The following is a 56,440-nucleotide window of genomic DNA, read 5'->3' as shown; positions in this document are numbered from 1 at the left end:
GCCTGCTTCAAGGTGCGGTGGGGCTGCCCGAGCGCAGCGGTCGCCGTGTCAGCACCGTCGCCGACCACCAGCGGGCCCAGCCGCATGCAGGCGCGCGCCATGACTGCGAGCAACAGCTCCTGTGACAGCTCGCGCGGCGGGGTCACGACGCAGCCGAAGCCGGCGCCGGCGCGCTTCCATTCGCCGCGCAAGTCCTTCAGATCGGCAGGAACGGCTGGCGCCGGTGGTGAGGGCGCCGGACGTGCCGGCGGCGGCGACGCCGGTCGCGGCGCCGATTGTGCATGCGCCGATGGCGAGAGCCACCCCGTCAGCATCGCCGCGGCGATCCCCACAAGCACCGCTTGAATGCGGCCCCCAGTCTTCACCATGTCGACGCCTACTTCCCACGCTTGCCCAGACCGCCAAAGGCGTCGGGATCGAACTTCCTCGGATCCACCGGCTCGTAGCGTGACCACTCCATGTCGGCAATCCCGTCGTATTGCTTAGTCCACCCGGAATCCACCGTCGCGTTGCCTTGCGCAACGGGCCGCAACTCGAAATGCATGATCTTGCCGGGGCCGGCCTCGGCGATCTTCTCGCCGCGCTTGAAGCGCGCGCCGACGGCCGGCATCTCGCCTTTGCCATCGACCAGACGACCGAGATGGGCATAACGGGTGAAGAGGACGGCGCCGTTCGGATAGCTGTGCTTGAGCACGACGTAGCGCCCGCAGCCGCCGACAAGCGGAAGGTCAGCGGGCGCCTGATCGGCCGCCTCCACCTTGACCACGACGCCATCCTCCATCACCCCGATCGGTGCCCCCTCCGTCCCGGCGTCGACATCGATACCGGGATGATCGCGCAGCGACCAGCAGCCGCACGAGGCCATTCCGGCTTCGGACGGCTGCTGCTGAGCCGGCGCGGCTGGCTGCACCGTCTGGAATTCGTTGACCAGCAGTCCGGGTCCCTCGGCGGAGGTGTAGATGTGGACGGCATAGAGCGTCAGCTTGCCGCCGACCTTCAGCTCGCGCGGCAGGAAGCCATAAACGATGTCCTGCACGAAAACCTTGAGCTCCCGCCCCTTGGACGAACGCACCGTGATGCAATTCGAGACGCCGAGCTTCTCGACCTGGTCGAAGCCCGACATCGCCATCGACTTCTTCAAGAACCCCGTCTGACATGGACCCCCGGCACTCGCGAGGATGACCTCGAGCTTGAACGGCGCACCCGTCTTGATGTCGACACCCTTGGCCGGGCGCGGCAGCGCCAGAAGGTCGTCGAGACCGGCCTCCTTGTAGCGGGCGTAGTCGAACGCGGCTTCGGCGCGGTGGCCGCTGAGGACCACCAATGCCAGCAGGGTGAACACACCCCGGCGCGCGGCACGCGTGACGCTCATCTCACCACCCCCACTCCCCGGTCGATCCCCCCGCGAGCCTACACGACAGGGCCGCACCCCGGCTACAACTGCTGCGTGATGAAGAATCCGCCGCGCAGGCCGGCCACAAAAAGTTCGTCCAAGGCAGATCATGATGTCGGATCGCGGCCGGCGGCTGCGTCCTTGGATCAAGCCGGATCGCGACGAGCCGGCGCGATCACAACCCCGAGCGCCGCGTCGTGAACCAGCGCGCGGCCTGCACTGAAATGGAAGGAAGCCCTGCCATGGCAAAGCCCAAGAACACGATCTGTCTGTGGTTCGACAAGGACGCAGAGGCCGCCGCGCGCTTCTATGCCGAGCTGTTTCCGGACAGCAAAGTGACGGCAGTCCATCGCGCGCCTGGTGACTACCCTTCCGGCAAGGCTGGCGACGTGCTCACGGTGGAATTCACCGTCTGCGGCATCCCCTGTCTCGGCCTCAATGGCGGACCTGCGTTCACCCACAACGAATCCTTCTCGTTCCAGATCGCCACCGATGATCAAGCGGAGACGGACCGCTATTGGACTGCCATCGTCGGCAATGGTGGCCAGGAAAGCCAGTGCGGCTGGTGCAAGGACAAATGGGGCATCTCCTGGCAGATCACGCCGCGCGCGCTCACCGATGCGATGACAGAAGGCGGCGCCGCCGCCAAGCGCGTCTTCGGCGCGATGATGACGATGAAGAAGATCGACGTTGCAGCAATCGAGGCGGCCCGGCGCGGGTGACGCCCGCGCGAAGCCGGAGCGCGTCGCGGCGTTCCGGCCCTACGGGCGCAGGCAGCGCAGATGGAGGAACAGCGGCAGGCGCAGCCAGCGCCGGCTGCTGTCGCGGGAGATCGCCGCTTCGGGGATCGACGGCTCGCGCAGCGCCTCGATCAGGAAGCCCGCCTCCTCCAACGCCGCAAAATAGCGCTGCAGAGGACGATGCGCGCTGTGAAAGATGATGCTGAAGCCGTCGCGCTCCATCGGATCGCTGTAGTTGAAGGAGTCCAGGTAGCTCCCCTGGATCACGAACGGCGCGTCCGGCGCCAGGCTGGCGAAGCGGCCGGCCGAATTGAGCGGATGGACGATCGCCATGCACAGCCGGCCGCCGGGCCTCAGCACTCGCGCCGCCTCGCGCACTGCGGCCGGCATCGCATCGACGTCCTGCAGCGACATGAAGGCGATCGCGAGATCTGCGCAGGCATCGGCCAGCGGCAGCGATGCCGCATCGGCGCGCACGACGGAGATGGCGGGATCGGCGGCGCGCGCCGCCGCGATCAGCGAGGGCGAAGCGTCGATGCCGATCACCCTGTGCCCCGAGGCGTTGAGATGACGCGACAACCGGCCCTCGCCGCAGCCGATGTCGAGCGTCAGCGCACCCGGCCCCGGCAGCAGGCTGGTGAACTGCTCGCGATGATGACGCCAGAAGCTGTCATGGCCTGGCGCCCTCGCCCAGGCGAGCCACTGGGCGGCCTGATCTTCCCATTGCTGGCGCAGATTCATGGCGGCTCTCGTAAGAGGTCAACTCAAGAGCCGCGCGTCTTAGACCTCTTTCCGGGGCCTGTCATGTGACGTTTTGGCAGCAGCCCGCTCAACCGCGCGCGGACGAGCTGCAGATCTCCTCGAGAAAATCGAGGAAGGCGCGGGCGCGCGAGGAGATCAGCTTGCGGCTCGGAAAGATCGCGGTGAGCTGCGCGGCGCGGGTGTCGAACACGACCCCCCTGCCGATCTCGACCAGCCGGCCCTCGCCGAGCAGCTCGACGCAATAGTGCTCCGGCAGAAAGGAAATGCCGGCGCCGTGGGCGACGGCGCGGCGCACCGCCAGCGGATTGTTGATGCGGGCGACATGCGCCCCGACGTCGAAGCGGACGAGATGACCATGCTGCTTGATCACCAGGGTGCGGTCGCCGTAGCGGCGCTCGCAGATCATGAGATGGCGCTCAAGCGCGCGGACGTCCTCGCCGATGTCGTGCGCGGCGAGATAAGCGGGGCTGGTCACCCAGATCAGGCGGCCGCCGATCAGCACCTTTTGCGCCAGCTCGGAATTCTCCTGCACGCCGACCACGACCGCGATGTCGAAGCGGTCGGCCAGCATGTCGATCGCGCGCGTCGTCGCCTCGACGTCGAGCTCGATCCGGGGATAGCGGCGGTGGAATTCGGCGAGTTGCGGCGCCAGGATCTCCTCGCAGAACGCCGGCGGCAGCGCCACCGAGAGCCGGCCGCTGGGGACGCCGGAGAGCCCGGTCATGACCGCGTCGGCCTCCGAGACCTGGTCCAGGATCTTCTGACATTGCTGGAAGAACAGCTCGCCCTCGCGGGTCACCCGGACGCGCCGCGAGTTGCGGTCGAACAGCCGGATGCCGAGATCCTGCTCGAGTCGGGCGACCGATTTGCTGACCGAGGATTTCGGCATGCCCAGCGACCGCGCGGCACCGGTCATGCCGCCGGTCGCCACCACCGCATGGAACACCGGAATGTCCTCGATCCGCCATTTCATCCTAGGGCTCTCGTTCATCGAGAGAAACGATCCGTGCATGTTAGCATGATTGTCTAGCATGGGAAACTTCGTAAGGTCGGCCTCGGCGCGGCCGCGGGTGACAGTCAGCCGCGGCCCATTTCGCGGAGGGACACATGGCCCGGATCATCGGCGGCATCGGCGCATCGCACTCGCCCACCATCGGCTTCGCACTCGACACCAACAAGCAGAGCGACCCGGCCTGGAAGCCGATCTTCGACGGCTTCGCGGCGGTGCGCGACTGGGTGAAGCGCAAGGACATCGACGTCCTGTTCATGATCTACAATGATCACATCACCTCGTTCTTCTTCGATCACTACTCGGCGTTCGCGCTCGGCATCGACGACCGCTATGTCGCGGCCGACGAGGGCGGCGGACCGCGCGACGTGCCGCCGGCGAAGGGGCATCTCGGCCTGTCACAGCACATTGCGATGGCGATGGTCGCCGACGAGTTCGACATGTCGTTCTTCCAGGGCAAGCCGGTCGATCACGGCCTGCTGTCGCCGCTGTCGATGATGGGCGATGCCAGCGGCCCGTGGCCGGGCCGCGTGGTGCCGCTTCAGGTCGGCGTGCTGCAGCTGCCGATCCCCAATGCGAAGCGGATGTGGAAGCTGGGCAAGACGCTGCGCAAGGCGATCGAGAGCTATCCGGAGGATCTGAAAGTCGCCATCTTCGCCACCGGCGGGCTGTCGCACCAGGTGCATGGCGAGCGTGCCGGCTTTCTCAACGAGGACTGGGACAACGAATTCCTCGATCTGCTGGAAAAGGACCCGGAGCGGCTCACTGCGATGCGGATCGCCGATTATGCGGTCAAGGGGGGCATGGAAGGCGCCGAGGTGATCATGTGGCTGATCATGCGTGGTGCGCTGTCGGACAAGGTGAGGCTCGTGCACAGGCAGACCTACGCGCCGTCGGTGACCAACATCGCGACCCTGGTGTTCGAGGATCTCGGCGGCACGCCGGATCCGCAGGAGGTCGCGGCCTATCGCGCGCATATCGGACACGAGCTCGCGGGCGCCGAGACGCTGGCTGGCACCTATCCGTTCACGCATCGCCGCAGCCAGGCCAATTTCCGCATCAACGACTTCCTGCACCGGCTCGTGATCCCCGCGCATCGCAAGAGATTTGTTGAGGAATTCGACGCGCTCGCGGACGAGTACGAGCTCACGGGCGAGGAGCGCGAGCTCATCAAGAACCGCCGCTGGATCGAGATGATCAGGCGGGGCGTCAGCTTCTTCGTGCTGGAGAAGATGGCCGCGGTGATCGGCGTCTCCAACCCGGAGGTCTACGCAGCCTTCCGCGGCGAGACCCTGGAGGCGTTCCTCAAGACCCGCAAGGTGCCGATGCGCTATTCCGTCGCCGGCGGCGCCAAGGCGGATGCGATCGACGCGCATTGACTGGCGCGCACGACCTGCGCCGCCCGGAACGGGCGACGCAGATCATGTCTCCGGCAGGTCGATGCCGCGCGCCTTGGCCCAGCGCTCCAGCACCTTGCGCTCACCGGCGTGAGCCACGCGGTTGGCGAAGCCACGCACCTGCACCGCGCGACGCTGCTGATCGAGCTCGATCGTCAGCAGCCGCTGCGCCGCGCCGCCATGGCGATGCCGCAGCGACCAGATCGAGGAATGGCCGGCGATGCACCTCGTCGCGTAGCTCGACACGCAGTGACGCATGGCCCTGGACTCAGCGACGAGGTCCTCCGCGGTCCGCAGCTGCGTGATCACATATTCGTCACGCTTGGCGAAGGCCTTGGCCGACGGACTCCACGACCAGTCCGCGAGTTGCGCGCCCGGCCAATGCGCCGCAAGCTCCGCCGCCTGCGCTGCCGAACGGTGACGCGCCATCTCGGCACGCCGGCGCGCCGCCTCGATGCGGGCGATCACCGCGAGATCGCGATGCCATTCCCGCGCCAGCCGGCGCAGCGCCGCGAGCGAGCGGCCCTTGAGGCTGAACGCCCGCTCGCGCCGGCGACGATCGGCGATGTAGTCGCAGAGATCGTCGATCTCCTCGACGGTGGTCGGCTGCGCGCAGAAGAACTGCGCCGCCTCGCGCCAGAACGCGTGCTCGCCGCGCGGCGTCCGCGCGATCCGGGACCGGGTGATCCGCGACACGATCGCCGGATCGCCCGTGTAGGACCGCGCGATCGCCTGCCAGATCGCCTCGTCGAAGTCGACCTGCCCGAAAGGATGGAGGAAGCCGTGAACCTCCTTTCGCGACAGGAACGCCGACGCGCCAGCCTTGTACAGCGAGCCGCCACCGGCTGCCGCGATGTACCAGCGCTTGCGACGGACGATCTCGTCGTGGCCGAGCCCCGACGCCTCGATCCAGATCTGCTCCAGATGCGAAGGCACGGGATAGCGCGCGAACAGATGCCGCGCCGCCGCCAGCCGCAGGCGCGCGGCATCGCGCGTCTTGAGCTGCGGCTTCCAGCTCTCGGGATCCCGGATGATGTCGGCTTCGAAGCCACGCCCCGCCTCGCGGATCGCGTTGTGCAGATCCGGCGGCGGCCGCGTCGGCCGTGCCGCGCGGCGCAGCGTCAGCTCATAGGCTTCAACCCGCGCGCGCTCGGCCTCCTGCCGTCGTGCAATCGATGACTTTGCCATTGTCGTTCAACATGATCGAGAAACTATCAGCCGGACGCACTGCGGGCGTCGGCACGGATCGTGTCGCGCACAGTGGATTCGACATGGCTGATGGCCTCTCGCGTTGAACACCGTCGGGGTTGAAACGGGCGACGCTGATACATCCAATCTGCAGCGAGCACAAGCGGAAAAGCCGCCGCGCTCCGCGGCGAACGCGGTTTGGCCTCGCCCTTGCATCGGTTTCTCATGAGCCGGCTCGCAAGATGGAGTTGTCAGATGTCCGACAGCCTGCACACGGTCGTCGTGGCCAAGAAGGCCATCGAGGCGCACAACATGGCCTCGTTCGAGCTCGTTCCGGCGGACGATCAGCCGCTGCCGGGCTTCACCCCCGGCAGCCATATCGACGTCACATTGCCGAATGGACTGACGCGGCAATATTCACTGCTGAACAGCGCCTCAGAGCGCAACCGCTACTGCATCGGCGTGTGGAAGGACGGCAACAGCCGCGGCGGCTCCAAGGCGCTGCATCTCGACATCAACGAGGGCGACCGGCTGCAGGTCAGCCGCCCGCGCAACCGCTTCAAGATCCCCAAGGACACCAAGCGCGCCTTGCTCGTGGCGCGCGGCATCGGCGTGACGCCGATCCTGTCGATCGCCGACACGCTGAAGGCCAAGACCATCCCGTTCGAGCTGCACTACGTGTTCGCGCTGATGTCGCCGGACTCGTTCCGCGGCACCATCGAGGCGTCGCGTTTCGCCGAAGACACCAGATACTACAAGGAATCCAGCGAGGACAATCAGTTGCTGAAGGCCGCCGAGCTGCTGGCCGACCGACCCGACGACACGCAACTGTTCATCTGCGGCGTCGACTGGTGGATGGATCCGATCATCGCGCTCGCCAGGCAGAAGGGCTTTGCCGAGGAGCGCATCCATGTCGAGCGCTTCACCGCCAAGGCGGCGGCCGCGCTGCTCGACAAGGTGTTCGACGTCACCATCAAGAGCACCGGCGCGACCTTCAAGATCCCCGGCGACAAGACCGTCACCGCCTTTCTCGAGGAGAACGGCGTCAAGATCGCGACCTCCTGCGAGCAAGGGATGTGCGGCACCTGCAAGACCCGGGTGATCGACGGCGAGATCGATCATCGCGACAAGCGCCTCTCCGCGGCCCAGCGCGCCGAGGGCTATTTCCTGCCGTGCGTGTCGCGCGCCAAGGGCGACCGGCTGGTGCTCGATCTCTAGCAGGCATCCGCCGTGACCAGCGAGACCGATCTGTGGCAGACCGCGTGGATCATCGCCCAACAGCACGGGACCGAGGGGCCGGCGTTCGCGGCCCGCATGGCCGACAGCTTCAAGCTCGGCCACAAGCTCGCCGCGCATCGGGCGTGGCTGTCGATCGCGGCCAAGGTCACCGTGCTGATCGACGCCAGCGCATCGGCCGGCGCGCACCGGCATTGAAATGTCGAGAAGCCCACAGTTCCGGTCGCGCTGTTCGGAATCGGACACGCTCTCCCGTCGCGTCACTCCGAGACGATGCGCAGCGAGGCGCTCGGATTCCAGATCCACCGGCCGTGGCGATGAGCTCCGAGCCCGCGCCCGACCGGCGCATTCCAAAATGACGATGCGGAGGCAGTTGCGGCCGTTCGGAACGGTTCTTGCTCCGCCCGACGCCGTTACCGAGCGACCGTCCAACATGCGCGACCGCGCAGGTCGCGCCTTGTGAGGAAGCATGTCCGTGTCATCGTCCGGCACGGCGGACGTCCCAGCCGCCGCCGACATCGCGTTGGCCTATCACGCCCGCACCAAGCACAGTCTCAAGCGCTATGCGGCGGGACCCGAGACGCTGGACTGGGACGCGCAGCCGAACCCGTTCCGCGAGTTCGCCGGCAGCCCTCGGCTGCATCTGCCGCTGACCTCGGACCGTCTCGCCGTGAGCTTCGCCGAGGCCTGCGACGCCACGGCGCCGGTCCAGCCGTTGACGATCGACCGCGTCGCGCTGCTGCTCGAGCTGTCGTTCGGATTGGCCGCATGGAAGGAGCTTGGCCCGGACCGCTGGGCGCTGCGCTGCAATCCCTCCAGCGGCAATCTGCATCCGACCGAGGCCTATGTCATCGCGGAGAACGTGCCGGGGCTCAGCGACGGTCTTCACCACTATGTCAGCCGCGATCACGCGCTTGAGCAACGTTGCCGTCGCGGCAGGACATCGCCCGGCGAGCCGCGACTGTGGCTCGCGCTGTCCTCGATCCATTGGCGCGAGGCGTGGAAATATGGCGAGCGCGCGTTCCGCTACTGCCAGCTCGACCTCGGACATGCGATCGGCGCCGTCAGCTACGCCGCCGCTGCGCTGGGCTGGAGCGCGCACGTGATCGACGGCATCGACAGCGCGCAACTCGCAGCACTGATGGGACTCGATCGCGCGGATGATTTCGCCGGCGTCGAGACCGAGGACGCCGATGTGCTGCTCGCGATCGTGCCGCGCGATGCGCGCTCTCGGCCGCCGACAGCCCTGCCATCGCCGGCCAAGATCGACGACAGTTGGAAGGGCCAGGCGAACCGGCTCGATCGCCATCCGCTCTATCGCTGGCCCGTCATTCCCGAGGTGAGCACGGCCACGGCCGGTGCGGCGCAGGATGCGGTCTCCGTTCCGTCGCAGTGCCCGCCGCTGCCGCGGCGGTCAGGCGCGCGCGCGGCCGAGCTCATTCTCAGCCGGCGCAGCGCGCAGCGCTTCGACGCCAGATTCACGACGGACCTCGCAGCGTTCCTTCACCTTCTCGACGCGCTGCTGCCGCGCGCCGCGCCGCCATGGACCGCCTGGCCATTCGCGCCACGGCTGCATCCGCTGCTGTTCGTCCACCGCGTCGACGGCCTCACGCCCGGGCTCTATGCGCTACCGCGCAACGGCGAGGCGGAGAGCAGCCTGCGGCGCGCGCTGCGTCCCGACTTCGACTGGCAGCACGTCGAGCACGCAGCCGACCATCTGCCGTTGTTCCGGCTGCTGCCGACCGACAGCCGCGGCGTGATCCGCACCGCGAGCTGTCACCAGGCGATCGCGGGCGATAGCTGCTTTGCGATGGCGATGCTCGCCGAGTTCACGCCTGCCGTGAGCGACCATCCGTGGCGCTATCGGCAACTGCATTGGGAGGCCGGCCTGATCGGCCACGTACTCTACCTTGAAGCCGAAGCGGCGGGCCTGCGCGGCACCGGCATCGGCTGCTTCTTCGACGACTCCGTGCACGAGATGCTCGGCGTCGTCGCAGCCGATTTCCAGACGCTCTACCACTTCACCGTCGGCCGTGCCCTGACCGATGACCGCATCACGACACTGGCCGCCTATCCGGGCCGCACACGCAACGAAGCGGGAGACCTGCGATGAGACCGCGCATTCCGTTCCAGCGCATCGACGTCGACCACGCGGCCGAGCTGCTGCAGCGCGACGACGTGCTGCGCTTCGACGTCCGCGACCCCGCCTCGTTCGACACTGCGCATTTGCCCGGCGCGCGGCATCTCACCCAGCGCAATCTCTCCGAAATCATCGCCGGCACGACCAAGCGCACGCCGATCCTGATCTACTGCTATCACGGCAATGCCAGCCAGGAGTATGCGCAGACCTTCTCCGATTTCGGCTTCGCGGAGGTCTATAGCCTCGACGGCGGCTATGAGGCGTGGCGCCAGCGTTATCCCGCGCGGAGCGGCGCGGCGAACGTCGGTCCGGCCCTGGCGGCGTGGCTCGCCGCCGAGGGCTTTCCCGCCGACGACGTCAACGCCATCATCGCCAATCGCACCACGCCGCTGATGAAGGCGGCACATCTCGGCAACGTCGCCGTCATCCGCGAGCTGCTCGCTGCCGGCGCCGACGTCACCGCCAGGAACGCCGACGGCAACAACGCAGTGTGGCTCGCCTGCGTCGGCCGGCATCTCGCCGCCATCGACGCGCTGGTCGAGGCCGGCATCGATCTCGACAACAGCAACGACAATGGTGCCACCGCGCTGATGTATGCGTCGTCCTCCGGCAAGGCCGAAATGGTCGCGCATCTGCTGGCCAAGGGCGCGGACATCAGCACCGAGACGCTGGACGGCTTTTCCGCGCTCGACATGGCCGCCTCGCTCGAATGCCTTACCTTGCTGCGCCGCGCCGCCAAAGCGGCGGCGTCGAAGGCGGCCGCGCCCGAGGCCCGGCCATGAGCGTCATCGAGCACGATTTCGGCATGCAGCAGCGCCAGGTCGAACGCCGGTTTCGCACGCTGCTCAGCCTCGATGCGCTGCACGAGGCCAATGTCCGCGCCAATCCCATTCCCTATCTGGAGCGCGCCAGCGAGCGCATCTATCAGCTCGAGAAAGCCCTGTTCGATGCGCTGCAGGCGGCGACGACCGCAGCCGACTCCGGCGATGAGACGATAAGCATCGGCAAGGCCGAGCATCAGCGCCTGTTGCAATGCCGGGCGATCGTGGAGCGCGCCTATGCGAAACTGGTCGCCGATCAACCCGAAACCTGAATCAACGACGAGATGGAGTTCGAGATGTCGAGTGACGGCTTCTTCGTGGACTGGGACGGCAATCTGCGCAGCGCCGCCGATCCCGGCGGCGGCTATCTGTGCGACATCGACACGGTCGCGCGCTATGTCGCGGTGACGACGAAGAACGGCACGCTGGTGCACGAGGCGACGTTCTTCAAGACCAAGGCCGATGTCGAGAAAGCCGGCATCAAGGCGCCGCTGGTGCCCGGAAGTCATCCGTGGGGCGCGAAGGCGGATGGGTTCTGAGCCCCCATCACCGTAACGACGTCGTTGCGAGCGCAGCGAAGCAATCCACGACCACGCGCGCGGCCCTGGATTGCTTCGTCACCCCCGCTCCACGCAATGACGGGCGGATGGAAGAATGCCTCACTCGGGATGGATCATGATCTCCATGGTCTCGTCGAGATCATCGAACGGATCGGGAAAGCTCGTATCCTCCACCAGCGCGACGCCGCACAGGCAGACCTCGCCGTCGATGACCGCGAGCGCGATCGGCTCCAGGCTCTGGCCCTCGCAATCACCGCTGGTACACAATCCGGTGTCGATCTCGAAGATCGCGCCATGGCGGCCACAGCGCAGCATCGTGCGCTCCGCGTTGAAGAATTGGCCGCTGCCGATGTTCAGCCATTTGCCTTCGTGCGGGCAGCTGTTGACATAGCCGACGAAGCCGCCGGACACGGTATGGATGATCACGATCGGAAACGGCCGCGCCTCGCCATTGTCGCCGATCCGCGACAGGCTGAACGCCCTGGCTTCACCCGGCGCGATGCTCGTCGTCGGACAGATGACGAAGACTTCCGGCTCACGTTCCGTCATGCGCGACGCTCCCTCAACGAGGCGACGGAGCTGCGGGACCGTGAAGAGTCTCCTGTCGCAAACCTGACGGCAGCGGCCCGAACTGGCGGGCCTCGGCGCGTCACTCTCGATCTGTCCCGATCCTTGCATGAAGCATGCCGCCTGCGCGCGCGATGTCGGCTTGGAGACAATGATGGCCACGATGAAGTTGTATATGACGCCGGGATCGTGCTCGACCGGCATCCACATCATCCTCGAAGAGCTCGAGGAGGTGTTCGAGGCCCATATCGTCAATCTCCCGGCCGGAGACAATTTCAAACCCGATTATGTGGCCATCAACCCGAAATCGACGATTCCGGCGCTGGTGCGCAGCGACGGCAGTGTGCTGACGGAAGTGCCGGCGATCGCCTATTGGCTCGGCCGCTCGCGGCCACGCGCCGGATTATGGCCTTCGGATATCGAGACCGAAACGCGGCTGCTCGAAGCCATGAGCTACATTGCCGGTACCGTGCATGGCCACGGCTTCGCGCGCATTTTTGCGACGCCGACCTTCAGCCGCAACGAGGCCGACCAGGAGTCCGTGCGCGCGCTCGGCCGCAACATCGTCGTGAAAGGCTTCGCAGTGCTCGACAAGATGCTCGGCACGCGGCCCTATCTCGGCGGCGAATTCTCCGTGGCGGATCCGATCCTGTTCTACGTCGCGTTCTGGGCCGACAAGACCGGCATTGCGCTGCCGGCCAACCTGCTCGCGCACTACCGGCGGATGCTGGCGCGGCCGGTCGTGCAGCGGGTGCTGCGCGAGGAAGGCTACAATCCGGCGACGCTGGGGAAGACGACGACGCCGTGACTACTCCGCGGCTTCCGGCAGCAGCGCGTGGTCTCCGAGATCGATGCCGCGGAAGATGGCGCAGCGGCGGAAGACCTCGATGGTCGGACGGACGCCCTTGTGGTGGCAGTATTTGGCGACCAGCTTGGCCAGCCCCTTGATGTCGCGGCCCGAGGCACCCGGGAACGTCTCCACCAGCGGCTCCACCAGGCCGGCATCGATCTTCAAGCCGAACTGCTCGCACATCACCCGCCAGATCCGGCCGCGCGCTGCGGCGTCCGGCGCCTGGAACTTGATCAACGCAATGCAGCGCGACACGATGGCTTCGTCGATGTCGTCGATGCGGTTCGTCGTGAGGAACAACAGCCCATTGAAATATTCCAGCACGCGCAGGAACACGCCGACGACGGCATTCATCGTCATGTCGTCCTCGCGCCGCTTGATGTAGACGTCGGCCTCGTCGATCAGCATGACCGCGCCCCAGCGCTGCGCCCGGGTCAGCGCATCCTTCAGCGCGCCCTCCATTGCCGCGACGTTCAGCCCGAGCTGGCCGGAATGCACGCGATAGAGCGGCCGGCCGATGATCTCGGCGTAGACCTCCGCCGTCAGCGTCTTGCCGACCCCGGGCGGGCCTGCGCACAGCACCGTAGTGCCGCCCGACTTGCCGGCGACGATGTCGTCCATCAGCAGGTCCATCTCGGCCGTGAGAATGTCGATCAGGTCGGTCTGCTCCTCCGGCAGCACCAGCTTCTGCTTGAGCTCGGGCTGATAGGCGTAAGGCACCATGTCGTCGGCGTGCACCCAGAGATAATGGTGCAGGTCGAGATGGAACATCAGCATGTAGGGATGGACGGGGATCTTGCAGAAGAGGCCCTTCGGGATCGCCGCCCTGGAGTCCGCGACCTCCTGCTCGGCATCATAGAGATTGCTCTTGGCGGCCTTGCGCAGGTACTGCCCGAGAATGTCGCCGGTGACCTCGAGCGTCAGCGCCCGCTCGGTGAGAACGCCCTCGTCGTTGACGAGGCGCGCGCTGCCGCCGCCCGACGACAGCACGATCACGTCCTTGCGCGACCAGTCCATGTCGCGATGCGAGGAGTTCGGATCATCGGCGAAGAAGCCGATGCCGCGGCCGGAGAACTGCGCGCCGTAGCGGCCACGCCAGGCGAAGTACCGCTCGGCCGTCTCATCGTAGGCGGATATCAGCTCGGGCGTCTCCTTGAGGAAGCCCTTGGCGGCGAAGATCTCGGCGACCGTCCTGCCGACGATGTCGCCGGCGGAGATGCGCAAGGTGGACGTGGTGATCGCGCCCTTGGCATTGGCCTTGAGCTCGATGAAGACACGGCCGGCCTCGTCGTTCGACGGCGCCGTGTAGTCGAGCCGCGTCACGACATAGGGCAACGGACGGCTGGCGACGTTGGCGGTGAACATCCAGCCGCGGATGGCGCCCGAGATCAGGTAGCGCGCAATCGCCGGCAGCACCGATTCCAGCTCGTGCTCGGCGAAGCGGGCGCCGGAATCGGCAAAGGCGCGCTGCAGGGTCGCGATCTGCGCCGCACGGGCGTGCCATTCGGGACCGGCCTTCTGGTAGCTGTCGCGCAGGAAGTCGAGCTCGGCGGTCGCGAGCTGCGCCACGTCGACCTCGACCCTGTCGCCGAAGCGCAACTGCTCCTTCAGCGAGGCGAGGTGCGGAAAGGCCGCAGCCATCGCCTCGATGGTCGGACGTTCGATCTGCAGCTTCATGGTTCGCATCTCGATGCCGCCCCACTCACGACGGCACTCTCGTCGGCGGGCGCAGCGCCGCGTCCGCCTTCGCCAGCAGCAGGCGGTTCGCGGCGAGCGAGAATTCCTGCCAGGCGGCGGCGATGTCGCGCAGGATCGTCTGCACATAATCCTTCGACGGCTTGTGCTCGAACGGAAAGTTCGACAGCGCGCAGGAGGTGCGGTTGAAGGCTATGGCATCGTCGAGCAGCGACTGCATGACATCGCGAAACGGCTTCTGGATCTCCGGCATCAGGACGGAGCGTCCGCGCTCGACGGCAACGTCGCGCATGTCGAAGGTCAGTGCGTCCAGCACCTGCAGCGCCGCAGCGAACACCTGCTCGGTGGCTCCGAGAAGAGCGAGCTGGGTCAGTTGCTCGCGCTGCTGCGCGGCGAGGCCGCGATTGAGCCGCTGCCGATAGTCGTCGAACGCGGCGTCACGCTGCGCGGCGACCCAGGCGCCGAACCAGGCGAGGCTCGCGGCGTTGCCCGACAGCCCGTCGCCGGTCGCGGCGACCGCGCGCGGCGCGGCGGTCTCGCCGATGCCCCGGGCGATCGCGCGCTCGATGCGCCTGGCGGCGTTCAGCGCGCCTTCGAGATAGCCGGCCGCGTGGCTTGCGGTTTCAGCGCCGCCAAGATACAGCCGCCCGTCCCACAGCGCCCGCCGCAGCATCGGATTGGCGATCTCGCTGTGCTCGCCGCGTGGCGTGGTGCGATCCAGTGCGCTGCAGGTGAAGCGCTCGGCCGCCCAGTCCTGGTAGTGCTGCTCGCCGCCTTCCAGCGCGGAGCCGAACAACTGCACCATCTGGCTGTCCATCAGCAACGGCAGCCCGACGCTGAAGGCCGCGCGCAGATCGGGCGAGAATGCGAGGAAGCCGCCGAGCGCAGCGCGGTCGCCGCCCGCATCGCAGGCATCGAAGATCTCGCCGATCACGGCCTGCTCGTGGCTGACGAACGCATTGCCGGACCGGCCCTGGTCGCGCCAATGCGCCTGGTCGTAGGCGATCACGACCTTGGCCTGCGCCGCCATCCAGGTCTCGGCGCCACGCATCGCCTCGAAGGTCGCGTCGTCCAGCTCGGGAAAGAAGCCGACGTGGTCGATCAGCAGCCGCGGCGGCAGCGCGAGCACGGCGCGCCTGGCCTCGATCGCGACCGATTCCGTTGCTGTGGCGAAGATCAGCCGCACATGCGTGCCGCAGTCGACGATGCGCATCAGCTCATGGCCGAGATGGATGAAGGGCTGCGGCAGATCGCGTGCCAGCGCCTCGATCAATTTCGTCATGCCGCCGGAGAGCCGGCGCGCGCCCTGGTGGACCGGCGGCCCGCCGATCTGCTCGGCCGGCTTGTCCGCCTCTCTCAGATGAAGATGCGTGCCATCATCGTGCTGGGCAAAGTCAGACAGGCCGAGCTCCGCGACCAGGCCGGCGAGCAGCGGCTGGGTGTCCGGCCAGAACCAGGTCGGGCCGAGGTCCAGCGCAAGCCCGCCCTTGCTCCTAGCCGACAGCACCCGCCCACCCAGGCGATGTCGGGCTTCGAACAAAGCGAACGTGCTGCCGCGCTGCTGCAGGCAGCGCGCGAGTGCCATTCCGCACAATCCACCTCCGACAATGGCCGTTTCGAGCATGGCAGGACCTCGGCTGATGCGTTGCGATCGCGTCTCGACCGGGTCCTGCAAAAAGCTTGCAAGTTTTTGCAGGCGCGCGCGTGTGCGTTTCCAAACATTGCTTGATTTTCGCAACGGCTTGGCTCACCTCATCACAATGAGCGACGAGCGCGAGATCCTGGCCGCCAATGCGGCCTTCTATGCTGCCTTCACGGACGGTGATTTCGCGGCGCTCGTCGCCCTCTGGGCCGATCGCGACGGTATCTCCTGCATTCATCCCGGCTGGCCGGCGATCGTCGGCCGCGCCGCCGTGATCGGCAGCTGGCGCGATATCCTCGCCAACCCGGGCCGGCCGAACATCGTCTGTGCGGATCCGCACGCGATCGTCAGCGGCGATCATGGTCACGTGCTCTGCATCGAGCTGGTGGATGGCGCGGCGCTCGCCGCGGCCAATCACTTTGCGCGCATCGACGGCGCCTGGCGGATGGTCCACCACCAATCCAGCCCGATCGCGCAGCTCGCGACACCGGAAGACGACGCCGACGGCCATCGCCTCCACTGATCGTCGCATCTGGCACGAAACTTGATGTGTCCTCCCTGACCGGCAGCAATGTCGGAGATTGTTGATTTTCGTCGCGTCGGATTCGGACCGGATGTCCGTCTCCACGCAAGGCGATCTGCGAAGGCTGCGACCAGCAGTGTGCAGATGCCGACGGGAGACACGGGATGGCACGCGTTCTGACCGCCTATCTGAAGCGCAGCGATGTGCCGACGCGCACAGCGTTGCAGCACGCCATCGACCTCACGTTCGGCCAGGCGCGGGGAGCACTGGGATGAACATCACGGCTCCGCTACAGCCGACCGCGATCCACGCCGTTCCCGCCGAGCTCTGCGACTGCGGCTTCCGCTTGCTGATGATCAGGCAGTTCAACGTCGGTGCCGTGCCGCCGGCGTTCGCCATCATCGATCAGCGCGTCATGCGGATGCCGCAACGGCTCGGACGCCACGGCGTGTCGTTTGCCGCGACGTTCCTGCCCGAGGTGATGGCGTGGCTGATCGATCACCTCGGCCGTCCCTCGCTGCATGATGAGACCGGCCGCTCCTATCGCAATCCGCGCTGGCCGGTGGTGTGCTGGCATGACCAGGAACGCTACTGGCCGAGCGGCGCAGTCACGGTCGAGTGGTTCGCCGAGGTCGCGTTCCAGGATCACGCCTCTTGGATGGCGTTCCGTACCCATTGGCATGACGACCTGATGGGACGGAATGGCGACGTTCACGCCTCCGGTGGAGAAGCAGAGCTGTGCGACGAACGCGCAGCGGGAAAGGAATTTGCCGGCGAGGCGTTACAGCGAGCATGATTTGTCAAAGTCGGGGCGACGGCATCAACGGCCCTTGTCCAGGCAGTCCTGCCGCGTGATAGTCGAGTGGCCACAGCAGTTGCGGAGGATCTCGTGCGCTACGTCTCGTGGTTTGAAGGCTGGCTCGGCACCTTCCGTTCCGAGCGCATGTCGGAGCAGAGAACGACCGGACGAAACGCCGCCGTTCTTCAGCGGCGGTCCGCCGGGCTCTCGAGCGAGGACCTGTTCTACATCGCCATGCTGGGACCGCACGTCTGACCGGCGCTGCTGCCGAGCGCAATCAGGCGCGGCGGGCTGGACAAACGGCCGCCATGCCGCCACACAGGTGCGACATCCCATGCGCCCCGGCCCGGGCTGCGCACCGTGATTGCCGCTCCATGCCGCAGGTTTGCTCCACGGACGCATGAACGGTTCCGGAAGCCGCGGCGGAGCTCACCTGCGGACTCCCGAATGACATCGCCGACGCCTTCTCGCCTGTTCCCGAATGCATCTGATCAGCCGCGCCTGATGGCTCCGACCGAGTTGCGGCGGCGCTGGCGCGCCGGCGAGGAGGTGGCGCTGCTCGACGTCCGCGAGGAAGGCCCCTATTCGCTGTCGCACCCGTTCTTCGCGGTGTCGCTGCCGCTGTCGCAGATCGAGCTGCGCATCCTCGATCTCGTGCCGCGGCTGAACGTGCCTGTCGTCGTCTATGACGACGGCGAAGGCTATGCCGCGCGCGCGGTGCCGCGCATCCGGGCGCTGGGCTACACTGACGTGTCGGTCCTCGATGGCGGACTGTCCGGCTATGCGCGCCATGGCGAGGTGTTCCGCGACGTCAACGGGCCGAGCAAGGCGTTCGGCGAACTGGTCGAGGCGATCAGGCACACGCCGTCGCTGTCGGCCGACGAAGCCAAGGCCCTGATCGAGCGCGAGTCGAACCTGGTCGTGCTCGATGCCCGCCGCTTCGAGGAATACCGCACCATGAGCATTCCGCGCGGGGTCAGCGTCCCCGGCGGCGAGCTGGCGTTCCGGGCGCGCGAGATCGCGCCCTCACCCGACACCACGATCATCGTCAACTGCGCCGGACGCACGCGCTCGATCATCGGCACGCAGTCGCTGATCAATGCCGGGCTGCCGAACAGGATCTATGCGCTGCGCAACGGCACGATCGGCTGGACGCTGGCCGGCCATCAGGTCGAACGCGGCAGGACCGCGCGCATGCTGGAGCGGCCAGCGGCGAGCTACGCGACCGCGCTGGCTGATGCCAAGGCCTGGGCCGAGCGCGTCGGCGTCGGCGTGCTGGATGCCGCGACCTTCGCGCGCCATCAGGCCGAGGCCGGGACGCGCACGCTGTATTGCCTCGACGTTCGCACGCCCGAGGAATATGCCACCTCGCATCCGGCTGGCTTCGCGTCGGCGCCGGGCGGCCAGCTGGTGCAAGCGACCGACGAATGGGTCGGCGTGCGTGGCGCCCGCCTGGTGCTGTTCGACGACGACGGCGTGCGCGCGCGCATGACGGCGTCGTGGCTCAAGCAGATGGGCTGGGACGTGTCGGTCGTGGGACCGGATGTCGTTGCAGCGACCGAAACCGAAATCCGCGCCGCGCGCCGGCCGCCGCTGCCGCAACTTGGCGAAGCGACCATCAGCGCCGAGCAACTCGCGGCCGATGCCGCGGCGTGGACCGTCGTCGATCTCACACGCAGTCCGAGCTACAAGGCCGGGCACATTCCCGGCGCACATTTCGTGCTGGCGTCGCGCTTTGCCAACGATCTGGCCAAGCTGCCCGGCAGTAGCGCAATCGTGCTGACCAGCGATGACGGCGCCGAGGCGGCTTTCGCGCTGGCCGACGCACGGGCTGCGACGCCGCGCGAGGTCCGCGTGCTTTCAGGTGGCACGCGCGCATGGACGGCCGCGGGTCACGCATTGGAGACGGAGCGGCAGTCCCGGATCTCGCCTGCCGACGACGTCTACAAGCGGCCCTATGAGGGCACCGACAACGCGGCCGAAGCGATGCAGGCCTATATCGACTGGGAGCTGCAGCTCGTCGCCCAGCTCGCCAACGACAGCGTGTCGAATTTCCACGTGGTGTAGGTCGATCGAACCGTATGGTGGGCAAAGGCGCATTCGCAAAGCGAATGCGCCTTTGCCCACCATTTTGCTACGAGGGTGCCGAAACATGGTGGGCACGCGCCGCCTTGCGGCGGCGCTTTGCCCACCCTACCTCGCAGCGTCGCCGGACGCTGCGCGCCGAACTCAGCGGCGCTGGTTGTAGACGTCGATGCAGACGGCGCCGAGCAGCACCAGGCCCTTGATGACCTGCTGATAGTCGATGCCGATGCCGAGGATGGACATGCCGTTGTTCATCACGCCCATGATCATGGCGCCGATGACAGCGCCGCCGACCCGCCCCACGCCGCCATAGGCCGAGGCGCCACCGATGAAGCACGCCGCGATGACGTCGAGCTCAAACCCGAGACCGGCCTTCGGCGTCGCCGTGTTGAGACGCGCGGCAAAGATCAGGCCGGCCAGTGCCGCCAGCACACCCATGTTGACGAAGGTCATGAACACCAGCCGCTCGGTCTTGATGCCCGACAGCTTGGCGGCCTTGGCGTTGCCGCCGACCGCATAGATCTGCCGGCCGACCACGGTGCGGCGGGTCATGAAGCCGTAGAGCGCGATCAGCGCGGTCATGATGACCAGCACGTTGGGCAGGCCGCGATGCGAGGCGATCAGATAGGTGAAATACATCAGGGCGCCGGCCAGCACGACGTTCTTGGCAGCGAAGAATCCGAACGGCTCGACCTCGATGCCGTGCTCCACCTCGCGCGCGCGGCCCTTGACGCTGGCATAGACCAGGATGAGCGTCAGCACCGCGCCGATCGCGAGCGACGTCGGATAGAGGTGCGCCGCGCTCGGCATGAACTCAGGGATGAAGCCGGACGACAGCTTCTGGAACGTGCCCGGGAACGGCCCGACCGACTGCCCCTGCAGCAGCGCCAGCGCCAGCCCCTTGAACACCAGCATGCCCGCCAGGGTCACGATGAAGGAGGGAATGCCGAAATAGGCCACCCAATAGCCCTGCGCGGCGCCGATCGCGGCGCCGACGATCAGGCAGGCAATGATCGCGAGCGGGAAGTCGACGTGATAGCGCACCATCAGCACGGCGGCGACCGCGCCGACGAAGCCCGCGACCGAGCCGACCGACAGGTCGATGTGCCCGGTGACGATCACCAGCAGCATGCCCAGCGCCATGATGACGATGTAGCTGTTCTGCAGCACCAGGTTGGTGAGGTTGAGCGGCTGCAGCAGGGTGCCGTCCGTCATGAACTGGAAGAACAGCATGATCACGAACAGCGACAGCAGCATGCCGTAGCTGCGCAGATTGTTCTTCAGGAAGCCGCTGTGCGACTTCTCCTCCGGGAGCGAAACCGTCTTGTCGGTCATTGCTGGCGTCCTCCCGGCCGCTTACGCGGCCGTCTCCTGGTTCTTGATGGTTTCGTTGCGCATGATGGCGCGCATGATCTTTTCCTGCGTCGCCTCCGGCCCGGCGAACTCGCCGACGAAGGCGCCGTCATTCATCACGCAGATGCGGTCGCAGATCCCGAGCAGCTCCGGCATCTCCGAGGAGATCACCACCACACCCCGGCCGGCATCAGCGAGCTCCTGGATGATACAGTAAATCTCGTACTTTGCGCCAACGTCGATGCCGCGCGTCGGCTCGTCCAGGATCAAGACCTTGGGATCTGTCATCAGCCATTTCGACAGCACGACCTTCTGCTGGTTGCCGCCGGAGAGCTGGCCGGCCTCCTGGTAGACGTCCGAGCAGCGAATCCGCATCCGGCCGCGGTAACCGGACGCCGCCTTGAGCTCGGCGATGTCGTCGATCACGCCCTTCGGCGCGACCTGGGAGAGAGACGCCAGGGTGATGTTCTTGCGGACGTCGTCGGCCAGGATCAGGCCGAGCTGCTTGCGGTCTTCGGTGACATAGGCGAGGCCGGCATCGATCGCCGCCGGGACGCTGGTGAGATGGACGTCGTGGCCTTCGAGCCGGGCGCGGCCGGTGATGTTGATGCCCCAGGAGCGGCCGAACAGGCTCATGGCGAATTCGGTGCGCCCCGCCCCCATCAGGCCGGCGATGCCGACGATCTCGCCGCGGCGGACCTGGAAGTCGACGTTCTTGATCACCTGCCGATCGGTATGCTGCGGGTGGTAGACCGACCAGTTCTCGACCGTGAACACGGGCTCGCCGATCTTGGGTTGCCGCTCCGGGAAGCGGTGCGCCATGTCGCGATTGACCATGCTCTTGATGATGCGGTCCTCCAGCACCGGCTCGGCGCGGCAGTCGATGCTGTCGACGCTGCGCCCGTCGCGCAGCACCGTGATGCGGTCGGCGACGCGGGCGACCTCGTTGAGCTTGTGCGTGATCAGGATCGAGGAGATGCCCTGCTCGCGGAAGGCGACGAGGCGGTCGAGCAGCGCCTGGCTGTCGGCCTCGTTCAGGCTCGCCGTCGGCTCGTCCAGGATCAGCAGCTTGACGCGCTTGGACAGCGCCTTGGCGATCTCCACGAGCTGCTGCTTGCCGACACCGAGATCAGTGATCAGTGTATCCGGCGATTCCTTCAGGCCGACCTGGGCCAGCAATTGCTGGGTGCGCCGGTAGACCTCGTCGCGGTCGATGACGCCGAAGCGCTGCGGCGCATGCGACAGGAAGATGTTCTCGGCGATCGACATCAGCGGGATCAGCGCGAGCTCCTGGTGGATGATGATGATGCCGAGCGCCTCGGAATCGTTGATGTCGCGGAAGCGCCGCTCCTCGCCCTCGAAGATGATCTGGCCCTCATAGCGACCGTACGGATAGACGCCGCTCAGCACCTTCATCAGGGTCGACTTGCCGGCGCCGTTCTCGCCGACCAAGGCGTGGATCTCGCCCGCCTCGACCGTGAAGCTGACGTCGCGGAGCGCCTGCACGCCCACGAAGCTCTTGCTGACGCCGCGCATTTCGAGGATTGCCGTCATCGCTCTGTATCCCGCAACTTGAGCCGTCTTGGAGGTGGCCGGCGAGCGCATGACCGCGCTCGCCGGCCACCGGTGATCACTCGACCTGCGACTTCTTGTAGTAGCCGCCCTCGATCAGGACCTTCTCCCAATTGCTCTTGTCGACCACGACCGGCTTGAGCAGATAGGCGGGAACGACCTTGACGCCGTTGTTGTAGGTCTTGGTGTCGTTGACCTGCGCCTGCTTGCCGTTGAGCACGGCATCGACCATATCGGCGGTCACCTTGGCGAGGTCGCGGGTGTCCTTGAAGATCGTCGAGTACTGGTCGCCGCGCAGGATCGCCTTGACCGACGGCACCTCGGCGTCCTGGCCTGAGATGATCGGCATCGGCTGGTTGCCGCTGCCATAGCCGACGCCCTTCAGCGACGAGATGATGCCGATCGAGAGGCCGTCATAGGGCGACAGCACCGCGTCGACACGCTTGTTGCCGTAATAGGCACTGAGCAGGTTGTCCATGCGGGCCTGGGCGGTGGCGCCGTCCCAGCGCAGGGTCGCGACCTTGTCCATGCCCATCTGGCCGGACGCAACCTTGAGCTTGCCCGAGTCGATGTACGGCTGCAGCACCGACATCGAGCCGTTGTAGAAGAAGTAGGCGTTGTTGTCGTCCGGCGAGCCGCCGAACAGCTCGATGTTGAACGGGCCCTTGCCGTCCTTCAGGCCGAGCTTGTCGACGATCGACTGCGCCTGCAGCACGCCGACCTGGAAATTGTCGAAGGTCGCGTAGTAGTCGACATTCGGCGTGTCGCGGATCAGGCGGTCATAAGCGATGACGGTGACGCCCTTCTCCTTGGCCTGCTTCAGCGCATCGGACAGCGTCGTGCCGTCGATCGCGGCGATGACCAGCACCTTGGCGCCCTTGGTGACCATGTTCTCGACCTGCGAGAGCTGGTTCGGGATGTCGTCCTCGGCATATTGCAGGTCGGTGTTGTAGCCGCGCTCCTTCAGCACCTTCACGATGTTGTTGCCGTCGTCGATCCAGCGCGCCGAGGACTTGGTCGGCATCGCGATGCCGACGGTTGCCTTGCCCTGCGCCATTGCGGCGCTGGACAGCGCCACGGCGCCGAGGCCGGCCAGCGCGGCGGCCATGATGGTCTTGAAATTCAGCATGCTTCACTCCCTCTAAGATTTTCAGATTTGAGCTAGGAATACGCGATTGCGTATCTTGATACCAGATAGCTGTTAGGCTGAACGACGCTCGACTCGATTGTTCCTCCTCTCAGATCGAAAGCTTCACGTCAGGCTCGGCGCGACCGCGGGCGCCGACCTCAAGCAGGAAAGTCTGGCCGTGGCCGGGGTCGGCCGCCTTGGCCGCCGCGTCCATGTCCTGCCAGGCCGACGTGACCAGCAGGCGCGACAGACCGGGACCGACGAAGGCCGGGCAGCTCGCCTGGCTGGCCGGAACCGCGATGCAGCGCAGATGCTCGCCCTGCGGGCTGTAGACATCGACACAACCGCCGCCCCAGCGCGCGTTCCAGATCCGCCCCTCGGCGTCGACGACGGCACCGTCGAGCCCGCCGACGCCGGCATGGCGCAGCAGCACCTCCGGCTCGCCGCGCGGCAGGCCGGTCGTCGGGTCGAGCGCGACGCGGTAGAGCACGTTCTCGTCCGTATCGGCGAAATAGCCGATCGCGCCATCCGGCGAGAAGCAGATTGCGTTGGGAATGGTGACGTTGGGGAACAGGCGGATGATCTCACCGCGATGCAGCGCATAGATCGAGCCCAGGCCGCACTCGGCGTTGCGCCCCATGGTGCCGATCCAGAACGTCCCGGAGGGATGGACCCGCGAGTCGTTCGACCGCGTCGCAGGATTGTCGGCCTCGAGCGGCAGGAACAGCGACAGCGCGCCGTCGGCGACGGAGCGGACATAGAGTCCGTCCTCGGCGACGATCAACTGCCTCACGGCATCGATGCGGCCGAGCGCGCTCGCCATCCTGCCGAGCCCGTGGCGTCGGACGTCGCCGCTACCGATGTTGGCCTCGAACAGCAGGCCTTCGCGGATGTCGAACCACCAGGCGGTGTCGGTGTGAGGATCGTAGGTCGGCCCCTCGCCGAGATGGCAGCGCTCGTCGCAAAGGATCGTGGTCGGCACCTGCTCCATCATGCGGACGCTCCCGCGATCGAGAAGCGATACACCGTCTCGTGCTTGTAGACGTCGTCGGGCGCGAGACGCGCGCTCGGAAAATCCGGACGGTTCGGACTGTCCGGCCAGACCTGCGGCTCCAGGCAGAGCGCGTCGGATTGGCGATAGACGCGGCCCTTGCCGCTCACGGTCGCGTCAATATAGTTGCCGGAATAGACCTGCAGGCCCGGCTGATCGGTGAGCAACTCCATGATCCGTCCCGACCGCCGCGACTCGATCCGTGCCGCGAAGCGCACGCCGTCGCCGGCGCGCAGACAGAAATTGTGGTCATAGCCGCGGCCGCATCTGATCTGCGCATCGTCGGCACGAATGCGCGCGCCGATCGCATGCGCGTCGCGGAAATCGAACGGCGTACCAACAACGCTGTGCGGCGGCCCCTCCAGCGGGATCGCCGTTTCGTCGATCGCCAGGTAGTGGTCCGCAGCGAGCGTCAGACGGTGATCGAGAATATCGGTGCCGGCGGCCAGGCCGTCGAGATTGAAGAAGCTGTGATTGGTCAGGTTGACCACCGTCGTCCGGGTGGTCCGGGCGCTGAAGCTGACAGCCAGCTCCATCGGCCCGGTCAACTGATAGGTGACACGGACGTCGAGCCGCCCCGGATAGTTGGCCTCACCGTCGGGGCTGACATAGAGCATCGTGACCGAGGGCTGGTCGCCGTCTTCGGTGGCGACGATCTGCCAGAGCTTGCGGTCGAAGCCGTCAGGGCCGCCATGCAAGGCGTGCGCGCCATTATTCGCTTCCAAACGGATGTCCTGACCATCGAGCACGAAACGTGCCTTGGCGATGCGGTTGGCGTAGCGTCCGACCGTCGCGCCGAAAAATTTCCGGAGCAGCAAGTAGCTCAGCAGGTCGTCATGACCGAGCACCACGTCGTCGACGACGCCCTGCGCATCCGGCACCAGCAGCGCCTGCAGTACCGCTCCGTAGGTGATGATCCGCGCCTCGAAGCCGTCGGCGCCACGCAAGGTGACGCGCTCGACCTCGCGGCCGTCCGGCAGGCTGCCAAACACATCCCTGGTGATATCAGCCTCTGCCATCGCTCTAGTCCTCGAACGGCTCGACGAAGTGGCGGCGGCCGAGCAGGAACGCGTCGGCCACCAGCCGCAGCGGCGCGAGATCGACGTCACCAGCGCCGGTCTTCGTCAGCTCGACGAAGCGGCGATAGAGGCCGGGATATTCGCGCTCCTTCTCGTCGATCATCACTTGGTCATCCGCGGTCATCCGCGCGCCGCCTAGCGACAGCTTGAGTTGCCCGGCGTCGGTCTCGATCCGGATGTCCCAGCTCTGCGGCCCGGTCTGGCGGAAGTCGAACTCGGCCGCGATCGGCAGCTCGCTGGCTGTCGACAACGACAGGTTGGCCGCGATCGGCGCCTGGCGGTTGGACGGAAACGACAGCTCGGCCTCGGTCAGGAACACCGGCTCGGGCAGGATGCGGGTCAGGATCGACAGCGCGTTGATGCCGGGATCGAACACGCCGAGACCGCCCGGCTCCCAGATCCAGGCCTGGCCGGGATGCCAGACGCGCACGTCCTCCTTCCAGTCGATCCGCACGCTGCGGATCCGACGCTGTGACAGCCATTGCCGCGCCGGCTCGACGGCCGGGGCGTAGCGCGAATGCCAGGTCGCGAACAGCGTGCGTTCCTTCGCAGCGGCGAGTGCAATCAGCGGATCGAGCTCGCTGACGGCAGCACCGGGCGGCTTCTCCAGCATCACATGCTTGCCGGCCTCGAGCGCCGCCAGCGCCTGCGCACGGCGCACCTGCGGCGGCGTGCACAACGCAACCGCGTCGATCTCGGGACCATCGCGCAGCAGTTCCTCGATGGTGCCGAAATGCGGCAGGCCGGGCAGCGAGGCGTTACGGCTTGCGACGGCCGTCAAGGTCACGCCCTCGGTGGCGGCGATGGCCGGCACGTGCTGATCCCTGGCGATCTTGCCGAAGCCGACGATGGCGACACGAAGCTCGCTCATCTCAGCGTCCCCAGCGCAGCACGACCGGGTCGAGCCGGCGCGCGATCTCGATCAGACCCTTCTGTGTCGCCGGATGGATCGGCGGCTGCGGCGCGCGCAGCGTGTCGTGCTTGATCACGCCGCCAGCCTTCATCAGGATCTTGCAGGTCGCAAGGCCGCACTGCCGGTTCTCGTAGTTGATCAGCGGCAACCAGCGCTCATAGGCGGCGGCCGCGGCCTCGCGGTCGCCCGCGAAATACGGATCGATGATCTTGCGGATGCCGTCGGGATAGCCACCGCCGGTCATCGCGCCGGTGGCGCCGGCATCGAGGTCGGCCATCAGCGTGATCGCCTCCTCGCCGTCCCACGGACCTTCAATCGCCACGCCGCCGGCCTCGATCAGCGCCCGCAGCTTGTCGGCGGCGCGCGGCACCTCGATCTTGAAGTAGGCGAGGTTCTCGATCTCCTTGGCCATGCGCGCCAAGAACGGCACCGACAGCGGCGTGCCGGCGACCGGCGCATCCTGCACCATGATCGGGATCGAGATCGCGTCGGACACGCCGCGATAGAACTCGTAGATCGAGCTATCCGGCACGCGGAAGGTCGCGCCGTGGTAGGGCGGCATCACCATGACCATGGCAGCGCCCTTCTCCTGCGCCCGGCGCGAACGCTCGGCGCAGACAAAGGTCGAGAAATGCGTCGTCGTGACGATGATCGGCACGCGGCCGGCGACATGCTCCAGCACGGTCGTCATGACCAGATCGCGCTCGTCGTCGGTCAGCACGAACTGCTCGGAGAAGTTGGCGAGGATGCAGATGCCGTGCGAGCCGGCATCGATCATGAAGTCGATCGCGCGCTTCTGGCCCTCGAGGTCGAGGCGGCCGTCGGCGTCGAACACGGTCGGCGCCACCGGGAAGACGCCCTTGTAGAGCTTTTTGGCGGAAGCGGTCATGGGCACCTCTTTAGTGATTGTCGCGCGGCACGGGCGAGCCGGTGCGGCCGACCAGGAAGTCGAAATCGACGCCGCGATCGGCCTGCAGCACGTGATCGATGTAGAGCTTCTGATAGCCGCGGGCCGCATGCGGCTTCGGCGGCGTCCAGGCGGCGCGGCGCGCGGCGAGCTCCTCGTCGCTGACATGCAGATGCAGCCGGCGGCCAGCGACGTCCAGCGTGATCATGTCGCCATTCTTGACCAGCGCCAGCGGCCCGCCGACGGTGGCTTCGGGGGCGACATGCAGCACCACGGTGCCGTACGCCGTGCCGGACATGCGTGCGTCCGAGATGCGGATCATGTCGCGCACGCCCTGGCGCAGCACTTTCGCGGGCAGCGGCATGTTGCCGACCTCGGCCATGCCCGGATAGCCCTTCGGCCCGCAATTCTTCAGCACCATGATGCAGGACGCATCGATGTCGAGAGTGTCGTCGTCGACCGCGTCGTGCATTTCCTCGACGCTTTCGAACACGACGGCGCGTCCGGTGTGGTTCATCAGCTCCGGCGAGGCCGCCGACGGCTTGATGACGGCGCCGTTGGGGGCGAGGTTGCCGGTCAGGATCGCGATGCCGGCTTCGGTCTTGAACGGCGTCTCGAACGGCGTGATGACCTCGGCATTGTAGTTCGCCGCCTCGGCGACATTGTCCCACAGCGTCCTGCCGTTGACGGTCCGGGCGTCCTTGTGCAACAGGCCGCGCTCGCCGAGCGCACGCAGCACCGCCGGCAGGCCGCCGGCGTAGTAGAAGTCCTCCATCAGGAAGCGGCCCGACGGCATCAGGTCGACCAGGCAGTGCACGTCGCGACACAGACGGTCGAAATCGTCGAGCGTCAGCTCGACGCCGACGCGGCCGGCGATAGCGAGCAGATGTACGACGGCGTTGGTCGAGCCGCCGATCGCCGCCAGCGTGCGGATCGCGTTCTCGAACGCCTGCCGGGTGAGAATGTCCGACGGCTTGAGGTCCTCGCCGACCATCTCGACGATCCGCCGGCCGGCCATACGGGCCAGCAGGTTGCGGCGCGCATCGGCGGCGGGGATCGCGGCATTCTCGGGCAGGCCGATGCCGAGTGCCTCGACCATCGAGGCCATCGTCGAGGCCGTGCCCATGGTCATGCAGCTGCCGGCGGAGCGGTTCATGCCGGCCTCGGCCTCGTGGAATTCCTTCAAGGTGATCTCGCCGGCGCGCAGCTGCTCGCTCATCGAGATGATGTTGGTGCCGGAGCCGATGATCTGGCCGCGATAGACGCCGCGCAATTGCGGACCGCCGGAGACGCCGATCGCAGGCAGGTCGGCGGAGGCCGCGCCCATCAAGAGCGCCGGCGTGGTCTTGTCGCAGCCCATCAAGAGCACGACACCGTCGAGCGGATGCGCACGGATCGCCTCCTCCACATCCATCGAGGCGAGATTGCGGAACAGCATCGCAGTGGGACGCATCGTCACCTCGCCGAGCGAGGAGACCGGAAACTCCAGCGGATAGCCGCCGGCATCGAGCACGCCCTGGCGGACATGCTCGGCGATGACGCGGAAATGCGCGTTGCAGGGTGTCAGCTCCGACCAGGTGTTGCAGATGCCGATGACCGGACGGCCCTCGAAGCGATCCTGCGGCGTGCCGCTGTTCTTCAAGAACGAGCGGTAATAGAAGCCCATCTTGTCCTGGCGGCCGAACCACGCCTGGCTCCGCAGCTGCTTGTCTGACTTGTCGTTGCTCATTCCTGGTCCGTTCGTGCAGCCGATTGCGCATGACGCCGCCGGCCGTTGTAGATGACTTCGATCATGGCCTCCGAGGCGCCCTCGGGATTGCCATCTGCGATCGCATCGATGATGCGCTGGTGCCAGACCAGCACGGTGTCCCGGTCGGCGGTTTCGATCGGCGCGCTCAGGACGAACGACGCGCGCAATGCCGCCTCGATGACCGCGCCGATCGATCGCATGAAGGGATTGCCCGAGGCATTGGCGATCGCGATGTGCAGAGCGAGGTCGGCTTCGGCAAAGGCGATCGAGGTCGACGGCTCGCGCTCCATCTGCGCCATCGCCTGGTTCATCGCGGCGAGATCGTCGTCGCTGCGGCGCTCTGCCGCGAGCGCCGCAGCGCGCGGCTCGATCGCCAACCGGATCTCGGCGAGGTCGGCAAGAAAGCGCTTGTCGATCCCCGCGTCGAGGTGCCAGGCGAGCACGTCGGGATCGAACATGTTCCAGTCCGAGCGTCCGCGCACCACGGTGCCGACGCGGGCCTTGGTCGACAGCAGACCTTTTGCAACGAGGGTCTTCACGCTCTCGCGCAGCACCGGCCGTGAGACGCCGAAAGTCGCGGTCAGCTCGGCGTCACCCGGCAACCGCGCGCCCTCGGCCAGACGGCCCGAGATGATGTCGATGCCGATGCTGCGGGCGACCTCGGCATGGTTGGAATGCGCGCGCCGGGTCGGAATCGAGACGATGTGCGACGTCGTCATGTCGGCGCCCCCACCGGCTTGGCCGCGGCGGGCTTGACGGATGAGCGGCGCGCGAGCGCCATCAGACCTTGCTGCAGCGCAATGAAAACGAACAACAGAACCCCCGTGGCGATCTTGGTCCACCAGCTCGACAGCGTGCCGTCGAAATTGATGTAGGTCTGGATCATGCCCTGTATCAGGACGCCAAGGAAGGTGCCGATGACCGAGCCCTGTCCGCCGGTCAACAAGGTTCCGCCGATCACCACGGCAGCGATGGTATCGAGTTCGACACCGACGGCCGAAAGCGAATAGCCGGCCGCGGTGTAGAACGAGAAGACGATGCCGGCGAGGCCCGCAAGCACGCTCGACAGCATATAGATGCGGATGGTCATCGGCCCGACCGGAATGCCCATCAGGGCTGTCGCCACACGGCTGCCACCGAGCGCGTAGACGTTGACGCCGAACCGGGTCAAATGCAGCAGCAACGCGCAGACCACCAGGATCACCAGCATCGCAATCGCGATCGCGGTGAGCCGTCCGCCGCCTGGCAGCCTGATCGCGAAGTCGGAGACGGCACTGTAGATCGGGGCGGTGATCGGAATCGACTCGGTCGACAGCAGGAAGCTGACGCCGCGCGCCAGGAACATGCCGGCGAGGGTCACGATGAAGGGCGGCAGCTCGAACACGTGAATCACCGCGCCCATCGCGGCACCGAACAGCGCGCACAGCACCAGCACCAGTGCGAAGGCGGCGAAGGGCGGGATGCCCCAGCGCTCGACCGCGAGCGCCACGAATACCGTGGTGAAGCCGATCACTGAGCCGACCGAGAGATCGATGCCGCCGGAGATGATGACGAAGGTCATGCCCGCGGCGACGATGCCGAGGAAGGCATTGTCGGTGAGCAGATTGGCGACGACGCGGGTCGAGGCGATGTTCGGGAATTGCAGCGCGCACAGCGCAAAGCCCGCGACCAGCACAAACGCCGTGATCGCAACCGAGGTCGAGGCCTTCATGGCTTGGTCCTCCGCCAGCGCGCGGTGAAGCGCGAGAGATCGCCGAGCCGCGGCGACTGCGCCAGCAGGACGGCGAGAACGACCACGGCCTTGACCAGCAGATTGAGCTCCGGCGGATAGCCCGACAACAGGATGCCGGTGTTCATGGCCTGGATGATCAGTGCGCCGGCCACCGCCAGCACCAGGCTGAAGCGGCCGCCGAACAGCGAGGTGCCGCCGATCACGACCGCGAGGATCGCGTCGAGCTCCAGCCAGAGCCCGGCATTGTTGGCGTCCGCACCCATGATGTCGGCCGCGGCGATCACGCCGGCGAGCGACGCGCACAGGCCGCACCAGACATAGACCGCCAGGATCATGGCGCGCGTGCCGACGCCCGAAAGCTCGCTGGCGCGCGCGTTGCCGCCGGTCGCCTCGATCAACAGCCCGAGCGCGGTGCCGCGCACGACCGCCCCCGTCAGCAGCAGCATGCCGATCGCGATCACGACCGGGGTCGGCAGGCCCAACACGGCGCCGTTGCCCATCCACACCAGATCCGGCGAGGTGAAGGTGACGATGCGCCCTTCGGTGATGAGCTGCGCGATGCCGCGCCCCGCCACCATCAGGATCAACGTGGCGACGATCGGCTGGATGCGCAGGACAGCGACGAGAATGCCGTTCCACAGCCCGCACACCAAACCGACAGCGAGCGCGGAGCCGATGACCACCGGCAGCGAATGCGTGTCGGCGAGGCTCGCCGCGGTGGCGCCCGCGATCGCCATCACGGCGCCGACCGAGAGGTCGATGCCGCCGGTGGCGATCACCAGCACCATGCCGAGCGACAGCAGCGCCACCGGCGTGCCGCGGTTGAGCACGTCGATGACGCTGCCGAACAGCCGGCCGTCCTGCAGATGGAGATTGAAGAACTGCGGCGAGACTGCGCGATCGATGATCAGGATCACGATCAGCGCGAATGCCTGCGCAAGACCGCGGCGCGGAATGCGGAGCGTCATGATGCGGCCTCATGCACGGGCTCGCCATCCGCGGCGATCGCCGCGAGGATGCTGGAGACTTCGACCGCCTCGCCCTTCAGCTCCTCGACATGGGCGCGGTCGCGCAGCACGACGACGCGGTTGGAATAGGTCACGATCTCGTCGAGCTCCGAGGAGATCACGAGCAGCGCCAGCCCCTGCTCGCACAGCTCACGCACCAGACGGATGATCTCGGCATGGGCGCCGACGTCGATGCCGCGCGTCGGCTCGTCGAGGACGAGGAGCTTCGGCGACGTCGCGAGCCAGCGCGCCAGTAGCGCCTTCTGCTGGTTGCCGCCCGACAGCAGCCCAATGGGACGTTCCGGATCCGGCGGCCGGATGTCGAGCATGCGGATGTAACGCAGCGCGATCTCGTCCTGCTCGCGCCGCGACAGCGGCCGATGCAGCCCGCGCCGCGCCTGCAGCGCCAGCACAATGTTCTCGCGCACGGTGAGGTCGGCGACGATGCCCTCGGTCTTGCGCTCCTCGGGGCAATAGCCGAAGCCGAGCCCGGCGGCATCGCGCGGCGAATTCAGCCGGACGGTCTCGCCGTCGACGGTGGCCGCACCGCTGTCGGCGCGCTCGGCGCCGAACACGAGCCGTGCCGTCTCGGTGCGTCCGGAGCCGAGCAGGCCGGCGAGCCCGACCACCTCGCCGCGGCGCAACTCGAGATCGAACGGCGCAAGGTAGCCCTGCTTGCCATAGCCCTTGAAACTGATGCAGACCTCGCGCGCCTTGTCCGGCTGGCTCGCTGCGCGTTCGTGGGTGGTCTCGGCAAGCTCGCGCCCCAGCATCATTCTGATAAGGTCGAGCCGCGGCAGATCGGCGACGTCGCGCGAGCCGATCAGCCGGCCGTTGCGCAGCACGGTGACGCGATCGCAGATCTCGTAGACCTGATCGAGGAAGTGGCTGACGAAGATGATGCCGATGCCATCAGCCGCGAGCTTTCGCATCACCTTGAACAGGATATCGACCTCGTGGCGGTCGAGGCTGGCCGTGGGCTCGTCGAGAATGAGGACGCGCGCCGACAGATCGACCGCGCGCGCGATCGCCGTGATATGCTGGACCGCGACCGAGTAGCTCGAAAGCGGCGCGCCGACGTCGATGTCCAGCCCATAATCCAGCAGCAGCGCGTGCGCGCGCCGCCGCATCTCGGCCTCGCGCACGACGCCGAACCGCGTCGGCTGCCGGCCGAGATAGAGATTTTGCGCCACCGAGAGGTTCGGCAGCAGATTGACTTCCTGATAGACGGTGGCGATGCCGGCATCGACAGCGTCCTTGGCCGAGCGCGGCGCGATCTCGCGGTCGGCCAGCCGCACGGTGCCGGCGTCCCGCGCGAAAACGCCGGTGACCACCTTGATCAGGGTCGACTTGCCGGCGCCGTTCTCGCCGAGCAGCGCATGGATCTCGCCCTCACCCAGAGTGAAGTCGACGTCATCAAGCGCCTTCAGCGCCCCGAAGCTCTTGGTCAGGCCGCGGATCTCCAGCAGGGCTGGACGCGTCGCTGGCGGAGCTGAAGGATCAGACATGACGAACTACTTGGCGCGACGATTGGACATCAGCCAGGAAGCTGACGCCCGCCGAATGAGCGGACGCCAGCACCTGATTTCGTCGTCCCGGCGAACGCCGGGACCCATACCGCGGAATAGTCGATTGAGGCACTGGGCCAATACCGCAGACCTCACAAAGATCGGTGGCTATGGGTCCTGGCGTTCGCCAGGACGACGGCAACAACATAGGCTTCAGCTCAGTAGCCCAAGCCCTTCTTGCTGTCGTAGACCTTCTGCGGATCGTCAGTCGCGGTGTAGAGCTTCGATTCCGTCTGGATCCACTTCGGCGGAACGGTGCCCTTCTCCTTGAAGGCCACGATCGCGTCGAACGCCGGCCCCGCCATGTTCGGCGTCAGCTCGACGGTGGCGTTGGCCTCGCCGGCGGCGATTGCCTTGAAGATGTCCGGCACGGCGTCGATCGAGACGGTCAGGATGTCCTTGCCCGGCTTCAGGCCGGCCTCCTTCATTGCCTGGATCGCGCCGACCATCATATCGTCGTTGTGGGCGTAGACCGCGCAGATCGACTTGCCGCCGTTCTCGGCCTTGATGAAGCTCTCCATCACCTCCTTGCCCTTGGCACGGGTGAAGTCGCCGGTCTGGCTGCGCACGACCTTCAGGTTGGCGTTCTTGGCGACGACGGCGTCAAAGCCCTTCTTGCGGTTGGTGGCGACGCTGGCGCCGACCGTGCCCTGCAGCTCGACGACGTTGCAGGCCTTGCCGCCGACCGTCTTGGCGAGCCACTCGCCGGCGACCTCGCCCTCATGCACGCTGTCCGAGGTGACGGCGGTCAGATAGAGGTCCTTGCCGGAGGGATCGATGTCGCGGTCGAGCAGTACGACCGGGATCTTGGCTTCCTTGGCTTCCTTCAGCACGGCGTCCCAACCCGAAGCCACGACCGGCGCGAGGAAGATCGCGTCCACGCCCTGGGCGATGAAGGAGCGGATCGCCTTGATCTGGTTTTCCTGCTTCTGCTGGGCGTCGGCGATCTTCAGGTTGATCTTGCGCTTGGTGGCTTCCGATTTCGAGACCGAGGTCTCGGCGGCGCGCCAGCCGGACTCCGATCCGATCTGCGAGAAGCCGACGGTCAGCTCCGCGGCGCCAGCGGACGTGGCAAGCAACAAGGCGGCCGTGGCCGAGGCCGCAAAGAGGGCTTTCAGGGTCATCAGACGTTCTCTCCCAAAAAGGTACTGTTTTTTGATGCGCCGCCGCGAACAGCGGTGCCGACGCACCTATTCACCCGCCTCGACGGCCGGTGACGTCCGTTATTTCACGGAACCTAGGGGATGACTAGTCATATTATTTGACTGTAATACTTTTTGAGAGTGACAGGCGCCGGCACAGCCCCACTGCCGCCGAAGATAAGCGTCGGACACAAACAAATTTTAAGTTGTGGATAGGCTGGATCAGCGCAGCTTCATCGCTTCGCGGGCGCGCTGCTCGATCGCGGCCCACGAACCGGCCTTGATGTCGGCCGCGGGTGCGACCCACGAGCCGCCGATCGCAACGACCTTCTTGTGCGCCAGCCATTGCGCGGCGTTGCCGGCATTGATGCCGCCGGTCGGACAGAAGCGCACGTTCGGGAAGGGACCCGCTAGCGCGTCGAGCGCCGCGAGCCCGCCGGCCGGCACCGCGGGAAAGAACTTCACCAGCTCATAGCCCCGCGTCACGCAGGCGATGAGATCAGAGGCGGTCTGAATGCCCGGCGCGAACGGCATCTCGCCGGCATTCGCGGCGTCGAGCAGGCCGAGCGAGAGGCCCGGACTGATCGCGAAGGCGGCGCCGAGCCTGGCGGCGCGCTCGTAGTCCGCCGGCGTCAGCACCGTGCCGATGCCGACGACGGCGTCCGGCACCTCATCGATGATCGCGCGCGCGGCATCGAGCCCCGCCTGCGTCCGCAAAGTGATTTCGATGACGCGGAGGCCGCCGGCGACGAGCGCACGCGCAAGCGGCACGGCATGCGCCGCGTCCTCGATCGTGATCACCGGGATCACCGGCGCCAGCGCGAAGACCGCATCGAGCTTCGCGCGCTTGTCCAAATTGTTCATCACGCCTCGCTCATCGTCAGAATGTCCCGCGGCATCGCGGTGGCCGGGATCACCGCCCCCGGCGCCATGATCACGGCACCGGCGAGCCGGTGGCCGGCCAACGCCGCCTTGCGCGGCGGCGCGCCCTTGATGCGCGCGGCGAGATACCCCGCATTGAAGGAATCGCCGGCCGCCGTGGTGTCGATCGGCTTGAGCACCGCAGGTGGCGCGATGTCGACCAGCACGCCATCGGCATGGATCAGGCAGCCGCGCGCGCCGCGCTTGACCACGACCTCGTTGACCCCGGCGTCCTTGAAGCGACGCAGGCTGACGGAGGCGTCGGCATCGCCGAACAGCATCTGCTCGTCCTCCAGCGTCGGCAGCGCGACGTCGACCAGCGGCAGGATCGCACGGAACGCGCGCTGCGCCACCTCGCGGCTGGCCCAGCCGCGCGGCCGGTAGTTGCCGTCGAACACCACGCGCGCGCCGCGCTTGCGTGCGACCGTCAGGAGCTCGCGCAGCTTGGCCTTGCCGGTCTCGCCATAGAGCGAGAGGCTGATGCCGGAGAGATAGATCCAGTCGAAGCGCGAGAGCCTGTCGAGCATGTCGCGATCGGCGCGATCGAACAGCTCGCGCGCCGGCGCGCGGTCGCGCCAATAGAGAAAGCTGCGCTCGCCCTTGGCATCGCGCTCGATCATGTACAGGCCGGGCACGCGGCCCTCGACCTGCAGCACCTCCGAGGTGTCGATGCCCTCGGCCTGCCAGGCCGCCAGCATCATGGCACTCAGGGGATCATCGCCGAGCGCCGTCACGTAGGAGGTGGGCACGCCGAGCCGGGCCAGATAGAGCGCGGTGTTGAGCGTGTCGCCGCCGAAGCCGCGCCGGAACAGCGAGCCGTCCTCCTGCGCAAACTCCACCATGCACTCTCCGATGCAGGCGACTTTCATCGGCGTCAATCCATCCATCAAAACGTCAAATGAACCTTCATCGACCGGCTGCGATCGCTGGCGAGCTCGAAGGCGGCGACCGCCTGCTCGAATGGCAGCGCAGCCGAGATCAGCGGCTTGACGTCCAGCAGCCCCTCGCCCATCAGCCGCAGCGCCAGCTCGAATTCGCGGTCGAACCGGAACGTGCCGCGCAATTGCAGCTCCTTCGTGACCAGCGTGTTGAGCGGCAAGGTCATCTCGCCGCCGAGCCCGAGCTGGACGATGACGCCGCCGGGCCTCATGACGTCGAGCGCGGCCCGCAAGGCGGCCTGGTTGCCGGAGGCCTCGAACAGCACGTCGAACGTGCCCTTCCCGCTCCGCCACGGATCGAGCGCCGACGGCTCCGCCCCGACATTGAACGCATGGCTGGCGCCAAGCTTGCGCGCCACCGCCAGCGGCGCATCGGCAATGTCGGTGACCACGATCTCGGCCGCACCGCCGTAGCGCGCCACCAGGATCGACAGCGCGCCGATCGGGCCGCAGCCGGTCACCAGCACGCGCTTGCCGAGCAGCGAGCCGGCCTGATGCGCCGCATGCAGGCAGACCGACAGCGGCTCGGCCATCGCGGCCTCACCGAGCGACAGCGACGGCGCGATCGGCACTGCCTGCGAGGCATCGACAGTGACGAACTCGCGGAAGCCGCCCTGCACGTGGGGATCACGCATCGCGCTGCCCATGAAGCGCATGTCGAGGCATTGGTTGCGCAGCCCCTCGCGGCAATAGCTGCAGCGGCCGCAGGGCAGGCTCGGATTGACGGCGACGCGCGTGCCCTCGGCGAGGCCGGTCACGCTCGCGCCGACCGCGGCGACGACGCCTGCGATCTCGTGCCCCAGCGCCATCGGCTGCCTGATGCGCACGGTGCCGAAGCCGCCGTGATGATAGTAATGCAGGTCCGAGCCGCAGATGCCGCCGGCCTCGATCTTGACCCGCACCTCGCCGGGTCCCGGCGCCGGATCGGGAAAGCTGTCGATGCGCAGATCTTTCGGCGCGTGAATGACGACCGCACGCATGGCCGGCCTCCCTGTCTATTGTCTTCCGCGATCCTACATCGCCGCCAGCATGCCGCCATCGACATAGATGGTCTGGCCGTTGACATAGGTCGACGCCTCCGAGGCCAGGAAGATCGCAGTGCCGACCAGCTCGTCCGGCCGGCCCCAGCGCTTCGACGGGACGCGCGACATCAGCCAGTTATTGAAGTCGGGGTTGCTCATCAGCGCCTGGTTCATGTCGGTGAGCATGTAGCCCGGTCCGATTGCATTGGCCTGGATGCCGTGCGCCGCCCATTCGACCGCCATCGCGCGGGTCAGGTTGCGGATGCCGCCCTTCGCCGTGGTGTAGGGCCCGATGGTCGGCCGTGCCAGCTCGCTGCCGAGCGAGCCGATATTGATGATCTTGCCGCTCTTGCGCGGGATCATGCGTTTGGCCGCCTCGCGCCCGATCACGAAGGCGCTGGTGAGGTTGGTCTCGATGACGCGGCGCCACTCATCCGTGGTGAACTCGACCAGCGGCTTGCGGTGCTGGATGCCGGCATTGTTGACGAGGATGTCGATCGCGATCCCCTCGGCGTCGAAGCGCGTGAAGGCGCCGACGACGGCGTCCTCATCGGTCACGTCGAACGGACAGGCCTCGGCCTGATGGCCCGCGGCGCGGAATTCTTCCACGGCAGCCAGGGTACGCGCGGGGTCGGTTCCGTTAATGACGAGCCGCGCCCCCGCCTTGGCAAAACCCTCCGCGATGGCGCGGCCGAGGCCGCGCGAGGAGCCGGTCACCAGTGCGGTCTTGCCGGAGAGATCGAAGAGCGAGGTCGACATTTGTTCAACTCGAATGGGCAAATGCGGGCCGGCATCCTCGGCCACGGGACGCGCGCTGACAAGCGGGTTGTCCGGCACCGGCGGGATCAGACCGGCAAGCGGTTAATGGCCGCCACCGCGGTCATGACCCCGCGGATCTCGGCGAGGCCCTTGAGGCGGCCGACCAGCGGATAGCCCGGATGGGTGCCGCGGCCGATGTCGTCGGCGAGCTCATGGCCGTGGTCGGGCCGGAACGGGATCCGCCAGTCCGGCTCGCCTTCCGCCTTGCGCCGGGCCTGCTCCTTCAGCAAGGTCGTCACGACCGCGACCATGTCGACGTCGCCGCGCAGATGCTCCGCCTCCATGAACGAGCCGTCGAGCATCTTGGTGACGTTGCGCAGGTGCACGAAGCGGATGTGCGGCGCGAACCGCTCGGCGAGCGCCGGGACGTTGTTGTGGCCGCCGGCGCCGAGCGCGCCGGTGCAGAAGGTGAGGCCGTTGGCCTTCGACGGGGCGGCATCGACGATGAACTGCAGATCCTCGGCTGAGGACACCACGCGCGGCAGACCGAACAGGTCACGCGGCGGATCATCGGGATGGACACAGAGGCTGACGCCGCATTCCTCGGCCGTAGGCACCACCTCGCGCAGGAAGCGCGCGTAGTTGGCGCGCAGCTCGGCATGGCCGATGCCGCGATATTTCTCCAGCATGCGGCGCAGACCGGGCACGTCATAGCGGTCATAGGCGCCGGGCAGCCCGGCCATGATGGTCGCGAGCAGCCGGTCCTTGTCGGATTCGGACGCCTGCGCCACCCAAGCCTTGGCGCGGTCGAGCACGTCGGCGGAGAACTCCGCCTCGGCGCCGGGCCGCTGCAGGATGTAGCAGTCGAACGCAGCCAGACGATCCATATCGAAGCGCAGCGCCGTGGCGCCGCCCGGCAGACGGAAGGCGAGCTCGGTGCGGGTCCAGTCCAGCACCGCCATGAAATTGTAGCAGACGGTGGTGACGCCGCAGGCGGCGAGGTTGCGCAGCGACTGGCGGTAGTTGTCGAACAAGGACGTCAGATCGCCCTCGCCCAGCTTGATGGCCTCGGAGACCGGCAGGCTCTCGACCACGCTCCAGCGCAGCCGCAGCGATGAATCGCCTTCAATCACGCCGATGCGCTTGATGATCTCATCGGTGCTCCACACCACGCCGTAGGGGATGTGATGCAGCGCCGTCACGATGCCGGTCGCGCCGGTCTGGCGAACCTGCGGCAAAGTGATGGGATCATCGGGTCCGAACCAGCGCCACGTCTGTTCCATGTCGTCACCTTCCAAAATGAATCACGCGCGCGATCAGCGCCGCCGCCGTGCCCGCGTCCGCGACTCGGCCTGCGCCATCTCCTCCTGCCGGGCAAAGATGCCGTCGGCGCGGCGAAACACCTCGCGCAGATGCCGGCGCATCGCCGCGACCGCCTGGGCCTCGTTGCAGGCGGCCAGCCCGTCCAGGATCTCCTGATGCTGCGCGATCAGGAGCGGAATATGGCCGGCGTCCTCGATCAGGGTGAGATGGCGGACGCGGTCGAAATGGATCTTGGTCTGGCGGATCACCTGCCAGACATGCGGATGCCGGCTGGTGCGGGCGATGGTCTGATGAAACGCCTCGTCATGGGCGTAGAACTCCGCCGGCGTCGCCGCCGCCTTCTGCTTGTCGATCAGCTCGGTCAGCTCGCGCAGCGCCGTCGCATCGATGTAGCGGACGGCCTCGGCAACCAGCGCGCATTCGAGATGCTCGCGGATGAACTGCGCCTCGCCGAACGCCTCGCGCGACACCGGCGCCACCACGCTGCCGCTCTGCGGATAGATGCGCACGAGGTCGACATCGGCGAGCTTGATCAGCGCCTCGCGCACCGGCGTGCGGCTGACGCCGAGCCGCTCGCACAGGTCGAGCTCGGCCATCGGCGTGCCCGGTGGCAGCGCGCCGGACACGATGTCCTCGAGCAGCCGCTCATAGACCTGGTCGGCGAGCCGCCGGCCGGCCTTGCCCTCCAGGCGCGTCAATGGTGTCAGATCGTCATCCATGACGGCAGTCTACCCGATTCACAGGAAGCCGATCGAGATCCACGGCAGGAACACGATTAAGAGCAGCGCAACGACGAGTGCGGCGAGATGCGGCCAGACGTGGCGGATGACCTCATCCGGCGAGGCGCGGCCGATGGCGCAGGCGAGATAGAAGCCGACCCCGAAGGGCGGCGTGAACAGGCCGAGGCCCATCGCGAACACTGCGATGATGGCATAGTGCACCTCGTGCACGCCCATCATGCGCGCGATCGGGAACAGCAGCGGCCCGAACAGCACCACCGCCGGCACGCCTTCGAGCACGCTGCCGAGCACGACGAAGGCGAGCGCCGAGATCAGCAGAAAACCCCAGCGGCCGCCCGGCACGGCGACCATGAGGTCGACGAGCTGCTGCGAGAAGCCGGACTGCGTCAGCGCCCAGGCCATGCCGGTCGCAGCCCCCACCACCAGCAGAATCGCGCCGGACAGCGAGGCCGTATCGACCAGGATGGGATACACCCGCTTCCAGTCGAACTGGCGATAGACGAAGATGCCGACCAGCACCGTGTAGATGACGCCGATCGCCGCGACCTCGGTCGCGGTGGCGACGCCCTCGACCACAGCCGAGCGGATCACGATCGGCAGGCCCAGGCCGGGGATGGCGATCGCGAACAGCCGCAATCGCGTCCTGGCATCGAAGCGCTGCGCGCCGCTCATGTCCTCCTTGCGGGTCTGCATATAGACCACGACGGAGAGCGCGATCAGGCCGACCACCGCCGGCAGCAGCCCGCCGGTGAACAGCGCGGCGATCGACACGCCGGTCACCGAGCCCACCGTGATCAGCACGATCGACGGCGGGATCGTCTCCGACATCACGGCCGAGGCGGAGAGCAGCGATACCAGGTCGCCTTCCGAGCTGCCACGCTGCTTCATCTCCGGAAACAGCGCCGGCGCCACCGCCGCCATGTCGGCCGCCTTGGCACCGGAGATGCCGGAGACGAGGTACATCGCGCCGAGCAGCACATATTGCAGGCCGCCGCGCAGATGGCCGATGAGCGAAACCAGGAACAGGATCATCGCCCGCGCGAGTCCGGCGATCTCGATCAGCGCGCCGAGCAGCACGAACATCGGGACCGCCAGCAGCACCATGTGCGACATGCCCTCGCTGACCCGGCCGGGAACGATCAGGACCGGCACGGTGGTGCTGAAATGCAGATAGGCCACGGTGGCGAGCAGGAAGGTGAAGGCGATCGGCGTGCCGATCACCATGGCGCTGGCGACGAGCACAAAGAAGAAGATGAACAGATTGTAGTTGCCGAGCTCCTCCAGCACAGGCGCGGCGGCATAGAGCGCCCCTGCACCGGCGAGCACGAGGGCCAGAGCGCCGACGATCTGCATGAGGCTCGCCTGCTGGATCAGCCGGTCGACCGCGGTCAGCAGCATCAGCAGCACGCCGACCAGCATCGCGGCCTCGCGATAGCCTTCGCTGATCTCGAGCACGGGCATCTGGCTGATCAGGTGGCTTTCGAGGTGGTGCCAGGACGGCATCACCAGCGCCACCAGGACGGTGCAGACCAGCATCAGGCCGAGCGCATCGGTGCGCGCCCGCCACGCCGGCGACAGATTGCGGACGAAGGCGGTGAGCCGCATGTGCTCGGCGCGTCGCAATGCGACGACGGCGCCGAGCATCGCCAGCCACATGAACAGCACGGTGGCGAGCTCGTCCGACCAGATCAGCGGCGCATTGAAAACGTAGCGCGCGGCGGTCGCCGCGCCGAGCAGAACGAGTTCGGCGATGACGATCGCCGCAGCCAGCGCCTCGACGGCGCGGCCAAGCAGATGATCGAAGCGCGCGAACGCGCCATGCGACGGCACCGAGGTCGTCGCTGTCATGTCAACGGCCATTGCATCCTCCCCGGCTCACACAGGCCGACCGTATTTTCCACCGATCGCAGCTGAAGTCGAAACTACTCTGGCCTCATGGTTCTCAAGGCGATGCAATTGCATCGCCTGAACGCGTCGCAAGGCCGACGCTCCTCACCATGAGGGGCAGGATCTCACCGCAAAATCAGCCCTCGTCCTGAGGAGCCTGCCGGAGGCAGGCGTCTCGAAGGACGGTGGCAGGCACGCTGTCGACTACGCGGTCTCTCACGCAAGTCTCACAGCTGACCGACGGATTTCTCCAGCAGCCCCCACGCCTCGGTACCGAACTTGGTCTTCCATTCGGTGTAGAAGCCGGCGGTGCGCAGCGCATCGCGGAACGGCTTGGTGTCGACCTTGTTGAAGGTCACGCCAGCGGCCTGCATTTCCGCCTGCGCCTTGTCGTTGAAGCTCTGGATGTCCTGGCGCTCCTTGACGGCGGCCTCCGACAGCGCCGCGGTGACGGCGTCACGGACGTCGGCAGGCATGACATTCCAGCGCGCTGCATTGGCGAAGATGTAGTGGCCGTCCCAGATATGGCCTGATAGCGCGATGTACTTCTGCACCTCGTAGAGCTTGGCGCTCTGGATCAGCGCCAGCGGATTCTCCTGGCCGTCGACGATGCGGGTCTGCAGGGCCGCATAGAGCTCGCCGAAATTGATCGGCGTCGGCGCCGCGCCGAGCGTCTTGAACAGCGTCACCCACAACGGATTGCCGGGCACGCGGATCTTGAAGCCCTTGAGGTCGTCGGGCGAGGCGATCGGCTTCGCACCGGACGTGATGTTGCGATAGCCGTTGTCGAGGCATTTCGGCAGCACGTGCAGGCCGACCTTGGCGAACTCGCCGCGCACATGGTTGCCGAGATCGCCGTCCATCGCCGACCACACCTGGTCGTAGCTCTCGAACGCGAAGGCCACCGCATTGATGCCGCCGATCGGCACCACCGTCTGGTTCACGCCTGACGTCGACATGAAGTCGAGCGCGCCGCTGCGCACCTGTGAGAACATGTCGGGCTCGCTGCCGAGCTGGCTGTTCGGATAGACCTGCAGGTCGACCAGACCATTGCTCTGCTTCTTGATGACCTCCGACGCCTCGATGATGCGGACGACGCCGGGATGGGTGGCGGGGAACGCCGTGCCGTAACGCAGGCGATACTTCGCCGATTGCGCCCGGGCGGGTGCGAACGCCAAGGCCGAGGCTCCCGCGAGCGCGGTGCCGACGAAGCTGCGACGAGACATGGATGTGGGCAAAGACACTGGCAAACCTCCCCTGCCGGCCCGCTGCGGGGCCTTTGTATGTCATTCCTGTATCTCAAGCCTATAAGGGATACCAAATAAGCTTTCAATAGAAAACTTGTATCCAAGTTTTTGGGTTGCTATACGATGGCAGCCCGCGGTCGAGATGGCGAGAAGGATGGAGGAACGCGTGAAGAGCCTCGTGGTGGAGCGGCCCGGCCGCCTGTCGATCGAAACACGCCCCGTTCCCGAGCCTTCGACGGGCGAGGTCCGCATCAAGGTCGAGCGCGCCGGCATCTGCGGCTCCGACATCCACATCCTCCACGGCAGCAACCCGTTCGCGCGCTATCCGCGCGTGATCGGCCATGAATTCTTCGGCAGCATCGACAAGCTCGGCGACGGTGTCAGCGCACGGCTCGGCGCCCGCGTGGTGGTCGATCCCGTCGTCGCCTGCGGCCACTGCTACCCCTGCTCGGTCGGCCGCCCCAATGTCTGCGCCCATCTCGCCGTGCTCGGCGTCCACCGCGACGGCGGCTTTTCCGAATATGCCTGCGTGCCGGCGGCCAACGCGCATCTGCTGCCGGACAGCGTCGACGACGACAAGGCGCCGCTGGTCGAGCCGTTCTCGATCGCCGCCAACATTACCGACCACACCCGCGTGTTCGCCTCAGACGTCGCGCTGGTCTACGGCGCCGGGCCGATCGGGCTGACCGTGATCCAGGTGCTCAAGCACGTCTACGGCGTGAAGCAGCTGATCGTCACCGACCGCATCGATGCCCGGCTCGAAGCGGCGCGGCACAACGGCGCCGACCGCGTCATCAACACCGCCAGGACCGCCCTGCCCAAAGCCCTCGCCGCGGCCGATGTGACGCCGACCTTGATTGTCGATGCCGCCTGCCATCCCGCCATTCTCGCCGAGGCCATCGAGATCGCCTCGCCTGCCGCACGCATCGGCCTGCTCGGCTTCTCGGCCGAGCCGTCGACGATCGTGCAGCAGAAGGTCACCGCGAAGGAGCTCGCGATCCACGCTTCCAGGCTCAACAGCGGCAAGTTCGCCAAGGTCATCGACTGGTTCGCCAGTGGCGCGCTGCAGCCGGAGCGGCTGATCACCCACCGCTTCGGGCTCGGCGCCTACGCGACCGCGTTCGACACCTTCGAGCACAACCAGACCGAATGCTGCAAAGTGCAGCTGATCTTCTGAAGTCCCGGCATGGATCGTCTCAGCCCCGCAACGCTTCCCCGCCTGCCCGCCGGCATCATCAAGCCGGATTACGACCGCGCAGCAATCACAACCGGTATCGTCCATCTCGGCCTCGGCGCGTTCCATCGCGGGCATCAGGCGGTCTACACCGATGCGCTGCTCAAGCACGATCCGCGCTGGGGCATCCTCGGCGTCTCCCTGCGCTCGCCGGACACCCGCGATGCGCTGGCACCGCAAGGCGGGCTCTACAGCGTGACGGCGAGCGACGGCGCCGGCCGGCAGCGCCGCATCATTGGCGCACTCACCGGCCTTGCGGTTGCGCCCGAGGATCCGGCGGCCCTTCTGGCACGCCTCGCCGATCCCGCCATACGCATCCTCTCGACCACCGTCACCGAGAAGGGCTACAGCCACGATCCGGCGACCGGCGCGTTGCGCGTCGACGATCCCGACATCTTGCACGACAGTCTCAACCTCGGCCATCCCCGCAGCACGCTCGCCTTCATCGTCGGCGGCCTGCAACTGCGGCGACAGCGCGGCCTGCAGCCCTACACGGTGCTCGCCTGCGACAACCTTCCGGCCAATGGCCACACCTTGCGCGGTCTGGTGATCGCCTTCGCCGGGCTGGTCGATCGCGATCTCGCCGCATGGATCACGGACAACATCCGCTTTCCCTCGACGATGGTCGATCGCATCGTGCCTGCCACCACCGATGCCGACCGCGCCGACGTCGGCGCCGCGCTCGGCCTCGATGATGCATGGCCCATCGTCACCGAGCCGTTCAGCCAATGGGTGATCGAGGATGATTTCGCCGGCGCGCGCCCCGCCTGGGACGTCAGCGGCGCACAGTTCGTGCGCGACGTCGCCCCATTCGAGCTGATGAAGCTGCGCCTGCTCAACGGCGCGCACTCGACAATCGCCTATCTCGGCTATCTCATGGGCTGCGAGACCGTCGCCGCGGCCATGGCCGAGCCCGAGCTGGCCGGCCTCGTCGAGGACATGATGCGCGAGGAGGTGACGCCGACGCTGCCCGCGCTCGGCGGCTTCGACGTCGCAGCCTATCGCGCCGCGCTGCTGCAGCGCTTCCGCAATCCCGCGCTCAAGCACAAGACCGCGCAGATCGCGATGGATGGTTCGCAGAAGCTGCCGCAGCGTCTGCTCGGCACCATCGGCGACCGCCTCGCCCGCGGCCTTCCCATCACCCGGCTTGCGCTCGCCGTCGCCGGGTGGATCCGCTACGTCAGCGGCACGGACGAGCGCGGCCAGCCGATCGCGCTGCGCGATCCGCTGGCAGCGCAGTTGCGCGCGCTCGCCGACGAGGCCGGCCCGGTCGCCAGCCGGCTCACGCCGGCGCTGCTGTCGCTCACCTCGGTGTTCGGCAGCGAGCTGCCACGAGACCCGCGCTTCGAGTTCGCAATCGAAACGGCCCTGGACGATCTGTTCCAGAAGGGTACCCGTGCCACGGTGGCGGAGACGCGACGGGCCGCCCGCTGAACATCGGCTTGGACGCAGCTCCGGCTCCGGCGACCGCCGACATCAGCCGCCTGGCAGCAGCTTGCCGGGATTCATCAGGCCGTGCGGATCGAGCGTGCGCTTCAGTTGCAGCATCAGCTCCAGCTCGAGCGGCGGCTTGCACAGCGGCATCTCTGCCGTGCGGAGCTGGCCGATGCCGTGCTCGGCGCTGATCGAGCCGCGGCGGCGGGTGATTTCGTCATGGACCAGGCGGGTGATGCGCGGACCGTACCGATAGAACTCGTCTTCGCTCATGTCGAGCGGGCGCATCAGATTGTAGTGCAGGTTGCCGTCGCCGAGATGGCCGAACACCATCGGACGGATGCCGGTCAGCGCCGCGCCGACCGCAGCGTCCATGACCGTGACGAAATCGGCGATCTCGGCGACGGGCACCGAGATGTCGTGCTTGAGCGCCCTGCCCTCCCGGACCAGAGCCTCGGAGACGCTCTCGCGCACCCGCCAGAACGCCTTGGCCTGGGTGCCGTCCTGGGCGACGACGGCGTCGGAGGCGAGCCCTTCCGTCATCGCGGCGGCCAGCGTGGTTTCGAGCCGTGCGGTCAGCGCGGCTTCCTCGCCGATATCGCTCAGCTCGATCAGGACAGCAGCCTCGGGAAGTGCAGCGAACGGCAGCCGTATATCCGGCATCTGGCGCAGGATCATCTCGAGCGTTGCCGAGGTCAGGAACTCGAATGCGGTGAGGCGATCGCCACAACGCGCGCGCGATAGCCGCAGCAGGTTCAGCGCGGCGGCCGCATCGGCGACCGCGACGAACGCGGTGGCGCGTGCGGTCGGCCGCGGAAACAGCTTCAACACGGCGCCGGTGATGACCCCCAGCGTGCCTTCGGAGCCGATGAAGAGATCGCGCAGCGCATAACCGGTGTTGTCCTTGCGCAAGGCGCGCAGGCCGTCCCAGATGCGGCCATCCGGCAGCACCACTTCGAGCCCCAGCGTCAGCTCGCGCATCACGCCATAGCGCAGCACGGCGACGCCGCCGGCATTCGCGGCGAGATTGCCGCCGACGGTGCAACTGCCCTCCGAGCCGAGGCTGAGCGGAAAGAACAGGCCGGCCTCGCGCGCCGCGTCCTGCACCGTCGCCAGCACGATGCCGGCGTCGACGACGATGGTCTGGCCGACGGGATCCACCGCTCGGATGCGGTTCATCCGCGACAGGGACAGCACGATCGCCCGGCCGCTCGCATCCGGAGTCGCGCCGCCCGACAGGCTGGTGTGTCCGCCCTGCGGCACGACGGCCACGCGGGCGGCGGCACAGGCCTCCATCACGGCCGCGACCCCGTCCGTCGATCCCGGCCGAACCACCGCCAGCGTGGCCCCGTGATATTTGCCGAGCCAGTCGTGCAGATAAGGCGCCTGATCCTCGGCCGCGACGAGAACATGCGCGACACCGACGAGGCGTTGCAGGCGTTCGATCAGCTCCGTCATGACGCGCGCTTCGATGGCTCCAGAGGCTGCACTTGCGATGCGCACAAACTAACAGGACAGTGCCTCGCGTCCCCAATACCGAGTTGTCCGCCACCCATAATCGAATGTTATGGGCGGCTCAGGCGGACGCGAAAGCCACCGGCGGGGCGATATGCGGGACGGCGTCGACCAGCTCGCGCGTGTAGTCGGTCTGCGGATTGGCGAACAGCGCCCGGCTCTCGCCCTGCTCGATGATGAGACCTGTGCGCAGCACGATGGTGCGGTCGCACATCATGCGCACGACATTGAGATCGTGGCTCACGAAGAGGAAGGCGAGGTTGTCCTCGCGCCGCAGCCGGTTCAGGAGCTGCAGCACCACGGCCTGCACGGAGACGTCGAGCGCCGCGGTCGGCTCGTCCAGCACCAGCAGCCGCGGCTTGCAGGCAATGGCGCGGGCGATGCCGACGCGCGCCTTCTGCCCGCCGGAGAGCTGATGCGGAAAGCGCGACAACAGCTCGCGCGGCAGGCCGACGCGATCGGCGCATTCCTCGACGCGCTGGCGCAGTCTGTCGCCTGAGCGCATGTTCATCAGCCGCAGCAGCGGATGGGCGATGCAGTCGAACGCCGTGTAGCGCGGATTGAGGCTGTCGTTCGGATCCTGGAAGACGATCTGGATGTCCTTGCGCAGCTCGCTCGCGTGAAAGTCGCGAGCCGGAATCTGGCCGATCGCCTGGCCGTCGAACAGGATCTCGCCGGCGCTGGCGTCGATCAGACGGCAGATCATCCGCGAGGTCGTGCTCTTGCCGGAGCCGCTCTCGCCGACGAGACCGACGCTCTCGCCGCCGCGCATCGTCATCGAGAAGTCGGCGACGCCGACCGTACCGTCGTCGAAGCGCTTGCTGACGCCCTTGACGTCGAGCAGCAGCGGCGTGCCGTGCGGCAGCGGCGGCAGCTCCGTCACCGTGACCAGGGGAATTTTTTCGCCGTCCGGCACCAGATCCTCGACACGCGAGGTTGCCGTCGGCGAGGCCGCAACGAGGCGCTTGGTGTAGGGATGCTGCGGCCGGTGGAACAGCGTCAACGGCGCGGCCTCCTCGACCAGCCTGCCCTGCTCCATCACGACCACGCGCGCGCAATAGCGCGCGGCAAGCCCGAGATCATGCGTGATCAGGATCGTCGCCATGCCGCGCTCGGCGGCGATCTTCGCAAGAAGATCCATGACCACCTTCTGCGTGGTGACGTCGAGGCCGGTGGTCGGCTCGTCCGCGATCAGCAGCTGCGGGCTGCAGGAGATCGCGATTGCGATCATCACCCGCTGGCACATGCCGCCGGAGAGTTCGTGCGGATAGGCGCCCATGCGGCGCCCGGGATCGCGGATCTGCACGGCCTTCAGCAGCGACAAGGCCTCCGCATGCGCCTCCTGCCGCGACAGCCGGCGATGGGCGAGGATCGCATCCGCGATCTGCTGGCCGATGGTGCGGATCGGGTTGAGCGCGGCACGCGGATTCTGGAAGATCATCGCCATGGCCGCGCCGTGCAGGCTGCGCAGATCGGCACCGCCGGCCCGGGTGACGTCCTGGCCCTTGAAGCGGATGCAGCCATCGGTGATGCGGCCGGCCTTGTCGAGCAGATGGGTGATGGCAAAGCCGGTCACCGATTTGCCGGAGCCGCTCTCGCCGACCAGTCCAAGCATCTCGCCCGGCTGGAGCGACAGCGACACGCCGCGCACCGCCTCGACGAGCCCACGGCGGGTCGAGAAGGTCACTTTGAGATTCTCGACCTCGAGCAGCGGCTTGGAAATATCAGGCGCCGTCACGTCCGCATCCTCGGATGCGCCCCAGCTATTTGTGTTCTGACGAGACATCATGTGCGCATCCGGGGATCCAGGATGTCGCGCAGGCCGTCGCCGAGCAGATTGAAGCACAGCACGGCGCTCATCAGCGCGAAGCCGGGAAACGCCACCAGCCACCAGCGCCCGGTGGAGATGAAGCGGGCGCCCTCGGCGACCATGATGCCCCATTCCGGCGTCGGCGGCTTGACGCCGAGGCCGATGAAGGAGAGGCCCGCGGCATTGAGGATCGCCCAGCCGAGATTGAGCGACATCTGCACCGCCATCGCCGGCAGCACGTTCGGCAACAGGAAGCGCAGCACGACAGCAACATGGCTCTCGCCACAGGCACGCGCGGCCTCGACCCAGCCGAGATTGCGGCGGATGTTCACCTCGGCGCGGGCGAAGCGGATGTAGAACGGCAGGTTGATGATCGCGGTCGCGATCACGATGTTCTCGACGCGGTTGCCGAGCGCCGCGACCATTGCCATCGCCAGCACGAACAGCGGAAACGCCATCAGCACGTCGACGAAGCGGCCGACCGCCTTGTCGAGACGGCCGCCGGCATAGCCGCACAGCGCACCGATGACGGAGCCGAGCGCAAAGGACACCGCGACCGCCGTCACCGCGATCGTGAGGTCGAGCCGGCTGGCGACGATCAGGCGGCTGAGCACATCGCGGCCGAGCTGGTCGGTGCCGAACCAGTGCGCGGAGCTCGGCGGCTGCAACGCGGCAGAGACCTCGGACGCAACGGGATCGTAAGGCGCCAGCCACGGCGCAAGGACCGCGATCAGCGCCAGCAGCAGCGCGCCGCCAGCCGCGACGGCGGTGACCGGATTGCCGCGCAGCACGAAGGCCGTGTGGCGCAGGGTCGAGGCGGTCTCTATCGTGCTCATGCTCACGCCACCGTCGCCCTGGGATCGGCGATGCCATAGAGCACATCGACCAGGAGATTGACGATCACGAAGATCGTCGCCATCAGCAGCACGAAGCCCTGTACCGGCGCGTAGTCGGAGACCAGCAGCGCATCGAGCGCGTAGGAGGCGACGCCGGGCCAGGAGAACACCTTCTCCACCAGCACGTTCGCGCCCAGCATGGTCGAGAACACGATGCCGGCGATGGTGATGACGGGAAGGATCGCGTTCCTCAAGGCATAGGTGACGACGATGCGCCACCACGACAGCCCGACCGAGCGCGCGGTGCGGACGAAATCGCTGCCGAGCGAGACCAGCATCGAGGCCCGCGTGATGCGCGCCAGCGGCGCGATCACGAACAACGCCATGGTCAGCGCCGGCAGCATCAGCTGCCGCGCCGCCGCCCAGCAGCCCTCGACATCGCCTGCGAGCAGGAAGTCGATGATCAGGAAGCCGGTGCGCGATGGCGGCATCGTGGTGAAGATATCGATCCGCCCTGTCGGATCCGGCGCGAAACCGAGCAGATAATAGAACACGTAGATCAGCAGGAGCCCGGAGACGAAGGTCGGCACGCAGACGCCGAATGAACAAAATAGCCGGACGCCGTGATCGACCAGCGAGCCCGGCCGCAGCGCAGCCAGCACGCCGAGCGGCACCGCCGAGACCAGCGCGATCAGCAGCGCCGTCAAGGTCAGCTCCAGCGAGGCCGGCAGTCGCTCCTTGAGATCCTTGGCGACCGGCTGCCCGGTCATCATCGAGCGGCCGAGGTTGCCGCGACCGACATCATAGAGGTAGATCGCGAGCTGATTCGGCAGCGGCTTGTCGAGCCCGAGCTGCCGGCGGATGACCTCGATCTCCTCCTGGCCGGCATTGGGGCCGGAGGCAAAGAACACGGCCGGATCCCCCGGCAGCACGCGCATCAAGAGGAAGGTGAAGACCAGGACACCGAACAGTGCCGGCAGCGACGAGACGAAACGCCGTCCCGCCCGCAGCAATGTTGCGCCGATCGTGCCCATGGTCCTCAGCCGTCCCGGTTACTTGCGGCTCAGGTTACGATAATCGACCTGTCGCGTGAACTGGTAGACGTAGCCGTCCACCGTCGGCTGCATCACCGCATCCTGCGCCGCCTGCCAGATCGGGATCTGGAACATCTTGTCGAAATGGATCGCGTTGAGCGCCTTGCCCTGCTCCTCGTATTTCGCCTTGTCGGCCTCGAAGCGCGCCTCCTGCGCGATCTTCTCCAATTCGGCATTGTCGGTCGAGGAATAGTTCCAGCGCTGCTTGCCGGTGTAGAAGTTGCGGTAGAAATAGTCCGTCGAGGGCAGCCAGGCGACGATGCCCTCGGTGAAGAACGGCAGCTTCTTCTCGTTGATCGCGGTCGACATCTGCGCGTCCGGCAGCTTCTGGATGTCGACCTTGATGCCGATCTTGGCGAGCTGCTCCTTCACCAGCGCCGCCATCGGCTCGGCGGTCGCGGCCTGGCCGACATTGAAGCTGAAGGTGGTCGAGAAGCCGTCGGGCATGCCGGCGTCCTTCAGATAGGCCTTGGCCTTCTCCAGGTCGAGCTTGATCGGCTGCGGGATCGGATAGCCGCCGCTCGGCGGCTTGCCGTCGGCCCAGGTCGCGCCATAGAGCGGCGCGCCGCGGCTGAACAGCGCGGCCTTGAACATGTCGTCATAAGGCAGCGCATAGGCGATCGCGCGGCGCACATTGACGTTGTCGAACGGCGGAATGGTGTTGTTCATCGAGATGAAGGTCACCGCATTATACTGCGGCGTCGAGATCACCTTCAGCTTGCCCTTGCCCTCCAACGACTGCACGTCGCTGGCCTGCAGGTCGATCACGAGATCGGCGTCTCCGCGCTCGACGAGGTTGGCGCGCGTCGCCGGCTCCGGCACCGACTGGATGATCAGCCGCTTGAACGCCGCCGGCTTGTCCGGCGTGCCGCGATTCCAGGCCTCGTTGCGCTTGGCGATCACCTGCTCGCCGGGCTTGAAGGTCTCGACGATGTAGGCGCCGCTGCCGGCCGCATTCTCCTTGGTCCAGTTCAGCGCCCACGGATCTTCGGCCGTCGCATGCGCCTTGGCGAGCTTGGAGTTGATGATGATCGGATAGACGGTGGCGAGGTTCGGCAGCGCCAGCTTGTCCGGCTTCGGCAAGGTCACTTCGAACGTCAGGGGATCGATGACCTTGAACTGATCGGCCGACGTCAGCGACCCCGTCAGCAATTGCGCCTTGCCGAGGATCGGCGCGGTGACGCAGCGGTCGAGCGACCATTTGACGTCCTCGGCGGTGACCGGCGAGCCGTCCTGGAACTTCGCATCAGGGCGCAGCTTGAAGGTGATCTTCAGACCGTCGGCGCTGACAGAATAGGATTCGGCGAGCTCGCCGGTGATCGTGTCGAGATCGAACACCCACTTACCATTGAGCTGCTTGCGGCCGAACGACACCAGCCGGTCGTAGCTCGACATCGACAGCGCGAAGGCCTCGCGCGTCGAGCCCGGAATGTTCGGATCGAGCGTGTTGACGGTGGCGCCGGTGACGTAGCGCAGAGTCTCGGCGCGGCTCTGCGCATGCACCGACGGCGCAGCCAGCATCACCGCGAGCAACGCGGTCGCCGCGAACAACGAACGTTTGGACATCTCGAAACTCATCGCCCCTGTTCCCTCATTGGTCTCAAAATCCGGCACTGAAATCGCGCGTCGGCGGAGATCCGCGACGCGCTACCATGAGATCGACGCACAAGATCGACGCTCAGCATCGACGCTCAACAGCAAATCACGTGCCACGGCGCACCGTCGCCTGCTTCACATCATAGGCCCGGAAGTTCGCCCAATGCTTGTCGATATCAGCCGTGAACAGCCCACGCGTCAAACCATGCACGAGCTTCGGCACTGCGGTCGTCATTGCGTTGATCGACGATCCCGACGCGCCGAAGCTCATCGTCGAGGCGATGGCGAACACGTGAATGTTGCCGATCCACGGCGTCTCTCCCGCGTTGCGCTCGCACAGCGCATAGTCGTCTGCAAGATAAGGGAAGGCGCCGAGCCGATCGTTGCGTTCGCTCGCATCGGGCGTGTAGCGGTCAGACCAGCGCGCGATGTTGGCCGCGAAGCGCCGCAGCTCCGGCCGCTTTGCGAAGTCCATCGAGATGCCGGTTGCGCTGATCACGAAGTCCGCCGTGATCTCGCCCTTCGCTGTCTGCAGCACGACGCCGTCGGCCGTCTCGCGCGCGCCCGTGACCGGCGCGCCTTCTTGCAGGCGGAACGCCGCGTGGCGGGCGCAGCGATCATAAGTGTGCTGCGGAAAACCTTCGCGCAGTTCCAGGACTGCGCGCATGAAGCGCCAGCGCCAGGCATCGTCGAGCTCGGAGAAGTGCCTGAGAAAGCCGCGGAACGTCAGCCAGCGATAGGGCTGGATCAGCTGGATTTCCGCGCGGCGGCATAGCAGATCGACGCGCGCCGCACCGGCTTCGAGTGCAGCCGCCGCATTGTCGAACGCCGAGGCACCGGCGCCGATCACGGCGACGCGGCGGCCGCGCAGGCTGTCGAAATCGATCTCGGCGCCGGAATGGGCGCCGCGCGTGGCGGGCAGATGGCGCAGCGGCTCCGGAATGCTCCAGTCGCCCATCCCCTCCTGCCCGGTCGCCAGCACGATCTTGCGGGCATGGATGGTCGTCTCACCATCCTTGCGGCGCACGGTCGCCTGCAGCAGTCCGTCAGCGGCGGGTGCGATATCGACGACGTCGCAGCCGTTGCGCACGGGAAGGTCGAGCACCTCGCGATACCAGGCGAGATAGTCTGCCCAATATTCGCGCGGAATCAGATCAAGATTGCGCCAGCTCTCGCCGCCGAACTTCGCCTCGTGCCACGCCTGATAGGTCAGACAAGGTATGTCGAGATCGGGTCCGGTGAAGTCTTTCGGGCTGCGCAGGGTCGGCATGCGCGCATAGCTGAGCCACGGTCCTTCGCGGCCTGCCTCAGCCTTGTCGAGCACGAGAATGTTGCCGACGCGGGAGCGCAGCAGCGCGAAGGCGGTCGCGAGACCCGATTGCCCGCCCCCGACGATCAGCACATCGAACGCAGGTCCGCCATCGGGACCGGTGACAGGCGTCAGCCATGGCATGCTGGGATGCGCGATCCTGGCAAGATCGCTGCGAACCTGGGCCGTCAGCGCGGCAAGACCGTCGCTCATGCCGGCCACCGGATGAAACACGCGCAATCGCGATCGGAACGCTCGCTGTCGCTCACGCTCTCTCCATCAGTCATGTCACCCGGCACGCGAAGCTTAGCAAAGCAGGTCTGGGACCGACCATACCGATTTGTCCGCCGCCCATAACAGCTTGTTATGGGGCGGCAGCCGCGGCTAGAGTCGACAGCCATCCACAGCGAGACAAGAGGTCGCATGCCGCTCAATCTGCGCCAGATCGAGGTGTTCCGCGCGATCATGATGACAGGCTCGATCAGCGGCGCTGCGCGCCTGCTCTCGGTATCGCAGCCCGCGATCAGCCGGCTGCTGGCCTATACCGAGGATGGCCTCAAGCTCAAGCTGTTCGAGCGCATCAGCGGCCGGGTGCAGCCGACGCCGGAGGCCAAGCGGTTGTTCGCCGAGGTCGAGCACGTCCATCGCGGCGTCGCGCGCATCAACGACCTCGCCGACGAACTGCGCGCCGGCGGCACCGGCACCATCCGCGTGGTGGCGAGCCCGAGCGCGGGCCACGGCATGGTGCCGGAGGCACTGTCGCGGCTGCGCGGCCGCTTTCCAGATCTGCGCGTCGAGTTCGAATCGTTGACCCTGCTGGAGATCGTCGGCCGCGTCGGCACAGCCCGCGCCGATCTCGGCATCACTGTGCTGCCGGTCGACGAGCCGACAGTCGCGGTAGAGACGATCGCGGAGGGCGCGCTACACGTGATCATGCCGGCCGACCATGCCCTGACGAGGCTGCGCAGCATCAGGCCGAAGGACATGCTGCCCTATCCGCTGGTCGGCTTCGGCCCGCAGACGCCTTATGGTCACATTGTGAGTTCCGCGCTGGCCGGCGGCCCGGAGCCAACGACGATCGTGCGCTACACGCCCGACGCCTGCGCCATGGTGCGGGCCGGCGCGGGCCTTGCGGTGGTCGACGAATTCGTGCTGCGCGGCCGCGCCTGGACCGACCTCGCCGCGCGCCCGCTCGCGCCGAAGACGCCGATGCGGGCATATCTGCTGACGCCTCGGTTCGAGCCGCTGTCGCGCAACGCAGCCGCACTCGCGGATATTTTGCGAGGGCGGGATCGCAAGCCTGTGGCTACGAAGCGTTGAGTTACGCCGCGAGCCAGCCGCCATCCACCGGCAGCACGATGCCTGTGGTGAACGACGCCTCGTCGCTGGCCAGGAACAGCGCGGCCGCCGCGACCTCGTCGGCCTCGCCAAAACGTTTCATGGCGTGGCGCTGGCGCGAGGCCTCGCGCACCGGCTCGGGATCGGCGTGGCGCGCGAAGCTCCGACGCAACAGCGGCGTGTCGATCGCGCCGGGGGCCAGTGCGTTGACGCGGATGCCATCGGTGGCGAAGTCCACCGCCATGGTGCGGGTCAGGCTGATGATCGCGCCCTTGGCGGCGATATAGGCGCTGTTGCCCTTGCCGCCGGCGACCGCAAGCTGCGACGCGACGGTGATGATCGAGCCGGCCTTCTGCTTCTGCATGATCGGCACGGCGACTTTCGCCCACAGCCAGGTGCCGCCGACATTGGCGCGGAACACCGCATCCCAATCCGCCGGATCGGTCGTGACGACGGTGCCGCCACAGGAGAAACCGGCCGCGGTCATCAGCACGTCCAGCCGGCGGCGCGCGGCGGCCACGCTCTCGATGGTTGCCTTGGCAAAGTCGGCGTCGCCGACATCGCCGACATGGACGCTGCCGTCGCCGCCCGCGTTGCACACCAGCGCCAGTGTCTCCTTGGCGCCTGCAGCATCGCGATCGACCAACGCGAGGAACGCACCTTCGCGCGCGAACATCACAGCACTGGCGCGGCCGATGCCGGAGCCGCCGCCGGTGATGACGGCGACCTTGGCTTTGAGCCTCATCTCAGTCTCTCCCGTACTGATCGAACCAGCGGCCGAAATGCTCGGCGGAAGCCGCGCAGTCGAAGCGCGCGCGCCAGCCGAA

Annotated in this window: 53 protein-coding genes (2 of these 53 cut by a window edge); 16 read left to right on the top strand and 37 right to left on the bottom strand. The window is 66.9% G+C overall.

Features of this window, described 5'->3' with window-relative positions; genetic code table 11:
- Both ACQR1X_RS01025 and ACQR1X_RS01020 read right to left on the bottom strand, forming a co-directional pair.
- A protein-coding gene (locus ACQR1X_RS01025; protein WP_315804493.1) for a hypothetical protein crosses the window boundary here: on the bottom strand, window positions 1-368 show its 5' portion. Its footprint begins 313 nt before the window's first position; the window shows 368 of its 681 coding nt (coding positions 1-368); the start codon lies at window positions 366-368; its stop codon lies off the left edge, out of view.
- Window positions 369-376: 8 nt separating this feature from the next.
- Window positions 377-1,372, bottom strand: coding sequence for a M23 family metallopeptidase (locus ACQR1X_RS01020; RefSeq protein ID WP_434898167.1), 996 nt, complete (start codon window positions 1,370-1,372; stop codon window positions 377-379).
- A 263-nt stretch (window positions 1,373-1,635) separates the two neighbouring features.
- On the opposite strand from ACQR1X_RS01020, the gene ACQR1X_RS01015 reads away from it, so the two are divergent.
- Window positions 1,636-2,115, top strand: a complete 480-nt coding sequence (locus tag ACQR1X_RS01015) for a VOC family protein (RefSeq protein ID WP_315804491.1) — start codon at window positions 1,636-1,638, stop codon at window positions 2,113-2,115.
- A 39-nt stretch (window positions 2,116-2,154) separates the two neighbouring features.
- Here ACQR1X_RS01015 and ACQR1X_RS01010 read toward each other — a convergent pair whose 3' ends face one another.
- Both ACQR1X_RS01010 and ACQR1X_RS01005 read right to left on the bottom strand, forming a co-directional pair.
- Window positions 2,155-2,874: a class I SAM-dependent methyltransferase gene (locus ACQR1X_RS01010; protein ID WP_434898166.1), complete on the bottom strand. Its 720-nt coding sequence runs from the start codon at window positions 2,872-2,874 to the stop codon at window positions 2,155-2,157.
- An 88-nt stretch (window positions 2,875-2,962) separates the two neighbouring features.
- Complete coding sequence (locus ACQR1X_RS01005) at window positions 2,963-3,868, bottom strand: LysR family transcriptional regulator (protein WP_434898165.1); 906 nt, start codon at window positions 3,866-3,868, stop codon at window positions 2,963-2,965.
- Window positions 3,869-4,002: 134 nt separating this feature from the next.
- On the opposite strand from ACQR1X_RS01005, the gene ACQR1X_RS01000 reads away from it, so the two are divergent.
- Window positions 4,003-5,283, top strand: coding sequence for a gallate dioxygenase (locus tag ACQR1X_RS01000; protein WP_316177998.1), 1,281 nt, complete (start codon window positions 4,003-4,005; stop codon window positions 5,281-5,283).
- Window positions 5,284-5,325: 42 nt separating this feature from the next.
- On the opposite strand, the gene ACQR1X_RS00995 is transcribed toward ACQR1X_RS01000, so the two are convergent.
- A complete protein-coding gene (locus ACQR1X_RS00995; protein WP_434898164.1) occupies window positions 5,326-6,489 on the bottom strand; it encodes a PcfJ domain-containing protein in 1,164 nt (387 codons plus the stop codon).
- A gap of 255 nt (window positions 6,490-6,744) precedes the next feature.
- Here ACQR1X_RS00995 and ACQR1X_RS00990 point away from each other — a divergent pair, with 255 nt between their 5' ends.
- The 6 genes from ACQR1X_RS00990 to ACQR1X_RS00965 all read left to right on the top strand — a co-directional run bounded on the left by ACQR1X_RS00990 (window position 6,745) and on the right by ACQR1X_RS00965 (window position 11,225).
- Window positions 6,745-7,707 (top strand): PDR/VanB family oxidoreductase, encoded by a 963-nt coding sequence (locus ACQR1X_RS00990; protein WP_316177996.1) that lies wholly within the window; start codon window positions 6,745-6,747, stop codon window positions 7,705-7,707.
- Window positions 7,708-7,719: 12 nt separating this feature from the next.
- Window positions 7,720-7,923 (top strand): hypothetical protein, encoded by a 204-nt coding sequence (locus ACQR1X_RS00985; protein ID WP_315804485.1) that lies wholly within the window; start codon window positions 7,720-7,722, stop codon window positions 7,921-7,923.
- A 271-nt stretch (window positions 7,924-8,194) separates the two neighbouring features.
- Window positions 8,195-9,838 (top strand): nitroreductase family protein, encoded by a 1,644-nt coding sequence (locus ACQR1X_RS00980; RefSeq protein ID WP_434898163.1) that lies wholly within the window; start codon window positions 8,195-8,197, stop codon window positions 9,836-9,838.
- Between the two features lie 65 nt (window positions 9,839-9,903).
- Complete coding sequence (locus ACQR1X_RS00975) at window positions 9,904-10,647, top strand: ankyrin repeat domain-containing protein (protein WP_434898374.1); 744 nt, start codon at window positions 9,904-9,906, stop codon at window positions 10,645-10,647.
- Window positions 10,644-10,958, top strand: a complete 315-nt coding sequence (locus ACQR1X_RS00970; protein ID WP_434898162.1) for a hypothetical protein — start codon at window positions 10,644-10,646, stop codon at window positions 10,956-10,958. The genes ACQR1X_RS00975 and ACQR1X_RS00970 overlap by 4 nt, the downstream gene beginning before the upstream one ends.
- A gap of 24 nt (window positions 10,959-10,982) precedes the next feature.
- Window positions 10,983-11,225: a hypothetical protein gene (locus ACQR1X_RS00965; protein ID WP_315804482.1), complete on the top strand. Its 243-nt coding sequence runs from the start codon at window positions 10,983-10,985 to the stop codon at window positions 11,223-11,225.
- A gap of 120 nt (window positions 11,226-11,345) precedes the next feature.
- Here ACQR1X_RS00965 and ACQR1X_RS00960 read toward each other — a convergent pair whose 3' ends face one another.
- Window positions 11,346-11,795: a Rieske (2Fe-2S) protein gene (locus ACQR1X_RS00960; protein ID WP_315804481.1), complete on the bottom strand. Its 450-nt coding sequence runs from the start codon at window positions 11,793-11,795 to the stop codon at window positions 11,346-11,348.
- A gap of 181 nt (window positions 11,796-11,976) precedes the next feature.
- Between ACQR1X_RS00960 and ACQR1X_RS00955 the strand changes: the two genes are divergently transcribed.
- Window positions 11,977-12,621 carry a glutathione S-transferase family protein gene (locus tag ACQR1X_RS00955; protein ID WP_316218643.1) on the top strand — a complete coding sequence of 215 codons (645 nt, stop codon included), beginning with the start codon at window positions 11,977-11,979 and terminating at the stop codon, window positions 12,619-12,621.
- Here the strand turns inward: ACQR1X_RS00955 and ACQR1X_RS00950 are convergent, their stop codons facing one another.
- Both ACQR1X_RS00950 and ACQR1X_RS00945 read right to left on the bottom strand, forming a co-directional pair.
- Window positions 12,622-14,340, bottom strand: a complete 1,719-nt coding sequence (locus tag ACQR1X_RS00950) for an ATP-binding protein (protein ID WP_316218644.1) — start codon at window positions 14,338-14,340, stop codon at window positions 12,622-12,624.
- Between the two features lie 25 nt (window positions 14,341-14,365).
- Window positions 14,366-15,982 carry a flavin monoamine oxidase family protein gene (locus ACQR1X_RS00945; RefSeq protein ID WP_434898161.1) on the bottom strand — a complete coding sequence of 539 codons (1,617 nt, stop codon included), beginning with the start codon at window positions 15,980-15,982 and terminating at the stop codon, window positions 14,366-14,368.
- A gap of 136 nt (window positions 15,983-16,118) precedes the next feature.
- Here ACQR1X_RS00945 and ACQR1X_RS00940 point away from each other — a divergent pair, with 136 nt between their 5' ends.
- The 4 genes from ACQR1X_RS00940 (at window position 16,119) to ACQR1X_RS00925 (ending at window position 19,389) form a co-directional block, all read left to right on the top strand.
- Window positions 16,119-16,523, top strand: a complete 405-nt coding sequence (locus ACQR1X_RS00940; protein WP_434898373.1) for a nuclear transport factor 2 family protein — start codon at window positions 16,119-16,121, stop codon at window positions 16,521-16,523.
- 277 nt (window positions 16,524-16,800) lie between these two features.
- Window positions 16,801-17,319, top strand: coding sequence for a hypothetical protein (locus ACQR1X_RS00935; RefSeq protein ID WP_315804531.1), 519 nt, complete (start codon window positions 16,801-16,803; stop codon window positions 17,317-17,319).
- Between the two features lie 66 nt (window positions 17,320-17,385).
- Window positions 17,386-17,577: a hypothetical protein gene (locus ACQR1X_RS00930; RefSeq protein WP_434898160.1), complete on the top strand. Its 192-nt coding sequence runs from the start codon at window positions 17,386-17,388 to the stop codon at window positions 17,575-17,577.
- 192 nt (window positions 17,578-17,769) lie between these two features.
- The gene (locus tag ACQR1X_RS00925; RefSeq protein ID WP_434898159.1) at window positions 17,770-19,389 is read left to right on the top strand and encodes a rhodanese-like domain-containing protein; all 1,620 of its coding nucleotides are present in this window, start codon (window positions 17,770-17,772) and stop codon (window positions 19,387-19,389) included.
- 162 nt (window positions 19,390-19,551) lie between these two features.
- Here ACQR1X_RS00925 and mmsB read toward each other — a convergent pair whose 3' ends face one another.
- The 21 genes from mmsB to ACQR1X_RS00820 all read right to left on the bottom strand — a co-directional run bounded on the left by mmsB (window position 19,552) and on the right by ACQR1X_RS00820 (window position 43,444).
- Entirely contained in the window at window positions 19,552-20,742 is a 1,191-nt protein-coding gene (gene mmsB / locus ACQR1X_RS00920) for a multiple monosaccharide ABC transporter permease (protein ID WP_315755454.1), read from the bottom strand.
- A 21-nt stretch (window positions 20,743-20,763) separates the two neighbouring features.
- Entirely contained in the window at window positions 20,764-22,314 is a 1,551-nt protein-coding gene (gene mmsA / locus ACQR1X_RS00915) for a multiple monosaccharide ABC transporter ATP-binding protein (protein WP_316218647.1), read from the bottom strand.
- A 76-nt stretch (window positions 22,315-22,390) separates the two neighbouring features.
- Window positions 22,391-23,461 (bottom strand): multiple monosaccharide ABC transporter substrate-binding protein, encoded by a 1,071-nt coding sequence (chvE, locus tag ACQR1X_RS00910; RefSeq protein WP_434898158.1) that lies wholly within the window; start codon window positions 23,459-23,461, stop codon window positions 22,391-22,393.
- A gap of 109 nt (window positions 23,462-23,570) precedes the next feature.
- Window positions 23,571-24,452 (bottom strand): SMP-30/gluconolactonase/LRE family protein, encoded by an 882-nt coding sequence (locus tag ACQR1X_RS00905; RefSeq protein ID WP_316178447.1) that lies wholly within the window; start codon window positions 24,450-24,452, stop codon window positions 23,571-23,573.
- The gene (locus ACQR1X_RS00900) at window positions 24,452-25,531 is read right to left on the bottom strand and encodes an aldose epimerase family protein (protein ID WP_316218649.1); all 1,080 of its coding nucleotides are present in this window, start codon (window positions 25,529-25,531) and stop codon (window positions 24,452-24,454) included. The genes ACQR1X_RS00905 and ACQR1X_RS00900 overlap by 1 nt, the downstream gene beginning before the upstream one ends.
- Before the next feature lie 4 nt (window positions 25,532-25,535).
- Window positions 25,536-26,462 (bottom strand): Gfo/Idh/MocA family protein, encoded by a 927-nt coding sequence (locus ACQR1X_RS00895; RefSeq protein ID WP_434898157.1) that lies wholly within the window; start codon window positions 26,460-26,462, stop codon window positions 25,536-25,538.
- 1 nt (window position 26,463) lies between these two features.
- Window positions 26,464-27,393 carry a dihydrodipicolinate synthase family protein gene (locus ACQR1X_RS00890; RefSeq protein ID WP_434898156.1) on the bottom strand — a complete coding sequence of 310 codons (930 nt, stop codon included), beginning with the start codon at window positions 27,391-27,393 and terminating at the stop codon, window positions 26,464-26,466.
- A 10-nt stretch (window positions 27,394-27,403) separates the two neighbouring features.
- Entirely contained in the window at window positions 27,404-29,140 is a 1,737-nt protein-coding gene (locus ACQR1X_RS00885) for an IlvD/Edd family dehydratase (protein WP_434898155.1), read from the bottom strand.
- Window positions 29,137-29,880: a FadR/GntR family transcriptional regulator gene (locus tag ACQR1X_RS00880; RefSeq protein ID WP_316177969.1), complete on the bottom strand. Its 744-nt coding sequence runs from the start codon at window positions 29,878-29,880 to the stop codon at window positions 29,137-29,139. Before ACQR1X_RS00880 ends, ACQR1X_RS00885 begins: the two co-directional genes overlap by 4 nt.
- Window positions 29,877-30,872 (bottom strand): galactofuranose ABC transporter, permease protein YjfF, encoded by a 996-nt coding sequence (yjfF, locus tag ACQR1X_RS00875; RefSeq protein WP_434898154.1) that lies wholly within the window; start codon window positions 30,870-30,872, stop codon window positions 29,877-29,879. The genes ACQR1X_RS00880 and yjfF overlap by 4 nt, the downstream gene beginning before the upstream one ends.
- Complete coding sequence (locus ACQR1X_RS00870; RefSeq protein WP_316218653.1) at window positions 30,869-31,861, bottom strand: ABC transporter permease; 993 nt, start codon at window positions 31,859-31,861, stop codon at window positions 30,869-30,871. The genes yjfF and ACQR1X_RS00870 overlap by 4 nt, the downstream gene beginning before the upstream one ends.
- Entirely contained in the window at window positions 31,858-33,408 is a 1,551-nt protein-coding gene (locus ACQR1X_RS00865; protein ID WP_434898153.1) for a sugar ABC transporter ATP-binding protein, read from the bottom strand. The genes ACQR1X_RS00870 and ACQR1X_RS00865 overlap by 4 nt, the downstream gene beginning before the upstream one ends.
- Before the next feature lie 218 nt (window positions 33,409-33,626).
- Entirely contained in the window at window positions 33,627-34,592 is a 966-nt protein-coding gene (gene ytfQ, locus ACQR1X_RS00860; protein WP_315804466.1) for a galactofuranose ABC transporter, galactofuranose-binding protein YtfQ, read from the bottom strand.
- Window positions 34,593-34,832: 240 nt separating this feature from the next.
- Entirely contained in the window at window positions 34,833-35,477 is a 645-nt protein-coding gene (eda, locus tag ACQR1X_RS00855) for a bifunctional 4-hydroxy-2-oxoglutarate aldolase/2-dehydro-3-deoxy-phosphogluconate aldolase (RefSeq protein WP_434845429.1), read from the bottom strand.
- On the bottom strand, window positions 35,474-36,370 hold the full coding sequence (locus tag ACQR1X_RS00850; RefSeq protein WP_409997971.1) for a sugar kinase: 897 nt from the start codon (window positions 36,368-36,370) through the stop codon (window positions 35,474-35,476). Before ACQR1X_RS00850 ends, eda begins: the two co-directional genes overlap by 4 nt.
- A gap of 47 nt (window positions 36,371-36,417) precedes the next feature.
- Window positions 36,418-37,449: an L-idonate 5-dehydrogenase gene (locus ACQR1X_RS00845; RefSeq protein WP_434839146.1), complete on the bottom strand. Its 1,032-nt coding sequence runs from the start codon at window positions 37,447-37,449 to the stop codon at window positions 36,418-36,420.
- A gap of 33 nt (window positions 37,450-37,482) precedes the next feature.
- A complete protein-coding gene (locus ACQR1X_RS00840) occupies window positions 37,483-38,250 on the bottom strand; it encodes an SDR family oxidoreductase (RefSeq protein ID WP_315804462.1) in 768 nt (255 codons plus the stop codon).
- Window positions 38,251-38,336: 86 nt separating this feature from the next.
- Window positions 38,337-39,533, bottom strand: coding sequence for a mannonate dehydratase (gene uxuA / locus ACQR1X_RS00835; protein ID WP_434839147.1), 1,197 nt, complete (start codon window positions 39,531-39,533; stop codon window positions 38,337-38,339).
- Window positions 39,534-39,566: 33 nt separating this feature from the next.
- Window positions 39,567-40,292 (bottom strand): GntR family transcriptional regulator, encoded by a 726-nt coding sequence (locus tag ACQR1X_RS00830; RefSeq protein ID WP_316218658.1) that lies wholly within the window; start codon window positions 40,290-40,292, stop codon window positions 39,567-39,569.
- A gap of 18 nt (window positions 40,293-40,310) precedes the next feature.
- Entirely contained in the window at window positions 40,311-42,173 is a 1,863-nt protein-coding gene (locus tag ACQR1X_RS00825; protein ID WP_434839148.1) for a TRAP transporter large permease, read from the bottom strand.
- Window positions 42,174-42,427: 254 nt separating this feature from the next.
- Window positions 42,428-43,444 (bottom strand): TRAP transporter substrate-binding protein, encoded by a 1,017-nt coding sequence (locus tag ACQR1X_RS00820; RefSeq protein ID WP_434874146.1) that lies wholly within the window; start codon window positions 43,442-43,444, stop codon window positions 42,428-42,430.
- Between the two features lie 169 nt (window positions 43,445-43,613).
- Here ACQR1X_RS00820 and ACQR1X_RS00815 point away from each other — a divergent pair, with 169 nt between their 5' ends.
- Window positions 43,614-44,624 (top strand): Zn-dependent oxidoreductase, encoded by a 1,011-nt coding sequence (locus ACQR1X_RS00815; protein WP_434892947.1) that lies wholly within the window; start codon window positions 43,614-43,616, stop codon window positions 44,622-44,624.
- A gap of 9 nt (window positions 44,625-44,633) precedes the next feature.
- Entirely contained in the window at window positions 44,634-46,115 is a 1,482-nt protein-coding gene (locus ACQR1X_RS00810; protein WP_434892946.1) for a mannitol dehydrogenase family protein, read from the top strand.
- 42 nt (window positions 46,116-46,157) lie between these two features.
- Here ACQR1X_RS00810 and ACQR1X_RS00805 read toward each other — a convergent pair whose 3' ends face one another.
- The 6 genes from ACQR1X_RS00805 to ACQR1X_RS00780 form a co-directional block, all read right to left on the bottom strand.
- Window positions 46,158-47,573: an FAD-binding oxidoreductase gene (locus tag ACQR1X_RS00805; RefSeq protein WP_434892945.1), complete on the bottom strand. Its 1,416-nt coding sequence runs from the start codon at window positions 47,571-47,573 to the stop codon at window positions 46,158-46,160.
- A gap of 118 nt (window positions 47,574-47,691) precedes the next feature.
- A complete protein-coding gene (locus tag ACQR1X_RS00800; RefSeq protein WP_434893004.1) occupies window positions 47,692-49,341 on the bottom strand; it encodes an ATP-binding cassette domain-containing protein in 1,650 nt (549 codons plus the stop codon).
- Window positions 49,342-49,415: 74 nt separating this feature from the next.
- Window positions 49,416-50,276: an ABC transporter permease gene (locus ACQR1X_RS00795; protein ID WP_434892944.1), complete on the bottom strand. Its 861-nt coding sequence runs from the start codon at window positions 50,274-50,276 to the stop codon at window positions 49,416-49,418.
- A gap of 2 nt (window positions 50,277-50,278) precedes the next feature.
- Window positions 50,279-51,310 carry an ABC transporter permease gene (locus tag ACQR1X_RS00790; RefSeq protein WP_434892943.1) on the bottom strand — a complete coding sequence of 344 codons (1,032 nt, stop codon included), beginning with the start codon at window positions 51,308-51,310 and terminating at the stop codon, window positions 50,279-50,281.
- Between the two features lie 18 nt (window positions 51,311-51,328).
- Window positions 51,329-52,948 (bottom strand): ABC transporter substrate-binding protein, encoded by a 1,620-nt coding sequence (locus ACQR1X_RS00785; RefSeq protein WP_434892942.1) that lies wholly within the window; start codon window positions 52,946-52,948, stop codon window positions 51,329-51,331.
- A gap of 124 nt (window positions 52,949-53,072) precedes the next feature.
- Window positions 53,073-54,488 (bottom strand): NAD(P)-binding domain-containing protein, encoded by a 1,416-nt coding sequence (locus ACQR1X_RS00780; protein ID WP_434892941.1) that lies wholly within the window; start codon window positions 54,486-54,488, stop codon window positions 53,073-53,075.
- Window positions 54,489-54,698: 210 nt separating this feature from the next.
- Here ACQR1X_RS00780 and ACQR1X_RS00775 point away from each other — a divergent pair, with 210 nt between their 5' ends.
- Window positions 54,699-55,595 (top strand): LysR family transcriptional regulator, encoded by an 897-nt coding sequence (locus tag ACQR1X_RS00775; RefSeq protein WP_434892940.1) that lies wholly within the window; start codon window positions 54,699-54,701, stop codon window positions 55,593-55,595.
- A 1-nt stretch (window position 55,596) separates the two neighbouring features.
- Here ACQR1X_RS00775 and ACQR1X_RS00770 read toward each other — a convergent pair whose 3' ends face one another.
- Window positions 55,597-56,358, bottom strand: coding sequence for an SDR family oxidoreductase (locus tag ACQR1X_RS00770; protein ID WP_434892939.1), 762 nt, complete (start codon window positions 56,356-56,358; stop codon window positions 55,597-55,599).
- A gap of 1 nt (window position 56,359) precedes the next feature.
- Window positions 56,360-56,440: the 3' portion of an NAD-dependent epimerase/dehydratase family protein gene (locus ACQR1X_RS00765; RefSeq protein ID WP_434892938.1), read on the bottom strand. It continues 891 nt past the right edge of the window; 81 of the gene's 972 nt are visible here — the last part of the coding sequence; its start codon lies off the right edge, out of view — the gene reads right to left on this strand; the stop codon is at window positions 56,360-56,362.

Origin of the sequence: Bradyrhizobium sp. HKCCYLRH3073 (genome assembly GCF_051167995.1) — a bacterium.
Classification (GTDB): domain Bacteria; phylum Pseudomonadota; class Alphaproteobacteria; order Rhizobiales; family Xanthobacteraceae; genus Bradyrhizobium.
This window is presented reverse-complemented; position numbering and strand designations above follow the sequence as displayed.

What these genes read in the sequence shown, in the direction of transcription:
- ACQR1X_RS01015 (WP_315804491.1), top strand. Translation starts at nt 1,636, where the DNA reads ATGGCAAAGCCCAAGAACACGATCTGTCTGTGGTTCGACAAGGACGCA.
- ACQR1X_RS00770 (WP_434892939.1), bottom strand. Translation starts at nt 56,358, where the DNA reads ATGAGGCTCAAAGCCAAGGTCGCCGTCATCACCGGCGGCGGCTCCGGC.
- uxuA (WP_434839147.1), bottom strand. Translation starts at nt 39,533, where the DNA reads ATGGAACAGACGTGGCGCTGGTTCGGACCCGATGATCCCATCACTTTG.
- ACQR1X_RS00810 (WP_434892946.1), top strand. Translation starts at nt 44,634, where the DNA reads ATGGATCGTCTCAGCCCCGCAACGCTTCCCCGCCTGCCCGCCGGCATC.
- ACQR1X_RS01000 (WP_316177998.1), top strand. Translation starts at nt 4,003, where the DNA reads ATGGCCCGGATCATCGGCGGCATCGGCGCATCGCACTCGCCCACCATC.
- ACQR1X_RS00945 (WP_434898161.1), bottom strand. Translation starts at nt 15,982, where the DNA reads ATGCTCGAAACGGCCATTGTCGGAGGTGGATTGTGCGGAATGGCACTC.
- ACQR1X_RS00825 (WP_434839148.1), bottom strand. Translation starts at nt 42,173, where the DNA reads ATGGCCGTTGACATGACAGCGACGACCTCGGTGCCGTCGCATGGCGCG.
- ACQR1X_RS01020 (WP_434898167.1), bottom strand. Translation starts at nt 1,372, where the DNA reads ATGAGCGTCACGCGTGCCGCGCGCCGGGGTGTGTTCACCCTGCTGGCA.
- ACQR1X_RS00845 (WP_434839146.1), bottom strand. Translation starts at nt 37,449, where the DNA reads ATGCGTGCGGTCGTCATTCACGCGCCGAAAGATCTGCGCATCGACAGC.
- ACQR1X_RS00960 (WP_315804481.1), bottom strand. Translation starts at nt 11,795, where the DNA reads ATGACGGAACGTGAGCCGGAAGTCTTCGTCATCTGTCCGACGACGAGC.
- ACQR1X_RS00890 (WP_434898156.1), bottom strand. Translation starts at nt 27,393, where the DNA reads ATGACCGCTTCCGCCAAAAAGCTCTACAAGGGCGTCTTCCCGGTGGCG.
- ACQR1X_RS00925 (WP_434898159.1), top strand. Translation starts at nt 17,770, where the DNA reads ATGACATCGCCGACGCCTTCTCGCCTGTTCCCGAATGCATCTGATCAG.
- ytfQ (WP_315804466.1), bottom strand. Translation starts at nt 34,592, where the DNA reads ATGACCCTGAAAGCCCTCTTTGCGGCCTCGGCCACGGCCGCCTTGTTG.
- mmsA (WP_316218647.1), bottom strand. Translation starts at nt 22,314, where the DNA reads ATGACGGCAATCCTCGAAATGCGCGGCGTCAGCAAGAGCTTCGTGGGC.
- ACQR1X_RS00830 (WP_316218658.1), bottom strand. Translation starts at nt 40,292, where the DNA reads ATGGATGACGATCTGACACCATTGACGCGCCTGGAGGGCAAGGCCGGC.
- ACQR1X_RS00885 (WP_434898155.1), bottom strand. Translation starts at nt 29,140, where the DNA reads ATGAGCAACGACAAGTCAGACAAGCAGCTGCGGAGCCAGGCGTGGTTC.
- ACQR1X_RS00955 (WP_316218643.1), top strand. Translation starts at nt 11,977, where the DNA reads ATGAAGTTGTATATGACGCCGGGATCGTGCTCGACCGGCATCCACATC.
- ACQR1X_RS00990 (WP_316177996.1), top strand. Translation starts at nt 6,745, where the DNA reads ATGTCCGACAGCCTGCACACGGTCGTCGTGGCCAAGAAGGCCATCGAG.
- ACQR1X_RS00790 (WP_434892943.1), bottom strand. Translation starts at nt 51,310, where the DNA reads ATGGGCACGATCGGCGCAACATTGCTGCGGGCGGGACGGCGTTTCGTC.
- ACQR1X_RS00895 (WP_434898157.1), bottom strand. Translation starts at nt 26,462, where the DNA reads ATGAGCGAGCTTCGTGTCGCCATCGTCGGCTTCGGCAAGATCGCCAGG.
- ACQR1X_RS01005 (WP_434898165.1), bottom strand. Translation starts at nt 3,868, where the DNA reads ATGAAATGGCGGATCGAGGACATTCCGGTGTTCCATGCGGTGGTGGCG.
- ACQR1X_RS00785 (WP_434892942.1), bottom strand. Translation starts at nt 52,948, where the DNA reads ATGAGTTTCGAGATGTCCAAACGTTCGTTGTTCGCGGCGACCGCGTTG.
- mmsB (WP_315755454.1), bottom strand. Translation starts at nt 20,742, where the DNA reads ATGACCGACAAGACGGTTTCGCTCCCGGAGGAGAAGTCGCACAGCGGC.
- ACQR1X_RS00905 (WP_316178447.1), bottom strand. Translation starts at nt 24,452, where the DNA reads ATGGAGCAGGTGCCGACCACGATCCTTTGCGACGAGCGCTGCCATCTC.
- ACQR1X_RS00900 (WP_316218649.1), bottom strand. Translation starts at nt 25,531, where the DNA reads ATGGCAGAGGCTGATATCACCAGGGATGTGTTTGGCAGCCTGCCGGAC.
- ACQR1X_RS00840 (WP_315804462.1), bottom strand. Translation starts at nt 38,250, where the DNA reads ATGTCGACCTCGCTCTTCGATCTCTCCGGCAAGACCGCACTGGTGACC.
- ACQR1X_RS00870 (WP_316218653.1), bottom strand. Translation starts at nt 31,861, where the DNA reads ATGACGCTCCGCATTCCGCGCCGCGGTCTTGCGCAGGCATTCGCGCTG.
- ACQR1X_RS00980 (WP_434898163.1), top strand. Translation starts at nt 8,195, where the DNA reads ATGTCCGTGTCATCGTCCGGCACGGCGGACGTCCCAGCCGCCGCCGAC.
- ACQR1X_RS00865 (WP_434898153.1), bottom strand. Translation starts at nt 33,408, where the DNA reads ATGTCTGATCCTTCAGCTCCGCCAGCGACGCGTCCAGCCCTGCTGGAG.
- ACQR1X_RS00880 (WP_316177969.1), bottom strand. Translation starts at nt 29,880, where the DNA reads ATGACGACGTCGCACATCGTCTCGATTCCGACCCGGCGCGCGCATTCC.
- ACQR1X_RS00780 (WP_434892941.1), bottom strand. Translation starts at nt 54,488, where the DNA reads ATGAGCGACGGTCTTGCCGCGCTGACGGCCCAGGTTCGCAGCGATCTT.
- chvE (WP_434898158.1), bottom strand. Translation starts at nt 23,461, where the DNA reads ATGCTGAATTTCAAGACCATCATGGCCGCCGCGCTGGCCGGCCTCGGC.
- ACQR1X_RS00795 (WP_434892944.1), bottom strand. Translation starts at nt 50,276, where the DNA reads ATGAGCACGATAGAGACCGCCTCGACCCTGCGCCACACGGCCTTCGTG.
- ACQR1X_RS00940 (WP_434898373.1), top strand. Translation starts at nt 16,119, where the DNA reads ATGAGCGACGAGCGCGAGATCCTGGCCGCCAATGCGGCCTTCTATGCT.
- yjfF (WP_434898154.1), bottom strand. Translation starts at nt 30,872, where the DNA reads ATGAAGGCCTCGACCTCGGTTGCGATCACGGCGTTTGTGCTGGTCGCG.
- ACQR1X_RS00775 (WP_434892940.1), top strand. Translation starts at nt 54,699, where the DNA reads ATGCCGCTCAATCTGCGCCAGATCGAGGTGTTCCGCGCGATCATGATG.
- ACQR1X_RS00965 (WP_315804482.1), top strand. Translation starts at nt 10,983, where the DNA reads ATGTCGAGTGACGGCTTCTTCGTGGACTGGGACGGCAATCTGCGCAGC.
- ACQR1X_RS00805 (WP_434892945.1), bottom strand. Translation starts at nt 47,573, where the DNA reads ATGACGGAGCTGATCGAACGCCTGCAACGCCTCGTCGGTGTCGCGCAT.
- ACQR1X_RS00950 (WP_316218644.1), bottom strand. Translation starts at nt 14,340, where the DNA reads ATGAAGCTGCAGATCGAACGTCCGACCATCGAGGCGATGGCTGCGGCC.
- ACQR1X_RS00970 (WP_434898162.1), top strand. Translation starts at nt 10,644, where the DNA reads ATGAGCGTCATCGAGCACGATTTCGGCATGCAGCAGCGCCAGGTCGAA.
- ACQR1X_RS00995 (WP_434898164.1), bottom strand. Translation starts at nt 6,489, where the DNA reads ATGGCAAAGTCATCGATTGCACGACGGCAGGAGGCCGAGCGCGCGCGG.
- ACQR1X_RS01010 (WP_434898166.1), bottom strand. Translation starts at nt 2,874, where the DNA reads ATGAATCTGCGCCAGCAATGGGAAGATCAGGCCGCCCAGTGGCTCGCC.